Here is a 55,993-nt window from a genome sequence, read left to right as displayed (position 1 = left end):
CGAGATGTACGGAGAAAACAGCAAGGGTGAGGGGGCCTGGATCTCGATTGATGAGGGCGACGTCGTCGTCCAATACCCCTACGACGGCAATGCTGGCCCACGCCGCAGCGACCCGCCCGCCGTGGGCACGAAATTCAGCTATTCCAGCAAAGACTACGTCGTCACCGAAGCGGATACCGCCAAATGCATCGCCGTGCGCGGCCAGTTTCCAGAGCTTATTCAGGTCGATGATGAACATTTCTTCGTCAACGCCTCGGGGACATCGGGGCAGCTTTTGTCCGGAGAGTTCTGGGAGGGCGGCCACCAGTGGTATGACGGCGCGTGGCTTGATCCGTTCACGTTGAAAGTGGATCGCCAAGACGGGAGTTCTGGCCCATGACAAACGCGGCGGGGCTGGGATCAGTCAATTGCACTTCTTGCGGGGCGGGCCTGTCCGTATTGGGCGGCGGCCGCGTTCTGTCCCACGTTTGCGGCTATTGCGGCGCGGTTCTGGACACGCAAGACGGCTACAAAGAAGTCGACAACATCGGCAAACGCAACCATCCCGACAGCCCCGTGCAGATCGGCCAGACCCTGACCCTGGAAGGGGTAGAGTTCACGGTGATCGGCACCCTCGGCATGGTGGAACGCTACGGCGGGCAGGTCTGGAAATGGGTGGAGCATCAGATATTCTCGCCCACCCACGGCTATTTGTGGCTGAATGTCGATCAGGGTCAGCTGACCTATTCGCGCAAGGTGCGTGACTACAACATGGGCCATTGGTTGAGCGCTTCAACGGTAGAGCGGTCAGAAGTGCCGCCAACGCGCATCTATAACGGTGAGAAGTACCGCTACTTTGATATGTCCGTGGCCGAAATCGACTTCATGGAAGGCGAATTCAACTGGGTGCCCAAACTGGGCGACAAGAATACGGTCATCAACCTGCTTGGTCCTGACGCGATGCTGACGCTGGTCAAATCCCCGACCGAGCGTGAGGTCGAATTGACCCGCCTTCTGCCCCGCGCCGAAACCGCCAAAGACCTTGGGTTTGAGGAATCCGCCCTTGGCGCGGTGGGCGATGTGCATCCGCTCACGCCCTATACGCCGCTGCCCGAGGAAGGGCTTTTGCGCAAGGTTCTGGGGCTTGTAGCCGTTGCGGCCGCCGTACTTGGCTTGGTGTTCATGTTCTCGGGCGGTCGCGAGATCCTGGAGACGCCGTACAACGAAGTCACCACCCTGCCGCAGTCGTTCGAATTCCAGATCGACAACACCTCGCAGTTGGCGCAGGTGCAGTTCTTGAGCACGTTCAACAACCAATGGGCGACCCTGGGCACCGAAATTCGCGGCCCCGACGGAGAAGTTGTTTTGGCGGGTGAACGCACGATTTCCTATTACTCTGGCCGCTCCGGCGGAGAGAGCTGGTCCGAGGGTAGCCGCCGCAACACCTTCCGTTTCCGCCCGTCGCAGGCAGGCACCTACACGGCCTCGCTGGCGCAGACCCAGGGATCGAACCCGGAGTTGGGAACCGTGGCGCTGCGCGTGTCACAGGGTAAGCCAACAGGCTTCTGGCTGTTTGGCCTTGCGATCATCGCGGGCATCGGGTGGCTGATCGTCACCGGACGCCGGGCAATGCACACGAAACGCCGGTTCGCCGGCTCTGACTGGAATGACGACTGATGGCCCCAATTCGTCTTATCATCATCGGCGGCGCTGTTATCGCGCTTCTTGGGGCCAGCTACCTTAGCTATTATGGCGTGGGCCGCGAAAGCCGCGACCTTACCGCCAGCGCACCTTCGGTGCGATCAGGATCAACAGGTTCGGGCGGCGGCTTTTTCGCCTTCGGTCGGATCAAGTAAACACCATTTTGCAACAGGAGCCTCTGCGCCATGTTTGACCAAATCATCTTCGCCGAGTTCATTTCGATGATCTTCTACAGTGTCGTCGGCATGCTGCTGATGTTTGTCGCTTATAAGATCATCGAATTCTTGTCGCCCTTTCCGATCGTGAAAGAGATCGAGGAAGACCAGAACACCTCGCTCGCCATCCTGATCGGGTCGGTGTTCGTGGCGATGGCGATCATCATCGCGGCCGTTATTCTTTCGTGAGCGAGACCACAGGGGGGCAGGCCGAGCCGGACAACGGCGGGCTGACCCCGAAGGTTGCATGGCTGCTGGCAGCTACGTTTATCGTGGCCGTCGCGGGCCTGATCTATGAGCTGATCGCAGCCACGATATCCAGCTATCTGCTGGGGGATTCGATCCGCCAATTCTCCTTCGTTATCGGCGTATTCCTGAGTGCCATGGGCGTGGGAGCCTGGGCGTCGCGCTTTGTGGGCGACGCATTGGCGGCGTTCGTGCGGGCTCAGATCGCCTTGGGGGCCATCGGCGGCGCGTTGGGGCCAGTGCTTTTTTTCAGCTACGCGATCTATGGCTCGGTCGGGTTGCCTCTCTATGGAGGGTTGGTGGCCATAGGGGTGCTGTCGGGGATGGAAATCCCCCTGATCAGCCGAGTGATGAAAGAGATCGGCGCGGCGGAATTCCGGTTCGAGAACGTCCTGACCGCCGACTACATTGGCGCATTGGCTGCGTCCTTGGCGTTCCCCCTGCTGATCGTGCCGAACCTGCCGCTGATGAGCGCGTCGCTTGCCTTCGGCATCCTCAACCTACTGGTCGCAGGTTTCTCTCTCTACCTGTTCTCGGACCGCTTGGCGCGGGGCTTGTGGTGGGCATGGGGCGCGCTCCTCCTCGCTTCGCTCCTCGCATTTGGGATGAGCGAACGGATGGTGTCCGCCGTCGACGCGCGGCTGTTCCAGGACGAGGTCATCTTCTCGGAAACCACCGCGTACCAAAGCATCGTGATTACCCGGTTTGACGAGCGCTATCGCTTGTTTCTGGATCATTCGATCCAATTCGATAGCCTTGATGAGCATCGCTACCACGAGGCGCTGGTGCACCCGGCGATGGGGCTTGTGGCGGACGCTCGGCGGGTGCTGGTTCTGGGCGGAGGCGACGGCATGGCGGTCCGAGAGGTGCTGCGCCACGAAGGGGTGGAACACGTGACGTTGGTGGATCTGGATCCCCGCGTGACGGAACTATTCGCGACGAACCCCGATCTGGTATCGCTGAACGAAGGAGCGCTGACTGATCCGCGGGTCGAGATCGTGAACGCGGACGCTTGGGTCTGGGCTGCAGAGGCGGAAGGCACCTTTGATGTCATTATCGCCGACCTGCCGGACCCCAAGAGCATCGCGCTGAGCAAGCTCTATTCCATCGAGTTCTACGCCATGCTGGCGGAGCGCTTATCGAGCCACGGCTTGCTAGTGACGCAAGCTGGATCGCCCACCTTCGCGACCGAAGCGTTCTGGATCACGGAAGCCACCCTAGCGGCCACACGTAACCCAATCGCGCCAGGAGAGACCCTAGAGACGGTGGCGTATCAGACCTACCTTCCGAGTTTCGGTAATTGGGGTTTCGTGATGGCAGGTCAAACGCTCCCCGCCACAGACCGCTCACCCGAACTGCCGGAAGGGCTGCGGTATCTGACCGCGGCGGTGTGGCAAGCGGCGCAGGCTTTCGGCGTGGATCAAGCGCGACCGGAAGACGTGCCGGTTAATACGATCCAAGGACATCCACTGGTGGCCGCCTATCAACGCGGCTGGGAATTCTGGTTCCGTTAACCGACCCGCCAGACGGCGAAGGGAGAAGGGGGCCAGCCCCCTATGCGCATCCAAGGGATGCGCATACCCCCGGAGGTGTATTTGCCAAGATGAAGGGAGCAGCGGGTGCTGTGTTTCTATCTCACGGCAACGCATTTCTTTAGGGCGGGTCAACTCAATGTTAACCTTAACGAGCCAGAGTGGCGATGCGCCGATAGCTGGAGAGTGAAGCGGCGTCCAAGGTGAAGCCTCGGACCTCGGACATGCCGGTAGCCAATCCGGTAGAGCCGGGGCCGGGGTGGAGCTTGGTGCAGCGCGCAAAGTCAGGCACGCCTCCCTCCTTCATCTTGGCAAATACAACTCAATCCCAAAATCAGCCGCGGGCGCTACAGCTATTATGAAGCGCCCTGCGCGAACTAGCGTTCTTTGACGTAGGGCTCCCCCCCCGCACGGGGCGGGATGGCGCGGCCGACGAAGCCTGCGAGGATCACGACCGTAAGGATGTAGGGTAGCGCCTGCATGAATTGAACCGGCACGGTGATCGAGAAGATCTCGATATTCTGGAACCGGTTGCCAACGGCATCGAGGAGACCAAACAGCAAGCAGGCGTATAGGGCGTACCAAGGGCGCCATTTGGCGAAGATCAGGGCGGCGAGGGCGATGAAGCCGCGGCCAGCGCTCATCTCTTTCACGAAGCCTGCGGATAGGCCTGTTGCCAGATAGGCCCCAGCCAAGCCGCACAGTACGCCGCAGATCACGACGGCTGCATAGCGCAGGGCGACCACGGAGATGCCTGCCGTATCCACTGCGCCCGGGTTTTCGCCCACAGCACGCAGGCGCAGTCCGAACCGGGTCCGATAGAGAACCCACCAAGAAAGGGGCACGATAAGCAGCGAGATGTAGACCAAGATTGAATGGCCGGAGATCAGCTCGGAGTAGATTTGCCCCAAAGGCCCCAACTCGGCGATGTCACGGATGCGCGATGCGGCGCCCGGTAGAACGACCTCGTTGAAACGGGAGGCCCCGGTCAGAGGTGGTGTGCGTCCGCCTTGGGAAAACCAGGTTTGCGCGATTACCACGGTAAGCCCGCTGGCGAGGAAGTTTAGCGCCACACCAGAGATCAGTTGGTTTCCCCGGAAGGTGATCGACGCCAGCCCGTGCAGGAGAGAGAGGGCAATGGACGCCAAAATCCCCGCCCCTAGGCCGATCCAAACATTGCCCGTTGTGAAGGCAATCGCTGCCGAGAAAAACGCGGCCGCCAGCATCTTGCCTTCCAGCCCGATATCGAAAATCCCGGCCCGTTCGGAAAACAGCCCGGCGAGGCAGGCCAGCAGAAGCGGTGTCGCAAGGCGCACCGTGCTGTCGAGCAATTGCAGGATGGTCATGAAATCCATGGGCTCAGCTCCGAGTAGTCGCAAGTTTGAAGGCGGCGAAGGTGAAGAACGCGCCCAAGGCGCCCTCGATATAGCGGCGAGTGTGGTGGTAGGCGCGGCGCACAGGCGTTGCTGACAGCGCCAGCGCCCAAGCGGCATGGCAGGCGAAGGAAATCACCCACATGGACGCCATGAAAAGGCCGACGACCCAGAGGGGCGCATTTGCCGTGGCCCCGACGCCCGCGATGGCCAGCCAAAAGGCGATGGCTTTTGGGTTGGTGATTTGCAGCAGGTAGCCCTTGGCAAACAGGGCAGGCGCACTTTGGCGTTTCACCTCGATTGCCGCGATTTTCGGCGGGTGGAGCGCCTTTTTGAATGCACCGTAGGCCAGATAGAGCAGATAGGCCGACCCCAAAACCCGTAGCACCATCATCGCCCAAGCGGCTTGGCTCAGGATCAGGCCGACGCCCATAATCGTCAGCAGGTTGATCGTGGCCGACCCCGTTGCAATACCTGCACAGGCGATCAGCCCGGCGCTGCGCCCTTGCCCCACGGATATGCCCATCAGCATCGCCACAGCCGGCCCCGGAGAAGAGGCGCCGACAAGCAAGATGCCATAGGCAATGGCGAAGGCAGGCAGAAAGGGGAGGAGCGTTTCCATCGTGTCAGCCCCCGCGCCGCATTGCGCGGAAGAGTTTCTCCATCGGCATCCGAACCATATTGTCCAACGCGCCGGTGAACAGGATCACGAGGGCTTGGATTACCAGGATCATCTCTCGGCTGACGGCGGGCATCTCGAACGCCAGCTCAGCACCGCCTTGGTAGAGCATCCCAAACAGCAGCGCCGCAAGGCAAATACCGATCGGGTGAGAGCGGCCCATGAGCGCCACGGCAATCCCCACAAAGCCCGCGCCGCCGACGAAATCCAAGCGTAACTGCTCACTTTCGCCCTGCACGGCATTGACCGCCATAAGCCCCGCCAAACCGCCCGAAATCAGCATCGCGATCATGGTGATCTTGACTGGGTTGATCCCGGCATAGACGGCAGCGGTTTCCGAATGGCCAAAGGCGCGGATCTCGTACCCCAATTTCGTGCGCCAGATCAGCAGCCAGACCGCCACAGCGGCAAGCAATGCCAGAAAGAAGCTGACGTTCAGGGGGGTAGAGGCACGGAAGCCCAGAAAGCCTGCGAATTCCCCTGCATTGGGCAGGTGGGTGGCCTCGGGGAAGCGAATGCTGGCTGTTTCTGCCGAGCCGGGGATCGTGAAGATGTTGTTGAGCACATAGATCATCAGCGAGGCGGCAATGAAGTTGAACATGATCGTTGTAATCACGATATGGCTGCCGCGTTTGGCTTGCAGATAGGCCGGGATTGCGGCCCATGCCGCACCACAAAGGGCGGTCAGTATAACAGTGCCCAAGAGCGCGAGCGACCAATGGGGCCAAGGGATCAGCAAGCAGGCAACCGCCGCACCGATGCCTGCCACATAGGCCTGACCTTCGCCGCCGATGTTGAACAGGCGGGCATGGAAGGCCACGGCCACCGACAGGCCGGTGAACATGAAGTTTGTGGCATAGAACAGCGTGTAGCCCCAGCCATAGGCCGAGCCGAACGCGCCGTTAATCATGATCGACATGGCGCGAAACGGGTTCTCGCCGATCAGGGCCACAACGGCACCGGACACGATCAGCGCGAGGATGATCGAGATCAGCGGGATCAGCGTCACATCCGCCCACATGGGCATCCCGCCCGAGGTGGTCTTGCCAGAGCCGAAGAACATACGCTCGATAAAGGTGGTTTCGGCCATGTTACGCAGCCCCCTTGCTGTCGTTCACACCGGCCATCAACAGGCCGAGATCACCTTCGTTGGTTTCATCGGGCAGACGCTCGCCGCTGATCTCGCCGTCAAACATCACGGCGATACGGTCGCTGAGCCCGAGGATTTCATCCAGTTCAACGCTCACCAACAGCACGGCCTTGCCCGCGTCGCGCAGGGCGATGATCTGCTTGTGAATGAACTCGATCGCGCCGATATCAACGCCACGCGTGGGTTGGCCGACCAGCAGCAATTCGGGCTGTCGGTCCATCTCGCGGGCGACCACGATCTTTTGCTGGTTCCCGCCGGAAAAGTTCCGCGCCGGAAGCCGGGGGTTGGGGGGGCGCACGTCGTAACGCTCCATCTTCTCGGCGCAATCGGCTTTGATCGCCGCGTTGTTCATCAGCATCCCGGATTGGTACTTCGGGTCATGGTGGTAGCCAAAGGCCGCGTTTTCCCATGCCTCATAGGGCATGATCAGCCCTTCGACCTGACGATCTTCCGGCACATGGCCGATGCCACGGGCGCGGCGGCTTTGACCGTTGCTGTAGCGGCCTGTGATGTCGATCGGTTCGCCGTGCAGCGTGATCTCGCCCGAGGTCGCGGGGATCATGCCGCCAAGCACTTCCAGCAGTTCGGACTGGCCGTTGCCCGCCACGCCTGCGATGCCCAAGATCTCTCCGGCGCGGATCTGGAACGAGATGCTTTTGACCCGCTCCACCCCGGTTGCGTCCACCACGCGCAGGTTCTTCACGTCCAGCACCACGTCGCCCAAAGACGGCGCGGCTTTGTCCACCTCTAGCAGCACTTTGCGGCCAACCATCAGTTCCGCCAATCCAGCGGGAGAGGTCTCGGCGGTCTTCACCGTTGCCGTCATCTCGCCCCGGCGCATGACCGACACGGTGTCGGTGACATCCATGATCTCGCGCAGCTTGTGGGTGATGAGGATGATCGTCTTGCCCTCTTCCTTCAGACGCCCAAGGATGCGGAACAGCTGGTCCGCTTCGGCCGGGGTCAGCACGCCTGTGGGTTCATCGAGGATCAGGATTTCGGCCTGACGATACAGCTGCTTGAGGATTTCGACCCGCTGTTGGTGGCCAACGCTCAGGTCTTCGACAATCGCATCCGGGTCCACGTCCAGCCCGTATTCCGTGGCCAGTTCCGTCAGGATGCGCCGCGCCTTGCGCAGGGAAGGCTGCAACATTGCGCCATCCTCGGCACCAAGCACCACGTTTTCCACGACGCTAAAATTCTCGACCAGTTTAAAGTGCTGGTGCACCATCCCGATACCGGCGCGAATGGCGGCCTGGCTGTCGGGGATATGGGTATGTTGGCCGTTGATCCAGATCTCGCCCGCATCGGCTTTGTAGAAGCCGTAAAGGATCGACATCAGCGTTGATTTGCCCGCGCCGTTTTCCCCGACGATCCCGTGGATCGTGCCCTTGGCCACTGAAATAGAGATGTCTTTGTTCGCTTGAACAGGTCCAAAGGCCTTGGAAATGCCTTTGAGTTCAATAGCCGGAGAGGGGGCAGGTGCCGTCATGCGCGCGGTCCTTGGCAAGAAAGGAGACGGGCCGCGTCCTGATGGGGCGCGGCCCGAAATGGTGCAGAAAGGCCGGGCCGCAAAGGGCCCGACAATCCGGTGGTTACTGCATCTCGACGGGGCAGGTGCCGTCGTCGGTGTAGTTGTGAACCGAGATTTCGCCCGCGATGATCTGCGCACGTGCCGCGTCAACGGCTGCGATCATCTCTTCTGTGACCAACTCTGCGTTGAACTCGTCCATCGAGTAGCCGACGCCGTCTTCGGCAAGGCCGTAAACGAAGATACCGGGCTCGATGGTTTCGGCGGTGAAGCTGTCATAGACGGCCACGTCCACGCGCTTGACCATGGAGGTCAGGACCGAACCGGGGTGCAGGTAGTTCTGGTTGGCGTCAACGCCGATGGACAGGATGCCTTCGTCCGTCGCGGTTTGCAGAACACCCAAGCCGGTGCCGCCTGCGGCTGCGAACACAACGTCAGAACCTTGGCCGATCTGGCCGCGGGTCAGCTCACCACCACGTACCGGGTCGTTCCAAGCGGCAGGCGTTGTGCCTGTCATGTTGGCGATAACCGTCGCATCGGGGTTAGCTGCAACCGCACCTTGGGCATAGCCACAAGCGAAGCGAGAGATCAGCGGGATGTCCATGCCGCCCACGAACGAAACCGTGCCGGTTTCAGACGCCATACCGGCCATCATGCCCACAAGGTACGAACCTTCATGCTCGGAGAAGATGATCGACTGGACGTTTGGCGCGTCAACAACACCGTCGATGATGACGAAGGTGGTGTCAGGGTAATCAGGTGCCACAACTTCCAGCGCAGAGGCTTGGCTGAAGCCCGCCATCACGATGGGGTTGGAGCCTGCCTCGGCCAGACGGCGCATGGCTTGCTCACGCTGAGCGTCGTTCTGAAGCTCGATCTCACGGTAGGTGCCGCCGGTTTCCTCGGCCCAACGCTCGGCACCGTTGAAGGCGCTTTCGTTGAACGAGCGGTCAAACTTGCCGCCAAGGTCAAAGATGATCGCAGGGCCGTCGGCCAGAACGCCAGTGGCGGTAATGGCAAGCGTGGCGCAAGCGCCGAGCAGGGTTTTCATCATGGTCATAGGGTCGTCTCCCAGGTCAGGTTACGGGGCGCATATTATCGGGCCTTATCGTGGCCTTGCGTCCCCAATCACGTGGTCCTCCGCCGGTTGGCGGAATCCTCATGGGGAATAAGGGCAAAGGGTGACCGGGGGGTCAAGCCGATTCCGCGAAACAAAGGGTGTGAAAGCGCCGCTTTACGCTACGTGCTTACGGGCAGGGCAGTGGCCATAAGCACGGCATCGCTGCGGCTGCCATCGGGATGGGCGTAGTAGCCTTTGCGTCGGCCTGTACGGTCAAATCCCGCTGCGGTGTAAAGCGCCAAGGCAGGGGCATTGTGGGCATCAACTTCTAAAAACACCTGCGATACCCCCCGTTGTGACGCGGCGAGGAGGGCTTGCCCGAGGAGCCGTTGGCCCTCGCCTTGCCCGCGCAGGGCTGGATCGACCACAATCGTCAACACTTCCGCTTCCGGCGCAATCACTTGCAGGATCGCGAAACCCGCTTCGGTACAGGCCAGCAGCGTTGTGGGTTTCTCCAGAAGTTGCGTCAGCTCTGCTTCCGACCAGCCGCGCGCGAAACTTGCGGCGTGAAGCTCCGCCATGCGTGCGGGGGTCATGGGTTTCACAGGATCGTTGGCCCTTGTTCGCGCGACGGGGCCGCATCGGCGGGCTTGATATAGAGTGGCGCGGGGCGAGGTTGCGCTGTGGCAAGCCTTTCCGCCGCGATCCGGGCAATGGCAGAGGCGGGCGCGAAGGCGGCGGGCACATGGGGGATGCCAAGGGCCTGCGATAGCTCCGGCGAATCCTGCCCGATCAGCGTGATCCCCGGTGTGACCCAATCAGCCATGTCGGCCTTCGCGATCATCGTCGCAGGCCGCGCTACGGCTTCTCCAAACCGCTGAACATAGGCCATGCCGCGCGGCGCGTTGATCGTGGCAAGGCAGGGCCGGGGGGCGTGATAGGCCAGCGCATCTAGCAGGCTTACCCCAATCGCAGGCACCTCAAGGGCCAGCGCCATTCCCCTTGCCGCAGAGACCGAGATGCGAATTCCGGTGAAATTCCCCGGCCCAATGCCCACGCCCACAGCGTCGAGCTGCGGCAGCGTTACCTGCGCCTCGTCCAGAGTTTGCTGGATCAGCGGCATCAAATGCTCGGCCTGACCCTTCTTCATGTCGACGTAATGGGCGGCACAAACGTCCCCGTCGCGTAAAAGCGCGGTCCCGATCCACGGGCCAGAAGTGTCGAATGCAAGGATCGTTGGGTGCGCCATGGCAGCGGCTTAGCCGCTGTTGCCCTTGCCTTGCAAGCGGAGGCTGGGTCGAAGGGCAGGGCGGAGCGCGGCGGGCCTGTGAGCGGCCCGCCCACGCGAATGTCTTCAGGTATTAACGGGGCGCACTTCCACCACTTCAGGAATGTAGTGGCGCAGCAGGTTCTCGATCCCCATTTTAAGGGTCAGGGTGGACGAGGGGCACCCGGCGCAAGCACCTTGCATATGCAGGTACACGACGCCGCGATCAAAGCCGTGGAACGTGATGTCGCCGCCGTCTTGGGCCACGGCGGGGCGCACGCGGGTATCCAGCAAGCTTTTGATTTGGCCGACGATTTCACCATCTTCGCCGGAATGCTCGGCATGGCCGCCTGCGGCTTTCTCATCACCCTCCATGACCGGATCGCCGGATTGGTAATGTTCCATGATCGCGCCGAGGATGGCGGGTTTCACGTGGTCCCACTCCACCGCTTCGGCCTTGGTCACCGTCACGAAGTCGGTGCCAAAAAACACGCCAGTCACGCCTTCAACCGCAAAGATGCGCGATGCGAGAGGCGATTTTCCCGAGGTCTCGGCAGTCGGGAAATCCGCGGTGCCCATTTCCAGCACGGACTGGCCGGGCAAGAACTTCAGGGTCGCGGGGTTTGGTGTGGATTCGGTTTGAATGAACATGAGGGCATATCCTTACTGGTTGCGTCAGATATGCGACCGGTAGGGCATAGAGTCAAGTGATTTGGAATCATTCTAAAACGGCAATTCGGCGATCGCAGAGATACCGTCGGGGCAGGTCGCCGAAATTCAGGTGATCGCTTCCAACTGTTCCTTGCTCAGCTCCACCGGCACAATCGTCATCGGCGCGGGCAGGTTGCCCGCCATCTTCGTCATCGCCGTTACCAGCGGCCCCGGCCCACCTTTGCCGGAGTTCGCCCCCAGTACCAAAACGCCGATTTCCTTGTCGGCCTCGATATGGGCAAGGATCTGCTCTTCCGGTACGCCTTCACGGATCACCAGTGTCGGGTCGATGTCTTGCTTGTCGCGCATCCACTTGGCGAAGACGTTGAAATGCGCCTCGATCCGCTCGCGGGCCTCGGCGCGCATGATGTCGCCAACACCGATCCAATGGTTGAATTCATCGGGCGGGATCACCGAAAGGATTTCCACCCCGCCGCCAGTGTTATGGGCGCGCATCGCTGCAAAGCGCATGGCGTTCAGGCATTCACGGGTGTCATCAAGGACGACGAGAAATTTACGCATGAGCTTGGTCCCTTTTCCGAGGATCGACCATGGCGATTGTGGCCGTGCCTGTCTAGCGGTTTACGCGGCCGAGCTCGCCCAATCCCAATAGAGCTGCCGAGCGCGTTTGGTGATGGACCCATGCTGATAGTGGGTGCCGTCAAATTCAAGAACGGGTGTCACTTTGTTGAGGTTGCCGGACATGAACACCTCATCGGCGGCGCGGAAATCATCAAAGGTCAGCACCGCTTCATGGACGGTCACGCCATCGGCACGCAGGTTAGAGATGTGGCGTTGACGGGTGATCCCGTTGAGGAAGGTGCCGTTGGGCATTGGGGTAAAGACCTCTCCGTCACGGGCCATGAAGACGTTCGCCGTGGCGGCCTCGGCGACATTGCCAAGGGCATCGGTCACCAGCGCATTGTCATAGCCCTTTGATCGGGCCTCCATCAGCATCCGCGCATTGTTGGGGTAAAGGCATCCGGCCTTGGCATCCAGAACAGCGGTGGCCAACACCGGGCGGTGGAACTGCGTTGTCGCCAGCCGGGAGGCCGCATCGGGCGCTGCCATGGGAACTTCTTCAAGGCACATGAAGAAACCAGCCTCTGTCTCGGCTGGAATGATCCCGTAGGGGCCGCCATCAATGCCAAAGAAGTTCGGGCGCACGTAGACCGCAACGTCCTTGGGGTAGCGGCTGAGCCCTTCCCAAGCGATGTCAAAAATCTCTTGCCCCGTCAGGCCGGGGTTGAGGGACAGAGCACGGGCCGAGCGGACGACCCGCTCACAATGGGCCAGCAGATCCGGCGCCAAGCCGTTTACATAGCGGGCGCCGTCAAAAACCGTTGTGGCCTGCCAAGAGGCATGGTCACCGGCCCGAATGACGGGGACATCGGCATCGTGCCAAGCGCCGTCGAAATAAGTTTTGATGTTGGTCCCAATGGCCATCGTCGTTCCCCCACATGTGTCGGGAGGGAACGTACGCCTAGCTTAGACCGAAGGTCCAGAGGTGAAGCCCATCTGGTAATCCATGCTAGCCCCTTTGGGGGCAGCGGAATGCGCGGTCGCACGGGCGCTTTTGTGTTCTGTGCGGGCCGGCTTAGCCTGCTTGGCGCGGACAGTTGTGGATGTAGCCACGATACGGTCTGCCGTATGGGTAGAGTCGGTACGATTATCGAGACGCCTGTTCATACAGTTCCCCTAAAATGGATAGCGATGTCTGGTTTGCTGCAGCCTTATATGCCGCGACTTGAGTTAATGTCCAGTTAACGTTCTGAATTCGACCTCAGAAGGAAGAAAAACGACGCGACGTAATGGGCTTTCGCTGCCCTTAGTCGGCCCGTTGTAGCCTGCCATCGGCCAACATTTCCTCGGTTTCGGCCACGTAATCGCGGATCGACAGAGGGGCGTTGACCATCGTCAGGTTTCCTTCTGCATCCATTGGCCATTCATCCCTTGGGTGATCGACGTACAGCTCCACCCCATTGCCATCGGGATCGCGCAGATAGACCGCCGCAGAAACGCCATGGTCGGCAGCCCCGTCAAAGGGAATACCCGCCTCCGCAACCCGCTGGATAACATCGGATAAGGCAACGCGATCGGGGTAGAGGTAGGCGCCATGATACAGCCCGGTATGCCCCGGAGGTGGCGGCGCCGCACCCCGGCTTTCCCACACATTCAACCCGATATGGTGGTGATACCCGCCCGCGCCCAAGAACGCGGCGCTGTTGCCCATGCGCACTGTCACGGGAAACCCAAGGATGCCCTCGTAGAACGCGATGGCACGATCAAGATCGGCCACCTTCAGGTGGATATGGCCGACGCGGGTGCCGGCGGGGGCAAGAGCATTCATCGTGATCTCCTTCTACTCGCCCAAATGTGTGGGCGTGAGGGCGGAGGAGCAAGCGCCGTGGGCGCACAGGTTCTGCGCTTAGCTGCGCAGCATCCCGACGATGTCGTAAGTCTGCTCAAGGATCGGCACGGTGATCTCTCGGGCACGCTCAGCGCCACGGCCAAGGATGCGGTCGATCTCGGCGGGGTCATCCATCAGCCGTGACATCTCACTGGAGATGGGGGACAATTTAGACACCGCCAAATCCGCCAAAGCCATCTTGAAGTGACCAAACAGCGCGCCCGCGTGCTCATCCAGCACGACTTGCGGATCAATATCCGCCAGTGCCGCGTAGATATTCACCAGATTGCGGGCATCGGGGCGATCGGCCAGACCAGCGACTGCATCGGGCAGAGGGTCTGGGTCCGTCTTTGCCTTCTTGATCTTCTTGGCGATCGTGTCGGCGTCGTCGGTCATGTTGATGCGCGTCTTATCGGCGGGGTCGGACTTTGACATCTTCTTGGTGCCGTCTTGCAGGTTCATCACGCGCGTCGCCGCGCCTTCGATGACTGGCTCGGTGATCGGGAAGAAATCAACGCCGTAGTCGTGATTGAATTTGGCCGCGATATCGCGCGTCAGTTCCAGATGCTGTTTCTGGTCATCGCCCACGGGAACATGGGTGGCATGGTAGATCAAAATGTCAGCCGCCATCAGCGCCGGATAGGCCAACAATCCGAGAGAGGCACCTTCTGAGTCTTTCCCGGCTTTGTCTTTCCACTGGGTCATCCGGTTCATCCAGCCCATGCGGGCGACGCAGTTGAAAATCCACGCAAGTTGCGCGTGTTCAGGCACTTGGGATTGGTTAATCAGAATGGATTTCTCAGGGTCCACACCGGACGCAAGGAAGCCTGCGCACAGCTCGCGCGTATTGTTGCGCAGCTCATCCGCAGACAAAAGGCGCGCCGTGATGGCGTGCATGTCCACCATGCAGAAAATCGTCTCGTGGGTGCCGGCATTCTGGGTCTGTCCAAAACGCTTCAACGCGCCCAAATAGTTGCCAAGGTGCAATCCGCCCGAAGGCTGGATGCCCGAGAATGCCCGTGGTTTGAACTGTGTCTCGGCCATGGTCGTCGCCCTTTGAAACGCTTGAATTATTGCGCCGGGCCTACTGGCCAATCAGCGACATCGGGCTTACCCATGAGGGCACGGATCGTCAACCAAGGGACCGTTACCATGAACCAAGACAACACCTCCCCGTTCAACGCGCTGCCCCCTGTGGTTGTGGCCCTTGCGGTGGTGATTTTCGGGTTGGAGGTCATGTTTCAAGCGGCCACGGCGGGCCTTCTGGGTGGGCAAGGCGGCGTCGGCTGGCGTTTGGCCGCGATCCAGGACTACGCGGTGTTGACCGCGGTCTGGGATTGGATGACATCCACCGGGCAATATCCGACAGAACATCTGGTGCGCTTCGTCGCCTACCCGTTGATCCACGGCAGCTTTATCCACGCGGCCTTTGTGGTGGTGTTCATTCTCGCCCTCGGCAAAATGGTGGCCGAGGTCTATTCGGTTGCGGCCTTCCTTGCAGTCTTTTGGTTCTCTTCCATTATGGGCGCGCTTGGCTTCGTGATTTTCACCAACAGCGAATATCCGTTGGTCGGCGGCTACCCCGGCGTTTACGGGTTGATCGGCGCGTTCACCTTCTTGGTGTGGATGCGCGCCGAGGCCGAGGGAACGGGCCAAATGCGCGCGTTCTCCTTGATCGGGATGCTCTTGGCGATCCAACTGCTGTTTGGCCTGATTAACGGAGAGTTCGGCAGCGTCGTTGCGGATTTCTCGGGGTTTGTGACCGGACTTGGCCTGTCGTTTGTGGTCAGCCCCGGCGGCTGGCGTCGCATGTTGTCGCGGTTGCGTCAGCGTTAATTGATCGAGGAAAGACAAAAGCATGAAGCGACTTCTTCTGAGCGCGGCAATGGCCCTGAGTGTCATGGCCACACCCGCAATGGCGCAAAACGCCGATGCGCTGCGGGCGCAATTGACCGGCCAAGTGCTGAACCTGCGCGGCTATGACGACGCGAACCAACGCACCGGCGAAACCGTGAGGTTGCAATTGTATGATAACGGCGCGGCACGGGTGCGTTTCAACGCCTTTGAAGGCGACGACGGCGTCGAGGGCTGGATGTTGTGGCGGGTCAGCCCAAGCGGGCAGTTCTGCACAACCTTTGCCGTGCAAGATGCCCGAGGCGCTCTGCGCCCAGATGAGGAGGAAGACTGCCTGGACTTCCGCTTGGACGGGAACCGAATTGGCCTGAACTTCTACGGCAGCACCGGCAACATCGACCGCTACTCAGGCACCTTGCGGCCCATGTGACCGGGCCTTTAGTGGCCCCGCATGGTGCCGCGAAGCTCTCGTAGGTTGAACGCGCCGAAGAGGCGGGCGAAGCCGAAGTAGCTGACAAGGCCAAGGGCTACCAAAAGCGCCAGCGCCACGTAGCGAAGGCCCGGTTCACCAAAGAACGGGCCAAGCATCAGGGCGCTGGCAAATAGCACGATCCCCATCGCGACCGAAGCGGCACAGATGCGCCAGATACGGGCTCGAAAACGGTCGTCGAATTGCGCCACATCGCCCAAGCCGCGCCGCCCGCGTGATAGCAACCCCACCATGACCCAAGCCGCCGCCGTGGTGGCAATGGCCGCGCCCAGAAAGCCGATGAAAACCGACAGGCCGATGGCCACAAGGGCGTTTACGAACATCGCCACCAGCGCATAATGAAACGGGCGGCGGGTGTCTTCGCGGGCGAAGTAAACCGGTTGCAGCACCTTTTGCAGCACGAAGGCCGGTAGGCCCAAAGCGTAGACCGTCAGCGCCAGTGCCGTGGCCGCGGTATCGTCCGAGGTGAACTCGCCTCGTTCAAACAGGACCGAGATCAGCGGCACCGAGATGACCGCCAAGGCCACCGCCGCCGGAATGGTGAGGGCCATCGAAAGCTCTCCCGCGCGAGAGAATGCAAAACGCCCGCCCGCGTCATCTCCCGCGCGCAGGCGGCGCGAAAGGTCGGGCAGCAGCACGATGCCAATGGCGATGCCCACAACGCCCAAGGGCAGCTGATACAGGCGGTCAGCGTAGTAAAGCCACGCAATCGCCCCGTCAAAATAGCTCGCCACAAATCGCCCCACCAGAAGGTTCACCTGCACGACGCCCCCCGCCAGCATGGCAGGCAGGGCGATCAGCGCCAGTTTGCGCATGTCGGGCGTCAGGCGCGGCAGGCGCAGGTTGACCCGATATCCGGCCCGGTACACGGCGAACCAGACCAGCGCCATTTGCGCGATCCCCGCCACGGGCACCGCCCATATGAGGGCGCGGCCATAGGCCTCGGCCGGGTCAACCAGGGTGGTCATCTTGCCGTCGGGCACGGACCATGACACCCCAAGAAGCACCCCCACGAGGATGATGTTCAGCAGCACCGGCGCGGCGGCCGCGGCGGCGAAACGCCCCGTGGCGTTCAACATGCCCGAGAACAGCGCTGCGAGGGAAATGAACAGGATATAGACGAAAGCGATGCGGCCATAGTCGACGGTCAGGGGAAACCGCTCATCCCCCGCGAAACCGCCCGCCATCGCCAGCACCAGCCATGGCATGGCGAGCTGCGCCACAAGGGTTAGAACGATCAGGATCGAGGCAAGGCCCGAGAAGGCATCTTGCGCAAAGCCTTCGGCGTCCGAGCCCGATTCCACCTTTTTGGAGAACATCGGCACAAAGGCAGTGTTGAACGCGCCCTCGGCAAAGAAGCGGCGGAACATGTTGGGCAGAGCAAAGGCGATCAAAAACGCTTCGGCCACCGGGCCCGCGCCCAGAAACGCGCCGATCAGGATGTCGCGGGCAAAGCCGAAAATGCGGCTGGCCAAGGTCCAGAAGCCCACGGTGAATATCCCGCGCATCATGCGGATTGGCTTCGCTTCGCCTTTTGGCTTGGTTGGGGGGGCGGGCTCCACTACGCGCCAGCCCGCTCTGCAACCCGCGCAATGGCATCGCGCAGCTTCTTTTCCAACGCGGCCCGGCGCGGCTCGGAATGCAGCTTCAGCCCGAACATATCCTTCACGTAGAAGGTATCCACCACCTGCACGCCGTACGTCGCGATGGTGGCCGAAGAGATGTAGATATTTGCCGCCGCCAGCGTTTTTGTCAGGTCATAAAGCAGGCCGGGACGGTCGCGAGTATCAACTTCGATGATCGTGTAAATCTCCGACCCCTCGTTATCGAAGGTAATCGTTGTGGGCACATCGAAGGGGCGTTCACGTTTCTTGATCTTGTCGCGTTTTTCCATCGCTTCCGAGGCGACAACTTCGCCGCGCAGGGTCTTGCGGATCATTGCGGTCAAACGCGGCAGGCGCGATTTTTCATAAGGGTGGCCATCGCCATCCTGCACCCAGAATACCGCCGTCGCGTAGCCGTCTTTCGACGTATAGGTCCGCGCGTCCACCACGTTGGCCCCCACCAGGCTGATCGCGCCCGCAAGGCGGCAGAAGATGCCGGGGTGGTCGGCCAGCGCAAAGCAAACCCGCGTGGCGTCGCGGTCTTCGTCTTGCTTGGTGTCGATCTTGATTTCGGTCGCTTTCAGGCCGCTGAGCATCTTGGCGAAGGTGACCTGCGTTTGCAGATCTAGCCCCTGCCAATAGGGGCCATAGTGGCGGTCCACTTCGGTCTTGATGTCGGTCTTTTTCCAGTCCTTCAGGGCTTCGCGCAGACGCTTCTTTGCCTCCCCCTCCAGCTGGTCACGGTTGAGGTCCTCCAGCCCGGTTTCCAAAGCCATCGCGGTAGATCTGTGCAGCGCCCGGATCAGCGTCGCTTTCCAGTTGTTCCACGTGTTTGGTCCAACGCCGCGAATATCACACACCGTTAGAACGGTCAGCAAATCCAGCCGTTCGCGTGTTTTCACCGCCTTGGCAAAGTCGCGCACCGTGCGCGGGTCCGCGATATCGCGTTTCTGCGCCATGTCGGACATCAGCAAGTGGTAGCGGACCAACCATTCAACGGTTTCGCATTCCGCTGGTTTCAGCCCCAGTCGGGGCGCGATGCTACGCGCCATTCGTGCGCCGAGGATCGAGTGATCTTCGTTCCGACCCTTGCCGATATCATGCAGCAGGCAAGCCACGAACAGCACCTTGCGATTGACGCCCCGCTTCAGCACACCCGAAACCAGAGGCAGTTCCTCGACCAATTCCTCGCGCTCGATCTGGGCCAGCGTCGAGACGACCTGAATCGTATGCTCGTCCACGGTGTAGCTGTGGTACATGTTGAACTGCATCATCGCCACGATATGGGCGAATTCCGGCATGAAGGCGGCCAGAACGCCAAGCTCGTTCATCCGGCGCAAACCGCGTTCCGGGTTGCCGTGCTTTAACATCAGATCAAGGAAAATCCGGTTGGCTTCCTTGTTGTTACGCATATCATCGTCGATCAGGTCCAGCCGCGCGGTGGCTTCACGCATGGCGTTGGGATGGATCAGGTAGCTGGTGCGGAGGCCTTCTTCAAACAGCCGCAAGATGTTCAGCGGGTCTTCAAAAAACGTTTCGGGTGATTGGATATCAAGGCGGTTCTGGCGCAGGGCGTAGCCGGGCTTCAGGCGTTTGCGGCGGGTGACGCCGCGCAGGAAGCCAAGAATGGCGGGCTCTTGCTTGACGTGACGGGCTTCCAATTCGGTCAGGAAAATGCGCGTCAATTCACCCACTTGGGTGGCATGAAGGAAGTAATCCTGCATGAAATGTTCTACCGCACGGCGGCCTGAGTGATCCTCGTAGCCGAGGCGTTCGGCCACTTCGACCTGCATGTCAAAGCTCAGGACATCTTGTGCCCGGCCCGCGATCAGGTGGAGGTGACAGCGCACCGCCCAAACGAACCGCTCGGCGGCGTCGAAGGCTTGGAACTCTTCGGGGTGGAAGACATCAAGCCCCACCAGCTCCGCCGCCTTAACGACGTTGTGTTCGTACTTCGCGATCCAATAAAGCGTCTGCAAATCCCGCAGACCGCCTTTGCCTTCTTTGACGTTCGGTTCCACCACGTAGCGCTGACCGCCCTGCTTCTTGTGGCGAGTGGTGCGTTCTTCCAGCTTGGCCTCAATGAATTCGCCTGTCGTGCCGTCGAACAATTGCTCCCGAAGGGTGGTTTGCAATTCAGCGCTAAGCTGTTCATCGCCGCTTAGATGGCGCATCTCCAGAAAGGTTGTGCGGATCGTGTAATCCTCGCGACCCAAGCGCAGGCAATCCTTGATCGTCCGAGAGGAATGCCCAACCTTCAGGCGCAAATCCCAAAGCATATAAAGCGTGCTTTCGATGATGCTTTCGACCTTTCCCGTTACTTTCCAAGGGGTCAGGAACAGTAGGTCCACATCAGAGAAAGGGGCCATTTCGGCGCGCCCGTAGCCGCCGACGGCCAGAACGGCGATCCGCTCGGCCTCGGACCGGATGTTGGTGGGGTGAAGGTAGGTCTGGGCGACGCGCAACACCTCGGTCACCAGAGCGTCGGTTAGATAGGCGTAGGACCGGGTCGCCCGACGCGCGGCAAGGGGCTGCGCGGTGATTGCCGCGGCCAAGGCCGCTCGCGCGGATTTCTGGGCCTCAGCCAGCGCCGCCACTGTGGCGGCGCGAATGGCGCTGGCGTCTTTGGCATCAAGGCAAGCGGCATCAATGCGCGCGGCCAAGGCCGATCGATCAATAATTTCCTCTCCGGGCAGCAGAAGGGTACCCGGAGAGGAAGCAGCGGAAAGGCTTGGGTTTAGCGGCCGATCAGAGGCCGGCACCGCCAAGTCTGCTTGGGGCAGGGTCAATGACATTTACCTGTTGGTTTGCAATCTCGGCCACGGCCAATGCCCGTTCGATTGTGCCGTTGTTAAGGAAGCGGAACGCGCCGCCGGAACCGTCAATCTGGCCTGCCGCAATCAGATCCGCAGACCCCATACGGCCCGAAGGTGCTGCTGCGGCAATGGCGCGGATGGCGTCATAGCCAAGCCCGCCAAGGGTATGGGGCGCGCCCCCGTTCGCAGCGGCGTAGCGCGCGTTGAAGCTGGCTGTGGCGTTAGGGTCGGGCAGCGCGAACCAACCGCCTTGCAAGCCGGTGAACTGAAGCGTCGCGGGCGGGATGTCCCAACGGGTCAGGCCCATCATTTGCACGCTAGAGGTGTTCAGGCCGTTTTCGGGCAGGAGCTGCGCGAACAAGGGCAGGGCGCCGGCGCTGTCGGACGACAACAAAACAGCATTGCCACCACCAGAGCGCACCGCAGACACAACTTGTGGCACGGCGTTCACGACGCCGTTTTGGCTGAATTCGTAAGGTACAGTTGCCGTGATCGTCGCGCCAGACCGGGCGGCGGCACTGCGCACGGCGTCGCGGGCAACTTCACCGGCCAAGTTGTTGGCGTGAACCATCACGATATTGCCACGGCCTTGGCGGGCCGAATAGCTGACGATCCGTGCGGCGGTGTTGGCAAAGGTGTGCCCCAGGACAAGAACGTTGCCCCCGGCGATCTCGGTATTATTAGAGAAGCTGAGTACCGCGATGTTGGAGTTTGCAACCGCAACACCCACAGCTGCCGCCGCATCCGAGCGGAGCGGACCAACGATGACGTCGGCACCGGCCGAAACGGCCTCTTGCGCGCGGGTGGCCGCGGTGGCCGCGTTACCTGCGGTGTCGTAAACGGTGATCTCAATCGTCGCGGACCCTGCAACATCGGCAGCGGCCAGACGGGCGGCGTTTTCCAGACTGCGGGCCAACAGGGCGTCTCCGCCTGAGCCGCTGACGGGCAAAAGCATTGCGACTTCAACGGTTTGACCGACGCGAGGCCCCGTTCCAAGCCCAACAGGGCCGCCGCCGATCTGACAGGCCGTCAGGACAAAAGACAAAAGAAGGGCGACCAACGCGCGCAGCGGGTTGCGAAGTGTGCTGAAACCGGAAACCATAGGACGAAGGCCCTCCCCAAGAGGCGTAACAGAAATAGACGTGGCGAGAGGCCCGCAGATGCACGCTACGGCGATAATCCGTTCAAGTAAACGCAACACCCAATGCCGCAAGCCCCTAGGCTTGGCTAATGGACCGGAATGCCGGGCTATTTCAATGGGAGAGGTGCGCGTTGTTTCACCGCAAGCGGAGGCACGCCCATGAATGCGGCTATTTCCATCGCCCCCGGCCTGCATTTCGTGGCCACGCCCATTGGATCGGCCCGTGATATCACCCTGCGCGCCTTGGATGTGTTGCGTGGCGCGGATGTCATTGCCGCCGAAGATACGCGCACGGCCCGCAAGCTGATGGAAATCCACGGCGTGCCGGTCAACAGCCGCCCGATGATTCCCTACCACGACCACAATGGCGCAGAGGCGCGGCCCCGTGTCTTGGGCGCGTTGGAAAAGGGCCAGTCTGTGGCCTATGTCTCTGAGGCGGGCACGCCTTTGGTTGCTGACCCCGGCTACCAATTGGGACGCGCTGTGATTGATGCGGGCTATTCGGTATTTTCTGCCCCCGGCCCCTCGGCCGCATTGGCGGCTTTGACGGTGTCGGGCCTTGCCTCTGACCGGTTCTTGTTCGCGGGCTTTGCGCCGAGCCAAACGGGCGCTCGGGCGAAATGGCTCAACGGCCTCGATGCGGCGGGGGCCACGGTGATCATCTATGAAAGCCCCAAACGCATTCACCGAATGTTAGGTGAATTGTGCGAGGCTCTGGGCGATGATCGAGAGGTGGCGATTTGCCGGGAACTGACCAAACGTTTCGAAGAAGTGATACGCGGCACCTGTGGGCAGGTCCGCGACCGGCTGGCGGACCGTACGTTGAAGGGCGAAATTGTGGTCGTGATCAGCCGCGCCACAGCCCAGGCCCCATCGGAACAGGATGTGGAAACGGCCCTGACCATAGCGCTGGAAGACATGCCGTTGAAGGCCGCATCAAACCATGTGGCCGAGATGTTGGGCATGTCCAAACGGGACGTGTATCAACTGGGGCTGCGGCTGAAAAACGGCGGCTAAGGGGGCAGGCGTCCTATCTCAAGGGCAAGGCCGCAGAAGACAGCGCGTTGCGCGTCTACATCGATCATGGCCACCGGCTTATTGCCCGCCGCTGGCGCGGCCCCGCCGGTGAAATTGACCTGATCCTCGAGAAAGACGGAGAAGTTATTTTCGTTGAAGTGAAATGCTCCAGCACCCATGCCCGCGCGGCGGAATCGCTGACGAAACGCCAGATTGGGCGGCTGCTGCGCAGTGCGGAACATTGCCTTGGCACCTTCCCCAAGGGCCTTGCGACGCCGATGCGGTTTGATGTGGCCCTGATCGACGGGCAGGGCCGTTTCGACGTGATCGTGAACGCGCTCTGTGCTTGATCCCCCATTGCACCTGCGCCCGTGCCGCGCCACATAAAGGGCCAGAGCCAACACCGGAGGGGCAGATATGTTGATCGCGTTTCAGATGGATCCGATTGAAGACGTAAATATTGACGCGGATTCGACGTTCCGTTTGGCGGAAGAGGCTCAGGCCCGCGGCCACGAGTTGATGGTCTACACCCCCGACGACCTCTTCTACCGAGAGAATAAGGTCTGCGCCCGCGTCCGTCGCATCACTGTGCAGCGCGAGCAGGGCGCCCATGTCACGGCCCAAACCGCTGAGATTGTGGATTTGGAAGAAGTTGACGTGGTCTGGCTGCGTCAGGACCCGCCCTTCGACATGGGCTACATCACCACGACGCATCTGCTGGACCGCCTGCGCGGCAAGACGCTGGTGGTGAATGATCCATTCTGGGTGCGCAATTCGCCTGAAAAACTGTTGGTACTGGACTACCCCGATCTGACCCCGCCCACGATGATCGCCCGCGATATCGACATGTTGAAAGCGTTCAAGGAAGACCACGGGGACGTGATCCTTAAGCCGCTCTATGGCAACGGCGGCGCGGGTGTGTTCCGCCTGACGCCCGAAGACCGTAACCTGAATTCTCTGCATGAGCTCTTTACCGGCATCAATCGAGAGCCGCTAATCATGCAAAAGTTCCTGCCCGACGTGTCGGCAGGCGACAAGCGGGTGATCTTGGTGGATGGAGAGCCGGTTGGCGGCATCAACCGGGTGCCTGCCAAGGGGGAGGTGCGTTCGAACATGCATGTGGGCGGCAAGCCCGAACCCACCGCCCTGACAGAGCGCGAAAAAGAGATTTGCGCCATTATCGGTCCCCGTCTGAAAGAGATGGGTCAGGTGTTTGTCGGTATCGACGTGATCGGCGGCTGGCTGACCGAGATCAACGTGACCTCGCCCACCGGCATTCAGGAGCTGGAGCGGTTTGACGGTGTGAACATTGCCGCGAAGATCTGGGAAGCGATCGAGGGGCGTGTTGCCGCGATGGCATGAGACGCGCCTTCGGCACGGGGTTTCCAGGGCGCCTTCGGCGCTCTAGTCATCGCACCTCCGGTGCGTTTTCCGCGCGGCGCACCTGCGGTGCTTTCTTCCTAAACCTCGCGCACCGCGACAAGCCGGTAGCCGATGGCCTCGGCGATATGGGGCAGGCCAATTGTCTCCGCCCCGTCAAGGTCAGCGATGGTCCGCGCCAGGCGCAGAACGCGGTGATACCCCCGCGCGGTAAGCTTGAACTTCTCAGCCGCTTGCAACAGCATCGCCTTGCCCTCAGCATCGGGGGTGGCGATTTCGTCCAGCAACGCACCCTCGGCATCGGCGTTCACCCGCGCTGACGCCCCTAGGGCGGAAAAGCGAGCCGCCTGCACGTCGCGCGCCAGCGCGACACGCGCGGCGATAGCGGCACTGGTGTCGCCGGAGGCGGGAAGGTCGAGGTCCGAGAAGGCAACCGGCGGCACCTCTAATCGCAGATCAAACCGATCCATGAGAGGCCCCGAGATCTTTCCCATATAGTCCTGCCCGCAGATCGGCGCCCGGCTACACGCGGCATCGGCATCATAGAGGTTCCCGCAGCGGCAGGGGTTTGCCGCCGCGATCAGCAAGAAACGGCAGGGGTAGGTCACATGGGCATTGGCCCGCGCCACCATAACGTCGCCGGTCTCAATCGGTTGGCGCAGGGTTTCCAGGACCGCGCGAGGGTATTCCGGGAATTCATCCAAAAACAGCACGCCGTTGTGGGCAAGGCTGATTTCCCCCGGTTTCGCGCCGCGCCCACCGCCCACGATTGCCGGCATGGAGGCCGTGTGATGCGGCGCCCGGTAAGGGCGGGTGCGCGATATGCCGCCCTCGTCCAACAACCCGGACAGCGAATGGATCATCGAGGTCTCTAATGCCTCGGCCGCAGAGAGTGGGGGCAAAATGCCTGGCAGCCTTGCCGCCAACATGGATTTTCCGGACCCCGGAGAGCCGACCATTAGCAGGTGATGCCGCCCCGCCGCGGCGATTTCCATCGCCCGTTTCGCGCGCTCCTGCCCGCGCACTTCTGACAGGCATTTCTCGCCGGGATCGGCGGCAACCTCACCCGGTGCGGCAGGCTCCAAAGGGGCGCGGTCGGTGAGGTGAGCGATCAAATCGCCCAAGGACGCAGCCGCGAAAACCGGCGTCGCCCCCACCCAAGCTGCCTCCGCGCCGCAACCGCTGGGGCACAGCAACGTACGGTTGTCCTCGCCCGCGGCAAGGGCGGCGGGGAGTGCACCCAACACAGGCACCAAGCGCCCATTCAGAGATAATTCACCAAGGGACAAAGCCTCTTCCACCCTCTCTTTCGGCAAGATGCCTAAGGCCGCCAAAAGCGCCAAGGCGATGGGGAGATCGAAGTGAGAGCCCTCTTTCGGAATATTGGCGGGAGACAGATTTACCGTGATCCGCCGCGATGGCAGGGCGATGGCCATGGCCTGCAAGGCCGTGCGTACACGCTCGCGAGCCTCGGACACGGCCTTGTCGGGCAGGCCCACAATAGCAAAGCCGGGAAGGCCCGAGGTCACGGCGCATTGCACCTCGACCCGGCGGGCCTCCAGCCCTTCAAAGGCCACGGTATGGGTCAGGGCAAGGGCCTCGGGGCTGGCGGCTTCAAACATGCCGCCAACTCTGGCCGATAGATGGTTAGCGAATGGTTAACGCACCCAAGGTTGGATTAAGCATCCCGCCCGCATCAAGAAAACGTCGGGAAGGGTATCCGTTCCAAGGGCGCCTTGTCATAGCGCGCGATTTCTTGGGTTTCTTTCATGCCTGCGTCGCGCCATTCAACAAAGGAGGGGTGGGTGACGATGGCTTTCGCGTAGGCCGTCGCCCTGTCTGACATTGGCAGGCCATAGGTCAACAGGCGCGTCGCCAAGGGGGCGTAGAAGGCATCGGCCAGGGTGAAGGCGCCAAAAAGGTACGGCCCACCGGACCGGGAAATGGCCCGTTCCATGATCTGTTCGAACCGGGCCACATCGGCCAAAATCTCGGGCGAGGGTTCAAATCCAGCCCAAGCGTTGCGAAGGTTCACTTGGCATGCGCCGCGAATGGCCGCGAAACCGCCGTGCATCTCGGAGATGATCGACATCGCTTCGGCCCGGTCCACGGGATCGGAAGGCAATACGCCGCGATCGACAAAAGTCTCGGCCACGTGCCAAGCAATCGCCATGCTATCGGTCAGCATGCCGCCGTCAGGCGTTCGGGCGGCGGGCACGGTGCGATTGCCGCCGAAGGCTGCGACGTCGTCAAAGAACGTATCGCCGTAAATCTCGACCTTGTGGAGAGTGACGGGAATGCCAAAGGGCGCGAAGGACAGCCATCCGCGAAGGGACCAGCTGGAATAGGACTGTTGTCCGATAAGGAGATCATAGGTCATGGGAGCAATAGGCCGTGCGGGCGCGGGCACGTCAATCGAAAGGCTGTGATGGGGGCGATCAGGGCCAGTGATTAAGTGCAGCGATTAAGCCCCATTTCAGGGACAATGATTAACCGAGGCCAGAGACCAGTGTCCCCCCTGCAAATGCAGCTCGGACACCGATAGGGGATCAATCTTCTGGGCGATGATCTGTTTCGGCGTCTGTCCGGTCAAAAGGCCGATCTGGCACAGGATCGCGCCGAAATGGGCCACCACGACAAGATCACCCGGCCGAGCCGCCATGTGACGGGTGACAGCACCACCAACACGGGTGGCCACATCGTTCCAGCTTTCGCCGCCCGGTGGCGTGATATCGCCCGGATCATCCCAGAAGGCTCGGCTCAGGATAGGATCGCGTTTGCCGACTTCTTCAAACCCCAGTCCATCCCAGGCGCCAAAGTCAAATTCCCGCAGGTCGCGGTCATGGGGCAGGCGCATCCGCCCGCCTGCGATGGCATCAGCCGTTGCCACACAGCGTTGCAGATCAGATGAGACGATCGGCGCATCGGGCGGCAAGTGATCGCGCATCCGCGCTACGGCAGCGGTGTCTGACAAGTCAGCGGGCACATCACGCCAGCCGGTGAAGACGGTCTGATGGGTAGGCCCGTGACGGATTAGGAAAAGGCGGCGCGGCATGGTCACCAAGGCTCGTCCACGTCGTCCAGCTGAGGCTCACCCTTGAGCACTGTGGGCAGACCAGCCGTGACGTAGACCACCAGATCGGCCTGTGCAGCAAGGCGTTGGTTCACTACACCCTGGGCCCGCTGGAAGGCGCGTGCCAGTGCGTTTTCCGGAACAACGCCGCCGGAAACATCATTGCTGACCAGCACAACGGGCGCGCGCATTTGCACCAAGACGTCCAGCAAAATCTCTAGTTCTTCGTCCCAATCGCCATCGTCGATCATCAGGTTTGTCAGCCAAAACGTCACACAATCCAGCAAGGCGATTTCGCCCGCTTCAATCTGCGTCAGGGCGGTGGCGGTTTCATGGGGCGCCTCAACCGTGCGCCATCCCTGACCCGCCCGCTGGCCCCGATGTTTTGTGATCTTCGTCTTCATTTCGCCGTCGCGCGCCTCGGCGGTGGCGACATAGACTTTGGCAAGCCCGCTTTGGCGGACCATGCGTTCGGCAAAAGCGGATTTTCCGCTGGAAGCGCCCCCAAGGACGAGGCTGATAGGAGGCAGGCGCAACTTTTTTGTCCTTAAGAATGATCCAACCAATTGACCCCTGCGTAACACAATTGAAGGCGCGGTACATGCGCGTCTGTTATGCAGGAAAAACCGGGGGGTCAAAATGGCTGTGGATCGGAGTGGAGAGTTCAACATTTCCCGTCGCGCGATGAAGGCAGAAATGCTGGACGCAGAGACGGAACTGAAGCTGGCCTATGCGTGGCGCGATGACCGCTGCGAGGAAAGCCTGCACCGATTGATTACTGCCTATATGCGGCTTGCGATCTCTATGGCGGCCAAGTTCAAGCGCTACGGGGCGCCGATGAACGACCTGATACAGGAAGCGGGCCTTGGCCTGATGAAAGCCGCCGAAAAGTTCGACCCCGATCGCGGCGTGCGCTTTTCGACCTATGCCGTCTGGTGGATCAAGGCGAGCGTGCAAGATCACGTTATGCGGAATTGGTCGATGGTGCGTACCGGCTCGACCTCCTCGCAGAAGAGTTTGTTTTTCAACATGCGTCGGGTTCAGGCACGGTTGGAGAGAGAGGCGTTGAAGGCCGGGGAGCCGCTGGACAAGCACCAATTGCTGGAGATGATCGCGCAGGAAGTGGGCGTGCCCCTGCATGATGTGGAAATGATGGATGGGCGGCTGTCCGGGTCTGACTTTTCGTTGAACGCCACGCAATCGGCCGAGGATGAGGGGCGAGAGTGGATTGACGCGCTGGAAGATGACGCAGATCAGGCCGAGCATATCGTGGAGCATTCCCACGATACGGCCCAGTTGCGTGAATGGCTCATCGCGTCAATGAACGCGCTGAATGAACGTGAAAGGTTCATCGTGCGCGAGCGGAAGCTACGCGATGCCCCCCGTACGCTGGAAAGCCTTGGCGGGGAATTGGGCCTGTCGAAAGAACGCGTGCGTCAGTTGGAGGCCGCCGCTTTCACCAAGATGCGCAAGACGTTGGATGCGCAGTCGACCGAGGTGCGGGCGTTTTTGGGGGCGTAGGCCACCGGGTCTGGCCCATGGGGTTCGTTTCTTGCATTTAGCATCTGACCGCTGAGAGCCCGCGTTTCGGATTGAAGGAAGGCCGCGACGCGCCTACCGTGACCCGCAGTAATTGGGGAGCGGTCTGAAATGCTGACAGGCAAGCGGGTTTTATTGATCATTGGCGGCGGGATCGCGGCGTTCAAATCTTTGGATCTAATCCGGCGGTTGCGCGACCAAGGGGCAGAGGTTGTGCCGGTTCTGACCCGTGCGGCAGAGGAATTCGTGACGCCTTTGTCGGTGTCGGCCTTGGCCGCTCAGAAGGTCTACCGGGATTTGTTTGACCTGACCGACGAGGCCGAGATGGGGCACATTGAATTGTCCCGTGCGGCTGATCTTGTGGTTGTCGCACCGGCGACAGCGGATTTGATGGCGAAGATGGCAACGGGGTTGGCCAATGATCTGGCCTCGACCCTGTTGATGGCCACCGACAAACGCGTGCTGATTGCCCCGTCGATGAATGTGCGCATGTGGGAGCATCCGGCGACGCAGCGAAACTTGGCGGTATTGCAGGGCGACGGGATTCTGGAGGCGGGACCAGACGAAGGCGCGATGGCCTGCGGGGAATTCGGACCGGGGCGCATGGCCGAAGTGCCCGAGATTATCGACGCGATTGAGGCGGCCCTGAGCGATGGGCCGTTGAAAGGGTGCCATGTGATTGTGACCTCGGGGCCGACCCACGAGCCGATTGACCCGGTGCGCTATATCGCCAACCGATCATCGGGCGCGCAGGGTACGGCGATGGCAGAGGCGCTGAGGGACTTGGGGGCGAGGGTGACGTTTGTGACCGGGCCTGCCGACGTCGCGCCACCGCCCGGTGTGGACGTGGTAAGGATTGAGACGGCAAGAGAGATGTTGGCCGCGGTGCAGGCGGCTCATCCGGCCGACGCGGCCGTCTTCGCCGCTGCCGTGGCGGATTGGCGGGTGGAGAATGCCAGTGGCTCCAAGATGAAGAAGGACGGGTCGGGGAAGGCTCCGGCGTTGGAGTTTGCGGAGAACCCGGACATTTTGGCGACCGTGTCACAGATGGTTGAGGGCCGCCCCGGATTGGTCGTTGGCTTTGCGGCAGAAACCGATGATGTGGTGGCGAATGCCACGGCAAAGCGGTTGCGAAAGCAATGTGATTGGATTGTGGCCAATGACGTCTCGGTTGAGACGGGGATCATGGGCGGCGATGAGAATGCGATCGTGCTGATTGATGCGGAGGGGGCAGATGTGTGGCCTCGGATGGCGAAGCGGGATGTGGCGCGGTTGCTGGCGCAGCGCATTGCCGATGCTGTTGGCGCCCGTTGAGGGTTGGGGATTGAGTTGTATGGGCCAAGGTGAAGGGGAGGGCGCGCGCGTGATTGTGCGGGTGGTGCGAGAGGCTTGGGCGGACCCGGGTGTGGCTTTGCCGGAATACGCAACGGCAGGGGCTGCGGGCGCGGACTTGCGCGCGAGTTTTGAGGATCGAGAGGCGTTGGTATTGGGGCCGGGCGAGAGAGCGCTGGTGTCGACCGGCTTGAGGGTGGCGATTGCGGAAGGGTTTGAGATGCAGATCCGCCCGAGGTCGGGCCTGGCCTTGAAGCATGGGGTAACTTTGGCCAATGCACCCGGCACGATTGATGCCGATTATCGCGGGCCGTTGGGGGTGATTTTAGTGAACCTTGGCACGGAGCTCTTCGTGGTTGAGCATGGCGCACGGATTGCTCAGGCGGTTGTGGCGCCGGTGGTTCAGGCCGTGTTTGAGGCGGTGGATGTGTTGGATGATACGCCACGCGGGGTCGGCGGGTTCGGCTCTACCGGGACGGGCTGATGGGATTTGTCTTGTTGCTTGCCGGTGTCCTATGGGGCATCGGCTATGTGATGAACGTGCCGATTGCGGTGCGTTTGCGTATGTTGGGCGCTTTGTATCTGGCGGTGATTGCGGTGCAGGTTCTGCTTGCGGACGGGCACCCGTTGCGGGAGGTGACGGGGGGCTCGGCGGCGCTGTGGTTGCTGTTGGGGGCGGGATTGGCGCTGGTGCTGGGGTACCGGGCGCTACTGCGTCGGATGCGCGACCGGGCGGCACAGGCAGATATCGCGAGGGGCGGCGCAGAGGCCTTGCCCGAGGGTCCGTTTCTGGGCGTAGAGCTGGAGCGTTATGCCCGTCACATCACCTTGCCGGACATTGGTGGCGGCGGTCAGCTCGCCTTGAAGCGGGCAAGCGTATTGGTGGTGGGAGCCGGTGGATTGGGCTCTCCGGTGTTGTTGTATTTGGCGGCGGCCGGGGTGGGGCGGATCGGGGTGATTGACGACGACATCGTCAGCCTGTCGAACCTGCAACGGCAGGTGATCCACACCGATGCCCGCAGCGACATGGCGAAGGTTTTCTCTGCCGAGATCGCCATGAAGGCGCTGAACCCCCATGTGGATGTGCGTCCTTACAACCGCGCGTTAACCGCAGCCGTCGCGGCAGAGCTGTTTGCGGAGTACGACCTGATTGTCGATGGCACCGATAGTTTCGCGGTGCGTGATATGATCAACCGTGCCGCCGTTGCGGCGGGTAAGCCGTTGATCGCGGGCGCAATCTCGGCTTGGGAGGGGCAGGTGACGCTGTACGACCCCAAGAACGACGCGCCTTGCATGGCCTGTGTTTTCCCCGATGCCCCCGCGCCGGGCCTCAGCGCCACCTGCGCCGAGGCGGGTGTAGTCGGGGCGTTGCCGGGGATCATCGGGTCGATGATGGCGCTGGAGGTCGTGAAAGAGATCACCGGCGCGGGCGAGGGGCTGCGCGGGCGGATGCTGATTTACGATGCGTTATATACGGAAGCACGGGTGATTGCCGTGCAGCGCCGTCCTGATTGCGCGGTCTGCGGCGCCGTTTAGCGCGGCGGGGCTGGACGACAGCCTCGGGGACGCCATACTTACCCCCAAACATCAGGGAGCTTGCTATGACTCGTTTTATCGCCGTCGCTTTGGCCGCAATGATGCCACTGACCGCCGCCGCCGATGGGCATTTGCCCGACCTTGGCGGCCAAGAGGTCGTTGTGGTCACAGAGAACGCCTACCCGCCGTTGCAGTTTGTCGATCCAGTCTCGGGCCTTGCGATCGGCTGGGAATATGATGCGCTGGAAATCTTGGCAGAGCGTCTGAACTTCACCCCGGTGATCGAAAACATCAGCTGGGACGCGATGATCCCTGCGGTGGCCGGCGGCCAGTACGACATGGGCATGACGGGTATCACCATCCGCGAAGATCGTGACGAACTTGTCGATTTCTCAATGCCTTACATGGTTAGCCAGATGCGTATGTTGGTGGCCGCTGATGAAACGCGCTTCACCGATGCGGAAAGCTTTGCTGCCAATGACGACCTGTTGATCGGCACGCAAGCGGGCACGACGCCGTTCTATGTGGGCGTCTATGACGTGCTGGATGGCGATGAGGCGAACCCTCGTCTTGTGCTGTTGGAAACCATTCCGGGCGCGATTCAGGCTCTGCTGACAGGCGATGTGGATATGGTGCTGGCCGATAGCGCGGGCGGACAGGGTTACGTCAGCGCCAACCCTGACCAGCTTCAAATGATCGGAGAGCCTTTGGGCACCGAGGAGTTTGGCTTCATCTTCCCCAACGATAGTGAGCTGACTGCCGCCATCAACGCAGGCATAGCCAGCATGCGAGAGGACGGCACCTTGGCCGAATTGGACCACCGCTGGTTCGTTGACTACGCGCTTGGCCAATAACACCTTTTTGGCGCGCCGGGCCCTACTGGCGCGCCGCTTCTGATGATGTCCCCCTCCCCCCAAGATGATGACTTCCCGTGGTGGCTGGTCGCGCTGGCGGCCTTTGGCCTCTACGCGCTGTGGCAACTCCTAAGCAGCGACATCTATTGGCAGGTGTTCAGCACTTTGCAGCGGGGCGTTCTGATAACAGTGACCGTGACCCTCGTGGGCTTTGCCTTGGCAAGTGCTGCGGGTTTGGGGCTGGCGTTGATGAGCCTGTCGCGCCACCTGATCCTGCGCCAGATCGCGCGACTTTATATCGAGATCGTGCGCGGCGTGCCGATCATCGTGCTGTTGCTTTATGTGGCCTTCGTCTTCGCGCCCGGGATCGTGGCCGGATATAACTGGCTGGCCGATAGCATCGGTATGGACACGATCCGCACAAGAGATTTTCCGCTGTTGTGGCGGGCGGTTATCGCGTTGGCCATCGGCTATTCTGCCTTCATAGCAGAGGTGTTTCGTGCCGGATTGCAATCGGTTGATCCTGGCCAGATCGAAGCCGCGAATGCGTTAGGCTTGAACCGTTGGAACCGCTTCCGCCATATCATTTTCCCGCAGGCGATCCGCACGATCTTGCCGCCTTTGGGCAATGATTTCGTGGCTATGGTGAAGGATAGCTCGCTCGTGTCGGTTCTTGGGGTGTTGGACGTCACACAACTGGGCAAGGTCATTGCCGCGTCGAACTTCCGCTATTTTGAGACCTATAATGTTGTCGCGCTGATCTACCTGACAATCACTGTCACGCTATCGCTTCTGCTACGACGGTTGGAAAAACGGATGCGGCAGGGACATCGCCGCTAGGGGGTGTTGCCTGTCGATATCTCGCCTATGTGTAGGGAAAGGAGAATTCGATGACCAATGCGCTGCTGGAAACTTGGGACACACCGTTTGAATTGCCGCCGTTTGCGCGGATCACGGATGATGATTTTGGCCCGGCGTTAGAGGCCGCCTTGGACGAGGGGCGCGCAAAGGTACAGGCGATTGCCGAGCAGGTAGAGGCGCCAACTTTCGCCAATACAATCGACGCGCTGGAACTGGCGGACGAGACATTGGACCGCGTCGCGGGCGTGTTCTTTAACCTCGCGGGCGCCGATGCGACCCCCGCGCGAGAGGCGTTGCAGCGGGAATACGCGCCCAAGTTTGCCGCCTATTCATCGGAAATTACCAATAACGAACAACTGTTTGCCCGGATTGATGCCCTGTGGTCGCGCCGCGAGGAGCTTTCTTTAAGCGAGGAGCAGTCGCGCGTTTTGATGCTGACGCATCGGTCCTTTGTTCGCGCAGGTGCGGCGTTGAAAGGGGCGGAAGGTGAGCGGTTGACCGACGTGAAATCCCGCCTTGCGGTGTTGGGCACCGAGTTCATGCAGAACCTTCTGGCCGACGAGCGGTCTTGGTTCATGGAACTGCGAGAGGCTGACCTTGAGGGCTTGCCCGATTTCGTCGTCGATGCGGCCCGTGCGGCGGGCGAGGAGAAGGGCGCCGATGGCCCCGTTGTGACGCTATCGCGTTCGTTAATCGTGCCGTTTCTCCAGTTTTCGCCGCGCCGTGATCTGCGCGAAAAGGCCTACCGCGCGTGGGGCGCCCGCGGCGCGAATGGGGGAGAGACCGACAACCTTGGCATCGCGGCCGAGACGTTGGCCTTGCGCGAAGAACGCGCCAAGCTGTTGGGTTACAAGGATTTTGCGGCCTTCAAGCTGGAAACGGAGATGGCCGGGACCGCCGATAAGGTGCGCGACCTTTTGATGGCTGTGTGGCAACCCGCCAAGGCGCAAGCCGAGGCGGACGCGGAAAAACTGGCCAAAATGATGGCCGATGACGGCGTGAACGGCCCGTTAGAGCCGTGGGACTGGCGTTACTACTCCGAGAAACGCCGCAAGGCCGAGCATGATCTGGATGAGACGGAGTTGAAGCCTTACCTCTCGCTTGATGCGATGATCGCGGCGGCGTTTGATTGCGCCAATCGCCTGTTCGACCTGTCCTTTGCGCCGCTGGATATCCCCCTCTACCACCCCGACGCGCGAGCGTGGGAGGTGACGCGAGATGGCAAGCATATCGCTGTTTTCATTGGAGACTACTTCGCCCGTGGGTCCAAGCGTTCGGGGGCGTGGTGCTCGGCCATGCGCAGCCAGAAGAAGCTTGGCGGCGACACGCGGCCCATCGTCGTGAATGTGTGCAACTTTGCCAAGGGTGACCCGAGTTTGCTGTCGTATGACGATGCGCGGACGCTGTTTCACGAATTCGGCCATGCGCTGCATCAGATGTTGAGTGATGTCACCTATGGCTCGATCAGCGGCACCTCTGTCGCCCGGGATTTTGTGGAACTGCCAAGCCAGCTGTATGAGCATTGGCTGGAAGTCCCTGAAGTGCTTGAGAAATTCGCCGTTCATGTGGAGACGGGTGAACCGATGCCCAAGGCGTTGTTGCAGCGGCTTTTGTCGGCGCAGACCTACGACATGGGTTTCTCAACCGTGGAATATGTCGCCTCTGCCCTTGTGGATTTGGATTTCCACGATGGTAATGCCCCTGCCAACCCTATGGAATCGCAAGAGAAAACCTTGAAGGCACTGGGGATGCCCCACGCGATTGAAATGCGTCACCGGACCCCGCAATTTGCCCATGTTTTTGCGGGCGATGGTTATTCCAGCGGCTATTACAGCTACATGTGGTCCGAAGTGATGGACGCCGATGCGTTTGCCGCGTTTGAGGAAGCGGGTGGGCCGTTTGACCCTGCCTTGGCCAAGTCGTTGGAAAAGAACATTCTTTCCGCCGGCGGCAGCCAAGAGGCCGATACGCTTTACATGGCGTTCCGGGGCCGGATGCCGGGGGTGGAGGCGCTGCTGAAGGGGCGCGGATTGGACAAGGTGGGCTAAGCCAAAGGCGGCAGGGCAAGCCCCGCCCGGCGGCTTGAGGGTAGATCAATGGTATATCAATTTGCCCTCGGCCTGCTCAGCGCGGCACTGCTTGCCGCCCCGGTTTCGGCCCAAACTGACCCCTACACCGGGTTTCTGGAGGAGGTCGCCCAAGGCGACGGCGGCGCGTGTCGGGCGTTGTCTGTGCAGCACAGGATCGAGAATTGGTATGGCCCCTCTGTCGCGGATGCTTTCGCCTCGGTGGAAGAGGTCATGGCCGATGTGACGGGCGGCCCCGAATTCGCAGCGCTGGGGTGTAACCGCGCGTTCCGGCATGTTTTCCTAGACTGTTCCCAAGTGGATGATCCAACCCTGACCCATATTGTGCCAACGGGCGTCCAAGCGGCCACGGATGCAGAGAGGATCGCCTTGATGCGGCATTGTTTGGAGCGGGCAGAGGAAAGTGGTCTGAAACCCTAGGGGCGATCAGTCAAAAACCTCGCCGGGTTCAACGCCCCAAATGGCATTGGCATCGACCCAGCCCTGATAACCGCCGACCTCCATCATGCACCAGCCGGGGACGCATTCTTCCAGATGCCCGGTCACGCCCACTTCTGCGTGGGCCCGGATGGTCGAGGTGGGGTCCGGGCGCGCATAGAGCGGCAGCATGTCGGTTTCCACAATCGCGGCGCGTTCGCCGGACAAGAGCGTGTAATGCATCCAGCCACCTGCGCCGTCACGGTCCACCACACGGCGCCAATGGCCGTGCTCGGCCACGATCATCATCGGCATGTGGCGACGGGTGAACACCCAGTCGATTCGATGGCTGCGCGAGGGGCCACGCCGGGCATTGCCTTCGGTCGCGCGCATGGTGACGTAGCGGGGCAGGGGGTAGCCTGTCACAGGGCCAACGCGGCGCTCGGGCGTTGCTGCATCATCGGCGGTTTGCGCAAAGGCGGGCGTGCTGGGCGTAGCAAACACAGAGAATAGGGAAAATAGGCCGATCAGTATGATCCGCATGGGGGGCTGCCTCGATCCGATGGGGCGCGAAAGCAGCCCCTTGTTGTCCTCAATCGTTCCCGCGATCTTGCGCCTCGGGTAACGATAAGAGAGTGTCACGAGGACAGACAAAAATCCATAAGACGGAGCCGTCCCATGCCATCTACGCGTCTAAGTGTTGTCGTTACGCGACGGTTACCCGAAGCGGTCGAAACGCGGATGAGCGAATTGTTCGACGTAGAGTTGCGCGAAGAAGACCGCCCGATGACCCGAGAGGAACTGGTGGACGCGATGCGTCGGGCCGATGTTCTGGTGCCGTGCATCGCCGATAAGATCGACGGGGGCATGTTGGGGCAGGCAGGTGATCGGCTGAAACTGATCGCCAATTACGGAGCGGGGATCGACCATGTTGATGTTGCGACCGCGCGGCAGAGGGGGATTTTGGTCGCCAACACGCCGGGCGTGATGACCGATGACACCGCAGATATGGCCATGGCCCTGATCCTTGGGGTGTTGCGCCGGGTGCCGGAAGGCATGGGCGTGATGCAGGAAGGCAACTGGGCCGGATGGGCGCCGACCGCGTTCATGGGCGGTCGTGTGGGCGGGAAACGTCTAGGCATTCTGGGGATGGGCCGGATCGGCCAAGCTGTCGCCAAACGCGCAGCGGCCTTTGGGATGCAGGTGCATTACCACAACCGCCGTCGCCTGCATGAGGATGTAGAAGGCGCATTGGAGGCGACCTATTGGGAAAGCCTTGACCAGATGATCGCGCGTATGGATGTGGTCAGTGTCAACTGCCCCCACACGCCAAGCACCTTCCACCTGATGAACGCACGGCGGTTGAAGTTGATGAAGCCTGACGCGGTGATTGTGAACACGTCGCGCGGCGAGGTGATCGACGAAAACGCCCTGACACGGATGCTGCGCGCGGGCGAGATCGCGGGCGCGGGTCTGGACGTGTTTGAGAAGGGCCGAGAAGTGAACCCAAGGTTGAGAGAACTATCCAACGTGGTGCTTCTGCCCCACATGGGCAGCGCCACGCGGGAGGGACGGGCCGAGATGGGGGAGAAAGTCTTGATCAATATAAAGACGTTCGCCGATGGGCACCGCCCGCCTGATTTGGTCGTCCCGAGCATGCTATGACCGATCCGGGCGACTTTATCCGTCCCGAGCCGCCGCTACGTGCGCCAGAAATGCCCGAGGTGAGGCGCGAAGTAAGGCCCGAGTTGCGACATGAGGCGAGGCCGAAGCGCCCCGGGCTGAAGCCCGGTCTACGGTTGGTGGCGTTTGTCGCAGTCGGGTTGGTGTGCCTTTGCGTGGGCCTCTTGGACCTGTCGCGGGGCGGCGGGGTGAACCCGGCCCTCCCGCCCGCCAGAGCCGCCGCACAGGATATCGCCGTGGTCACCGCCAGTGTTTACGTGTCCCTGAGGGCGATCAACGCGGCCCTTTCGGCGGCGCAAGAGATCGAGATTGGCGCCTCCATCGGGGCGCAGGCGTCTTTGCAGCCGCTCAAGGTGTTGGAGCCGGTCGATGACACCGTTGAACGGGTCGCCGATGTGGTGTTCAGCGTGGCAGCCGGGGCAGCCTTGGTCGCCGTAGGGCTGGAGCCCGTGGCCGCGATTGGCTTGGTTGTTTTGGGCATCGGTCTGATCGGGCTGGGCTGTGCCGCTATGACAAGCGGCGCCAGCGTGGCGGCCGCCAGCCTGAGGGCAGTGCGCCTTGGGGCGGCGCTGGGCCTCGTCCTGCCGCTGGTATTCGCCGGGGGCGTTTGGCTGGGAGAGAGGGCAACGGCCCCCCAGTGGAACAGCGCGATGGCACAATTGGAAGAGGTCACCGGAGAGGCGCAGGTGTTGATCGGCGCGGGGGAAGCCGAGCTACTGGCAGAGGCCGAGGATGGCGGTTTCTTCTCGGGCTTTCTCGGCGCGGTCAGTGATGCAACGAGTTCGGTGCAAAGCTACGTGGCGGCGGCGGGGGTCTTCACGCAACAGGCCGATGCCCTGTTCAACGCGACGCTGACAATCATCGGCATCTTCGTGCTGCGCACGCTGGTATTGCCAGTCCTGCTAATGTGGTCCGTCATGGCGGTGCTACGCAAAAGTGTGGGCTAGCGCGCGGATTGACCCTCAGAAAATCCGGGCGTAGCGATTGCCCATAGGCCCGCCTGGACGACCCGGCATTGAGAGGCGTGTGAAGTCAGGACGACCTGAGTGACAGGAGGTTGAAATGGCGTGGGTATATCTACTTACTGCTGGTGCATTGGAAATCGTCTGGGCGACGGGCCTGAAGAGGCTTGGCGACAGTTTCTCTTGGTGGGGCGTTCTGATCACGGCTGTGGCCTTGGTCGCCAGTATGGTGGCACTTTATGCGGCGACCGCCCGCTTGCCGTTGGGGATAGCCTATCCGATCTGGACGGGCATCGGGTCGGTGGGCTCTGTTATCGTGAGCGTCGTGATCTTCCACCAATCCATGAGCATTTATGGCGTGGTGGGCGTGTTCTTGATGATCAGCGGAATGCTATTGTTGGGGGCAGAGGCGCACTAGCGAAGGCCAACACAAGGGGTGCGGGGATCAAGAAGGCGCGATCTCTGCACCATATCGCCCCTTTTGGACCCGATGTGCCCTTGCCATTCTAGGGCAGTTTTGCGCATTTTGTGTTGCCAACCAAAACAGGAAGTTTCGTGTCCCTATTCATCATCGTTGCCTTGCCATTTCTCGGTGCCTTGTTGCCGGGGATCATGAATTCAGCGGGGCGGTCTGCCTGTGCGGGTGTGACCTTCACCGTGTCCTTGGCGGCGTTTGTCGGCCTTCTGACCAACCTGCCCGCGATCATCGACGGAGAGGTCGTGACCGCGCGTATTGATTGGATGCCGGTGCTGGGGCTGAACTTCACGCTGATGCTGGACGCGCTGGGGTTCTTTTTCGCGCTGCTGATCCTTGGCATTGGCCTTCTGATCATCATCTACGCTCGCAACTACCTGAGCCGTAAGGACAATATGGGAGAGTTCTTCACCTATCTGCTGCTGTTCCAAGGCGCGATGGTGGGCATTGTCCTTAGCGACAACATCCTTCTTTTGCTGGTCTTCTGGGAGCTGACGTCATTGTCATCTTTCCTGCTTATCGGTTTTTGGAAGCACCTGCCCGAGGGTCGCCAAGGGGCCAGAATGGCCCTGACGGTGACGGGTACCGGCGGGCTGGCGATGATCGGCGGTATGCTCATTCTGGGCCAGATTGCGGGCAGCTACGACCTGAGCGTGATCCTGCAAAACCGAGAACTTATTCAGGCCGACCCCCTGTATCTGCCGGCGCTGATCCTGATCCTGTTGGGCTGCTTCACCAAATCCGCGCAGTTCCCGTTCCACTTCTGGTTGCCTCACGCGATGGCTGCGCCGACACCGGTGTCGGCCTATCTGCACTCGGCCACGATGGTCAAAGCGGGCATCTTTCTTATGGCCCGCATGTGGCCCGTTTTGGCGGGCACGCCGGAATGGTTTGCGATTGTGACCACAGCGGGGATCGTCACCATGGTCCTCGGCGCGGTGATCGCGCTGTTCAAGCACGACCTGAAAGCGCTGCTGGCGTTTTCCACGGTCAGCCATCTGGGCCTGATTACCATGCTTTTGGGCACCGGAACGGCCTTTGGGGCCATGGCGGCCGTGTTCCACATCCTGAACCACGCCACCTTCAAGGCCGCGCTGTTCATGTCGGCGGGGATCATCGACCACGAGACAAACACCCGCGACATTCGCCGTTTGGGCGGGTTGCGAAAGCTGATGCCGGTGACCTTTGTGATCGCCACGCTGGCGGCCTTGTCGATGGCGGGTATCCCGCTGCTCAACGGATTTCTGTCGAAAGAGATGATGCTAGAGGAAGCCAGCCACACGACCCTATATGGCACGCCTTGGCTCGTGCCTGCCTTGGCAACCGTGGGCTCGCTTTTCTCGGCCGCTTATTGCTTCCGCCTGATCGGCCATGTGTTCTTTGGCCCGGTACGTGATGATTACCCCGCCCACCCCCATGATCCGCCTGCGGGCATGTGGTTGCCGCCTGCGACCCTTGTGGTGCTGGTCGTGGCCATTGGCGTTGCGCCGTTTCTGGTAGAGCCCTTCGTGAAGCTCGTCACCGGGGCGCTCATCGGCTCTGCCGCCGAGATGCCGAGCGCGCATCTGCAAATCTGGCATGGCCTGACCCCGGCGCTTTACATGTCTATCGTCGCCGTCACCGGGGGCCTGTTGATGCTGGCGCTGTTCCGTCCCGCCTTGCGCCTGTGGGATGCCGCCCCCCGGCCCGAAGCCAAAACCATCTTTGAGGCCATCGTAGAGGCCGCCGCCGCTGCTGCCCGCCTGTTGATCCTGCCGCTGCACAACGGGGCATTCACTCGCTACGCGGCCATCGGCACCGTGGCGATCTTGGCAGTGGGCTTCCACGCATGGACCACGGGGACAATCGCAGAGGCCACCCGCGAGATACAAAATGCGGGTCCGGTGCCCATTGCCGGGTGGTTGATGTTGGTGACCGCGACCGTGGCGTTGGTGTTGTTGCACCGCAATCGCCTGCTGTCGCTGATCCTGATTGGGATTGTGGGCTTGATGGTCTCTGTCGGGTTCGTGTTCTTCAGTGCGCCTGACCTTGCGATGACGCAATTCACCGTCGAGGTCGTGACGATCATCTTGCTGCTGCTGGCGCTCAACTTCCTGCCCAACCGGACGCCGATAGAAAGCACCTTGCTGCGCCGGGTCCGCGATGCGGGCGTGGCGATTGCGGGCGGCTTGGCCACATTCGCGCTGGCCTATCACTATTTGCTGCGCGATGCGGTCACGACGCCGATCTCGGAATTCCATCTGGCCAATTCCTACGAGGGCGGTGGCGGCACCAATGTGGTGAACGTGATCCTGGTCGATTTCCGAGGCTTTGATACCTACGGAGAGATCATCGTTCTGGGCATTGCGGCGCTGTTGATCTACGCGCTGACGGAAACGCTGCTGAGCGGCCCGGTGAGGGCGCGGTTGTTGAACCGTCTGCCAAGCCACCCCATTGCGGGCGATGCCCATCCAATGATGATGGTGGTCCTGACACGGGTCATCATGCCGGTGGTGATGATGGTCGGTTTCTACATCTTCCTGCGCGGCCATAACGAGCCGGGCGGCGGGTTCATTGCCGGTCTGATCGTGTCCATCGGCGTGGTGATGCAATACATGGCCAGCGGTTTCGCCTGGACCTCGGCCCGGTTGAAGTATCCGTATCACGGGGTCATCGGGGCGGGCGTGTTGATTGCCGGGCTGACCGGGATCGGGGCGTGGTTCTTTGGCAAGCCGTTCCTGACCTCGGATTTCACCTATATCCGCATCCCGCCGTTCGACGAGTTTGAGGTCGCCACCGCCGCCCTGTTCGATCTTGGCGTGTTTCTGGCCGTGGTCGGCGCGGTAATGCTGTCGCTTGAAAGCTTCTCGCGCCTTGCGCGGCGGACCCATGTGCCAGATAGCGAGCATCCGATGGACATCGACCCGTCAAGAGAGGCCGACGTGGAACCGGCCCCGCCAACGCCGACGCCTGTTGGCCAGATACCTGCGAAGGGGGACCTGTAAGATGGAATTTCTTGTCGCCTCAGCCATTGGCATTTTGACAGCGGGCGGTCTTTACCTTGTCCTGCGTCTGCGCACTTTTCCGGTCATCATGGGCATGTCCCTGCTGACCTATGCGGTGAACGTATTCATCTTCGCCTCGGGCCGCCTGACAACCGGCGCCCCCCCCATTCTGCGCTACGGGGTCGAGACCTATACCGACCCGCTGCCCCAAGCCTTGGTTCTGACGGCCATCGTGATTTCCTTCGGGATGACCGCCGTGGTGGTGATGATCGCCTTGGGCGGATTTCTCGGCTCGGACGACGACCACGTAGATGACCAGCCCGAGACGGGCACTAAACCGGCGGAAACCGAAGTATGACTCACTGGATTATCGCCCCCGTCGTTTTGCCGGCCATCCTTGCGCCGTTCATCGTGCTGGCGGCCCGCTACCATATTGGCATTCAGCGTGTCCTGTCCGTGGCGGGCGTGCTGACCCTGATCGCGGTGTCCTTGGGCCTGTCGATACAGGCCTCGGACGGTAGCATTTTGCTGTATCAGCTTGGCGATTGGGCTGCGCCCTTCGGCATTGTGTTGGTGGGCGACAGCCTATCGACGACGATGGTGCTGCTCACCGCCGTTCTGGCGCTATGCGTGCTGCTCTACGCCATCGGCTCGGGGTGGGATAAGCGCGGTTGGCACTTCCACGCGCTGTTCCAGTTCCAGCTTATGGGCATCATGGGCGCGTTTCTGACCGGGGATTTGTTCAACCTGTTCGTGTTCTTCGAGGTGTTGCTGATCGCCTCCTACGGGTTGATGATCCACGCGGGCGGCAACGAGAGACTGCGGGCGGGGGTGCAATATGTGCTGTTCAACCTGATCGGCTCGACCCTGTTTCTGTTCGCTCTGGGCTCCATCTACGCCGAGACGGGGACGCTCAACATGGCGGATCTGGCCAACCGTGTGACGCTGATCGGGCCCGAGGAAACCGTGGGTATCCGCGTGGCGGCGGTGCTGCTTTTGATGGTCTTTGCGATCAAGGCAGCGCTGGTGCCGCTGCATTTCTGGTTGCCCTCCAGCTACGCCGAGGCGCCTGCCCCGGTGGCGGCGTTGTTTGCGATCATGACGAAGGTGGGCGCCTATGCGATCATCCGCGTCTACACGATGATCTTCCCGCCAGAGCTGGAAGTCACAAGCGGGTTGCACGACGTCTGGCTGCTGCCCGCAGCACTGGTGTCGCTGGCCCTTGGAATGGTGGGTGTTCTGGCGGCCAAGCGGCTGGACCGTTTGGTGGCGTACTCGGTTATCGGGTCGATGGGGATGGTGATGATCTCTATCGCGCTGTTCACCCCGGAAGGCATCGCCTCGGCGCTGTATTACATCGTGCATTCGACCTTGGCGGGGGCGGCCTTGTTCCTGATCTCGGACCTTGTGCGCAGCGGGCGCGGCAACGTGGATTTGACGGTGCAACCGGCCATGACCGGAACGTCGCTGACGGCGGGCCTTTTCTTTGTGGGCGCGATCGCCATGGCGGGCCTGCCGCCCCTGTCGGGCTTTCTGGGCAAGTTGCTGGTGCTGGACGCGGCCTATGACACCGATTTGATGGTGTGGATTTGGGCGATTGTTCTGGGATCGAGCCTGATAAGCATTGTCGGGTTCTCTCGCGCCGGTAGCATCCTGTTCTGGAAGGCGCACAGCGTCACCGCGCCGGAAGAGGCCGAGGTTTTGCCCCGCCCTGAAACCCTGTCTTACGTGGCGGTGGGGGGGCTGATCGCGTTGCTGGTGGCCCACACCGTCTTTGCCGGCCAAGTGCACGGCTACACCACCCGCATGGCCGCGCAATTGTTCGCCCCCGGTCCCTATATCTCGACCGTGTTGGACACGCCGGGCCGGTTGAGCACCCCGTCGTCGGAAGAGGAGCACTGATATGGCCCGCGCATTCTACTGGTTGGTGCCGCACCCGTTCCTGACCCTGCTATTGGCGGTTGTCTGGATCATTTTGCAGAACGAGGTGTCGGCAGGCATGGCCGTGTTTGGCCTGATCCTTGGCATCCTGATCCCATGGGCCACGTCGATCTGGTGGCCGGACACGCCGAAGGGCTTCCGCTTGGGCAAGATGACCTCTTACGCGGTGATCGTGTTGTGGGATATCCTGGTGGCCAACGTCCAGGTCGCCTGGATTGTGCTGAGCGTTCCAAACGCCAAGCTGAAGCCCGCATGGATTGTGGTGCCGCTGGACCTGCGCCTGCCCGAGGCGATTACGCTTCTGGCGGGAACGATCACGCTGACGCCCGGCACGGTATCGGCAGATATCTCGGACGAGGGGCATAGCCTGCTGGTCCATGTGCTGCACACCGATGATCCGGACGCCGTTAGAGATGATATCAAGAACCGCTACGAGCGCCGCCTGAAGGAGATATTCTCGTGATGAGTGCAGAGGGACTTTTGGACATCGCCCTTGGCGTGACCTTCGTGACGCTGGTGCTGGGGCAGGTGCTGTCGATGGTGCGGTTGATCATTGGACCCACGCCGGGCGACCGGATTTTGGCCCTTGATACGATGGTCATCAACGCGCTGGGGTTGGTTATCATTCTGGGTGTCCACCAAGGCGTGCAAATCTACTTCGAGGTGGCTTTGCTGATTGCCATGCTCGGTTTCGTGTCCACCGTGGCCTTGGCGCGGTTTCTGTTGCGGGGGGACATCATCGAATGAGCGTGCAGATTATCGCCACCTACGCCGCCGCCGTGACCTTGTTCATTGGCTCGTTCTTTATTTTGGTGGGCGTCATCGGCCTGTTGAAGTTCAACGGCCCCATGACCCGCCTTCATGCGCCTACCAAAGTGGGGACGGTGGGGATTGGGATGTTGCTTTTGGCCTCGATCCTGCATTCCTTCGCCTTGGGCGAGGCATCGTCCCACGAGCTGTTGATTATGGCTTTCCTCTTCGTGACTGCACCGATTTCGGCCAATTTCATCGCGAAAGTCAGCATCCATAACCGGTCGTGCGACACGCCCCCTGCGCCGCCCCGCGATGATACATGGTCCACCCTGGACGCCCCGAAAACCGACGCCTGAGCCTCGGCTGCACCGTTGTCTTGCGCCTAAAGATTGGGCTGCCCTAGGGGCAGCTCTTTTCCGATGTCGGCCTTGAATGCGCCTTGCAGACAACGCTTTGTACAGGGGCGCACTTTTCTGTGCGCAGATGGGGGATTTCTGGTGGCTACCCTCTTGATATTGAGCGGTGAAGCGCCGACTTCACCACGATAATTTTCAAGAACACCGAGCTCGGTGCCGGTGCGTGCTCAGCCCTAAGGAGAGACTCATGTTCACCAAGTTCAGCGCCGCAACGGTGCTTTGCCTCATGTTGTCGTCCCTTCCCACTTTGGCCGACGCGCCCTTCGTGCGATTGGAAACAGTCACTGTTGGTGACGCCGAAGTGCGGCGCGTGTTCTTCGGGCGGGTTGTCGCGCGCGAAACGGTGGATCTGGCGTTCCAAGCCGGGGGGCAGATCGTTGATTTCCCGGTAGAGGAAGGGGCCTTCGTGCCCGCCGATGATGTCGTGGCAATGTTGGATCAGGTGCCGTTCGAGCTGGCCTTGGAAGAAGCGCAGGTGCAACACGAGCAAGCCCTGCGCACGGTCACAAGGTTGCGCGCGCTATTGGGCAGCGCCGTGAGCGAAACCGCCGTGCAAGACGCAGAGACAGAGCTGAACCTGGCGGAACTGGCGGTGCGCAACGCAGAGCGCGCCCTGTCACAAGCCACGCTGCATTCGCCGTTTGACGCCTTGGTGGCGGCCCGCTTGGTGCCCAACTTCTCGACCGTGGGAAGCGGCACGGCGGTTTTGCGGATGCACGATATGTCGGACCTGCGGGTGGAAATCGACGTGCCGGAAACGCTGTTTCAGCGGGCGGGCCAAGACCCGGATGTGTCTTTCGCAGTCCAGTTCCCCTCGGGCGAGGAAAGCTATGAATTCGACATCCGGGAGGTCAACGCAGAGACCGCCTCAATCGGGCAGACCTACACCATCACCTTGGGCCGCGAGCCATTGGAAGGCCTGTCCATCTGGCCCGGATCATCGGCAACGGTTGTGGCAGTTCTGGGCACCAGCGACGGGCGCATAGAGATTCCCGCATCGGCGGTTGTGGTGGAAAACGACGGCAGCGCCAGCGTTGTCGTGTTCACCCCCACGGGCGCATCGGCGGGTACAGTTGCGAGAACTCCGGTTGAAATCATCCCTACCGACAACGGCCGCGTTCAGGTGATCGACGGGCTGGAGCCGGGCCAAGAGATCGTGACGATTGCCGGAGGCCAGCTTGCCGATGGCGCCGAAGTGCGGCGCTTTGTTGGCTTCGAGGAATAGGTCGGATCATGGATATCGCACGTTTCTCGATTGATCGGCCCATCTACACATGGATCGTCATGTTGATCTGCCTGATCGGCGGCATTTGGGGTTTCGCCAATCTGGGGCGGCTGGAAGACCCTGCCTTCACGATCAAGACCGCGATTGTGGTCACGCAATACCCCGGCGCCTCGGCGGAAGAAGTGGCGCTAGAGGTCTCGGAAGCGATTGAGTCCGAGATCCAGAGCATGGGCGAGGTGGATGACATCGTCACCATGAACCAGCCCGGCCTATCGTGGATCGTGGTCAACATGGGAAACCAATATGACGGCACCGAATTGCCGGCCATCTGGACAGACCTGCGTAACCGTGTCGCCGATGCTGCCCTGCCAAGTGGCGCGTCCGAGCCGTTTGTGAACGACAATTTCGGCGACGTGTTTGGCCTTTATTTCGCGGTAACGGCGGAAGGCTACACCGACGCCGAGGTCAACGACATCGCCGCTTTCCTGCGCCGCGAATTGCTGGCTGTGGACGGGGTGGCCGATGTGTCGCTATCGGGTCTGCCCAATGAGGTCATCTATGTGGAGCCTGATCTGGCCCTGACCACGACCCTTGGCATCCCCCCTGCCGCCATGCAGGCCGCCATTGCGGGGGCAGACGAAATCGTGGACGGCGGCACCCTGCAATCGACCGAGGGGCGCACGCTTATTCAGCGGCCCCAAGGGTCCGACACCGTGTCTGAAATCGCGACGCTGTCGGTGGGTGTCGGCGGAGAGATCATCAACCTGACCGACGTGGCAGAGGTCTTCCGCGCCCGAGAAGCTGCGCCGAACCTGATCGTGCGCCACAACGGGACCGAGGCCTTCACCCTTGGCGTTGCCGGGATTTCGACCGAGAACATCGTCGAAGTAGGCCACCGCGTCGATGCGCGTTTGGCTGAGTTGGAAAGCGTCATTCCTTTGGGCGTTTCGGTCGAGCCCGTCTACCAGCAACACATCGTCGTGGAAGAGGCGTCCAACGCCTTTCTTGTGAACCTGTTGATGTCTGTCACCATCGTTGTGGTGGTTCTGGCGGTGTTCATGGGGTGGCGGGCCGCTGTGGTTGTGGGCAGCACTCTTTTGCTGACCGTGGTGGGCACGCTGTTCTTCATGATGCTGTACTCCATCGAGATGGAGCGGATTTCTCTGGGCGCGTTGATTATCGCCATGGGGATGCTGGTCGATAACGCCATCGTCGTGGCGGAAGGGATGCAGATCGCGATGAAGGGCGGCAAGTCATCGCGCGATGCCGCAACAGAGGCGGCCAGCAAAACGCAAATCCCGCTGTTGGGGGCCACCGTGATCGGGATCATGGCCTTTGCTGGGATCGGGTTAAGCCCTGACGCGACGGGAGAGTTCCTGTTCTCCCTATTCGCGGTGATCGCCATTTCGCTGCTGCTGTCTTGGGTGCTGGCCCTTACCGCCACGCCACTTTTGGGACATTACTTCTTCAAACAAGGCACCGGCGAAGGAGAAGGCGGCTACGACGGCGCCTTGTTCCGGGGCTATGCTGCGGTGCTCCGGGTCTGCCTGAAATTCCGCTGGATTGTTGTCGCGACACTGATTGTCACCACGGTCGCGTGTTACGCGATGTTCGGGCAGATCCGGCAACAGTTCTTCCCAGACAGCAACACGCCGCTTTACTTCGTGCATTACCAATTGCCGCAAGGGGCCTCGATCCAACAAACGACCGAGGACATGGCAGTGCTGGAAGATTGGTTGAGCGAGCGTGAAGAGGTTGAGGCGGTGACGTCCTTCTCCGGGATGGGCGCGTCACGCTTCATGCTGACCTATGACAGCGAAGACCCGAACCCGAGCTATGGCCACCTGATCGTGCGGGTCACATCGCTGGACGTGATCGAAGAAGAAATGAACGTGCTAGAGGCCTTCGCCGCCGATGCCGTGCCCCAAGGGGAATTCCGTGTCATGCGGCTGGCCTTCGGGCCGGGTGGCGGCGCGCCGATCGAGGTGCGTTTCCTTGGCCGTGATCCAGACGTTCTGCGCGATCTGGCGGATGAGGCGATGGCAAGGATGGTCAGCGCGTCCGACAACATCATCTCGCCGCGCCACGATTGGCGAGAGCGTGAATTGGTGCTGCGCCCGGTCTATGCCGAAGACCGTGCCCAGGATGCGGGTATCTCGCGATCTGAAATCACCGAGATGATGCAATTCGCAAGCGAAGGGCTTTCTGCCGGGACGTTCCGCGAAGGGGACCGCCAAATCCCCATCGTTCTGCGCGGCCCGCAAGACGGCAGCATCGCCCTGACCGATTACCTTCTGTATTCGGACAGCGGCAACGGTTTTGTACCGATGCATCAGGTCATCGACGGTTTCACCTTCGAGCCGCAGGATACGCTGGTGCATCGCCGGGACCGGGCCAATGTCATCACTGTGGGGGCCGATATCCCGCGCGATATGACGGCAAGTGAAGTGCAGGTGGAGGTGCAGGCGATCATCGACGAAATGACCCTACCCGAAGGCTACACGATGGAATGGGGCGGGGAACTTGAAAGCTCCTCCGATGCGCAGGCATCCCTTGCAGGTCAGCTGCCGTTCAGCCTGATCGTGATGGTCCTGATCTCGGTCCTGTTGTTCAACGCCTTGCGCCAGCCGATCATCATCTGGCTACTGGTGCCAATGGCCGTGAACGGGGTCAGCCTTGGCTTGTTGGGGGCGGGTTTGCCCTTCACCTTCACGGCGTTGCTGGGGCTGCTGTCCCTGTCGGGGATGTTGATCAAGAACGGCATCGTCTTGGTGGAAGAGATCGACCTGACCCGAGAAGCGAAGCCGGACATGCCTTTGACCGAAGCGATTGTCGAAGCCTCTACATCGCGTTTGCGGCCGGTGTTCCTGGCGGCGGCCACAACTATCCTTGGGATGCTGCCGCTGATCTCGGACGCGTTCTTCCAGTCGATGGCAGTGACGATCATGGGTGGGTTGGCGTTTGCCTCGGTGCTGACAATGATCGCGGCGCCGGTTTTCTACTTCCTGTTCTTCAAACGCGCGGATCAACGGGCGCGTTTGGCAGGGTAGCGATGTAATCAAAGGCCCCTCCGGCGGTCAGCCGGGGGGCTTTGGGGATCTCAGAGTTTGTAGGTCGGCAACACGTTAAACGCATCGCGCAGGGCATCACCCCAACCGTCCGAAATCTGCTGATAAATCGGGTCATCCGCGGTGATCCGCTTCGTGCGGCCCACGGTGAAACTGTCATTCTCATAGACCTGAAGATCAAACGGGAGACCGACGGAGAGGTTGGATTTCACCGTGGAATCGAAGGACACCAGAAGCAGCTTGATGGCGTCGTCGAATTCCATCGCCGCATCATAGACACGCACTAGGATCGGCTTGCCGTATTTGGTTTCGCCAATCTGGAAGAACGGCGTGTCATCGGTGATCTCGATGAAGTTCCCTTCGGGGTAGATCATAAAGACCGTGGGCTTGCCGCCCTTGATCTGTCCCGCAACGATGATCGACGCGCCGAACTGATCCTCGGACGTTTGCCCGGATGCAGAGGAGGTGGTGATCACCTCGCGCAGGGTCGCCCCGACCAGCCGCGCCACCTGAAACATCGTGGGTTCTTGCAAGATGCTGGGATCGCGTTCTTGTTCCGAGACAGAGCGTTCTTCCAGCAAGCTGATCATGGATTGCGTCGTGGCAAGGTTGCCCGCGGTCATGATGGTAATCGCCCGTTCGCCGGGGACTTCCCAAGTGAACATCTTCTTGCTGACGGCAAAATTATCGACGCCCGCGCTGGTGCGCGTGTCCGACATCAGGACCAACCCGCGGTCCAGTCGCATTCCGATACAATAAGTCATGTGGCTCTACGTTTTGAAGGGTGCGATTCCTGTCTACTGTTGGACTTGTAAAGATACCATAAGCGTTTCATCGCTTGACCCAAGGCGCAGCCCCTCAATCGGGGCGGCATCACGGGCGTCGCGGCCCACGGCGATGCGGACATATTTTTCATCCGGGGACACGCCGTTGGACACGTCAAACCCAACCCAGCCAATCTTGTCCACATAGACCTCGGCCCAGGCGTGGGTGGCTTCCTGAACGATCTGATCGTTAATCATCAGGTAGCCGCTGACATAGCGGGCCGGAAGGCCAGACTGGCGGGCGGCGGCGACGAAGATCTGCGAATGGTCCTGACACACGCCGTTTTCGCCTTGCAGCGCCTCTTCGGCGGTCGTGTCCACGGCTGTCGCGCCCGACTTGTAGGGCAGCGCCTCGAGGATCGTGGCGGAAAGCGCGTGCAGCGCGGGAAGTTGCGCGTCGGGCTCGGGCGGGATGCGGGGCAGGGCGGCAATCGCCGCACCCGGCATCGTTAAGACTGTGGGCTGGCGGAAATGCCAAAGCGGTGCGCGGCCATGAACGGGGCCAAACACGCCCGTGTCATTCAGGGTTGTGACATGTCCGCTGGCCGTGATGCGAAGGACTTGCTCACCGGGCGTAATGCTGACCAGATCAACGTGATTGCCGTGGTGGTCTTTGTAGCTCGCCTCGATCTTACCGCCGGAAACATCAAGCGACCAATCCGCCAGCGATTGCATGGCAGAGGCCAACGGGCGCAACCGCACTTTTTGCAGCGCGTAGTCCACCGGGGCGCTATAGGCGTATTCGGTTGTGTGGGTGATGCTAAGGTCCATTATGCCGAGAACCTATAGTCCAACTCGATCTGTTGTGCGAGGCCCGCTGTCTTGTCGATCAGCGTGCGGACGAATTCGTGCAAGCCTTCCTCGAAGATAGAGTCGATGTCGCGGTTCACCAAACGGGCATAAAGAACGTTCGCCATCTCATGGGATTCAGGCGATGCGCCGTAGTTCTCGCCCAGTTTTTGCAGGCTTTTAACAACCTTTCCGGCACTGAAGGCCAAGGCGCGCGGCATGCGACGGTCCAGTATCAGGAATTCGGCGATGGTGGAGGCGTTGAAATCTTCCTCAACCGCCCACCGGAAAGACCGATGCGCTGACACCGACCGCAGCATGGTTTCCCATTGCACGTTATCCAGGCGACTTCCCACGAAGGACGGCGCGGGCAGAAGCGAGTAATATTTCACGTCGATGATCCGCGCGGTGTTGTCCATCCGTTCGATAAAAGTGCCAAGGCGGCAGAAGTCGTAGACGTCGTTGCGCAACATGGTGCCGTGCAACGCCCCACGCACCAACCCCGACTGCTGGCGGATCGTGGCCAGAATGGCGGGCAATTCCGTTTGTGGAATTTCATCCTTCAGCAGTTCGGTGAACAACATCCACGACTCGTTTACCGCCGACCAGACTTCAGTCGTCAGGGCGGTGCGGACCAGTCGCGCGTTGTCACGGGCCGACTTGATGATCGACAGCACAGAGCTGGGATTTGTCGGTTCGCGCAACAGGAAGTTAACCACCTGCGCACTATCGTAGCCGTCGTTAATTGCCTCATAGGCTTGCTGCGCGGCCAGCGTTTGAATGACCGAGCGCCATTCGGCCTCGGCGTTATTGGAGCGGGTCAATGCGATCCGAAAGCCCGCTTCAATCAAACGCGCTGTATTTTCGGCCCGTTCCAAAGACCGGAACATCCAGTAAAGACCACCTGCGGTTTTTCCCAACATATCAGTCTTCCAATACCCAAGTGTCTTTGGTGCCGCCGCCTTGGCTGGAGTTCACCACCAAAGAGCCTTCGGTCAATGCCACGCGGGTCAACCCGCCGGGCGTGATGTCCACCCCCTTGGGCGAGACCAGCGCGAAGGGGCGCAGATCGACGTGGCGCGGCGCAAGGCCGCTTTCGGTGAAGATCGGCACCGTCGACAGCGACAGCGTCGGCTGCGCGATGTAATTGCCGGGGCGCGCGCGCAGTTTGTCGGCAAAATCCGACAGCTCTTTCTTGCTGGCAGCGGGGCCGACCAACATGCCGTAGCCCCCTGAGCCGTGAACCTCTTTCACCACCAGATCAGCGAGGTTGTCCAAGACGTATTTCAAACTCTCCGGCTCCGAGCATCGGAAGGTCTGGACGTTCTTCAGGATCGGTGGCTCTCCGGTGTAGAAGCGTATGATATCAGGGATATAGCTATAAACGGCCTTGTCATCAGCGACGCCCGTGCCGGGGGCGTTTGCGATGGTGATATTGCCCGCGCGATACACATCCATGATGCCGGGAACCCCCAACATAGACGCAGGGTTGAAGGTGAGCGGGTCCAGATATTCATCGTCCACACGGCGGTAGATCACGTCGATCTTGCGATACCCTTTGGTGGTGCGCATGGCGATATGGCCATCGACCACCCGCAGGTCATGGCCTTCGACAAGCTCCACCCCCATCTGGTCGGCCAGAAAGCTGTGTTCAAAATACGCAGAGTTGTGAATCCCCGGCGTCAGGATCACCACGCAGGGCCGCCCGGTGCAGCCTTTGGGCGCCGAGGCCTCAAGCGAGCGGCGCAGGTTCTTGGGGTAGTCGCTGACCGGCTGCACCCGGATGCTGCTGAACAGCTCGGGGAACATTTGCAGCATGGTTTCGCGGTTTTCCAGCATATAGCTGACGCCCGAAGGGGTGCGGGCGTTGTCTTCGAGGACGAAGAAATCATCCTCTCCGGTGCGGACAATGTCGGTGCCAACGATATGGGTGAACACATCGCCGGGGGGGCTGAAGTCCATCATCTGCGGCAAGAACGCGTCATTCTGGGCGATAAGCTGGGTCGGGATAACCCCCGCCCGCAGAATTTCCTGGCGGTTGTAGATATCGTGGAGAAAGGCGTTGATCGCGTAGACGCGCTGCTCGATCCCTTTTGAGAGTTTGGTCCATTCCCGCGATGATATAATGCGCGGCACCAGATCAAACGGGATCAGCCGTTCCTCGGCATCTTGTTGTCCGTAAACGTTGAACGTGATGCCGGTGCGGCGAAAGAAGGCCTCGGCCTCTTGCGATTTGGTGGCGAGCCGGGCGTTGTTCTGGCCGGCAAACCAAGCATCGTATTTGGTGTAGGGGCTGCGCGGCGTGGCGCCGGCATACATCTCGCTGAAGTGCGGTAGTGGTTTGTCCATTCGTTAACGCTAGCGGTTTTGGCCCTTAATGCAACGTGATGCGGCGCGGGAGTTCTTTCACATCAACTATTCGCCCAAAATATAGACAATGATGGGATGGCTGTGGCCTAGTTTGCCATTCCTTAACGCAAAACGCGCCCAGACCGATCGCGAACCACGCAAAGACCGCTTGATTGCCACTCGGCGGTCCCGTCACAATCAGCCACAGGACGAAAATAGACGAACAACCCAAAGGTGCAGTCATGCAGATCACGATTTGCGCAGCGGACGACCCGGCTTTGCGCCCGTTGATTGCGCATCATCAAGCCCACGGCGCGGGCGATTACCCCGACGAAAGCCAACACAACATGAACGGCGCGACCCTTGCCGCCGAAGGGGTGCGCTTGTTTGTGGGCAGGTTGGACGGCGAACCAGTCGCAATGGGGGGCTGGAAACGGTTTGGAGACACCGCGGCAGAGCTGAAGTCCATGCATGTTCTAGAGGCCGCGAGAGGGCAAGGCGCAGGCCAGAAAATCGTGCAAGCGATTGTGGCGGACGCGACAGCAGCGGGATGCACGGCGATCTATCTGGAGACCGGCAGCCTCCCGCCTCATGCAGCGGCACGGCGCTTGTATGAACGCGCCGGGTTCACCTATTGCCCGCCCTTTGGCGGCTACGGTGAAGACCCGAACTCTGTCTTCATGATGCGTGCGCTTTAGGTCTGAATTCCAAGCCCATTCGAAATTTGTCGTGCGCCACCTCTTCCCGGCCCCGGCCAGAGGCGCTACACCGCGCCGTAGCGGGCCCATAGCTCAACTGGATAGAGCAGCCGACTTCTAATCGGCAGGTTGAGGGTTCGAGTCCTTCTGGGCCCGCCACTCCCCCCTAAGTTCAGCGAAAACCCGCCCGAATCGGGTGTTGGGCCCGGTGATTATTGAGACCGCTCAGCTGAGGTAAGCGACCCAAGCCCGGCGAAATCATGCTTGGAAACAGGCATTTGGCAGGGGCTTGCCCTAGAAAAGGGTGGCTTTAGAGTATTCACTAAGTGGTGAATGTGAGTATAGTGCCAGCTAATCGGCACTGCCACGCCGCGAATGATCCTTGGGGGATGATCCATGATACGATCCGAATTGATTCAGAAGCTTTCTGATGAAAACCCACACCTTTTTCAACGTGACGTTGAACGGATTGTTAATTCGATCTTCGAAGAAGTGATTGATGCCTTGGCCGCCGGTGACCGGGTTGAGTTGCGCGGCTTTGGCGCTTTTTCGGTGAAAAAGCGAGACGCCCGCATCGGTCGTAATCCGCGCACGGGCGAAAGTGTCTCGGTTGAGGAAAAGCATGTGCCTTTCTTCAAGGCCGGGAAACTGCTACGCGACAGGCTGAACGGTCACGAAAGCTAGGTGCGGCGGTCCTTGGTGGCCGTAAAGGCCCAAGGGGGATGCTTTGAAAATTCTGCGGTTTATTAAACTTCTGTTCTTGGCGTTGGTTTTGCTGGCGCTGGTTTTCCTGTTTTTTGCCAACAATGATCCGGTCACGCTGAACCTGATGCCCGACGTGATGGCGAACGCTTTGCGGATGCCCAACGAGCTGACACTGCCCCTGTTCTTGGTGGTCACGGGCGCGTTGGCGGTCGGGATCGTGGTGGGCTTCGTGCTGGAATGGCTGCGGGAGCATCGCTTCCGGGCCGAGGCCAAGACACAACGCCGCGAAGCAACACGGTTGGAACAAGAAGTGGCCGCGATGAAGGGCCGCAAAGGCGACAGCCAGGACGATGTGCTGGCGATCCTAGAAGACGCCGACGCTGCGCGTTGAACTCTTGGCAGATGTTTCGATCAAGTTCTGCGGGCTGAGCCGCCGCGAAGACGTTGATGCCGCGGCCCAAGCGGGCGCACGCTACGTGGGTTTCGTGTTCTTTCCGAAGTCGCCGCGCAATGTCTCGGTCGCGCAAGCGAGGGCCTTGGCGCTGGAGGTGCCTGTGGGCATCGCCAAGGTGGCGTTGGTGGTGAATGCTGACGACGCGATGTTGGATGAGATCGTGGATCAGGTGCCGCTGGATATGTTGCAGCTCCACGGCGGGGAGACGCCGGAGCGCGTGGCCGAGATCCGCGCGCGTTATGGCCTGCCGGTGATGAAGGCCATCGCGGTGGCCGAGGCGGGGGATCTGGCGGTGATCGACACCTACGCCGAGGTCGCGGATCAGCTGCTGATTGATGCCAAGAAGCCCAAGGGCTCGGACTTGCCGGGTGGCAACGGGGTGACATTTGATTGGTCGCTTCTGGCGGGCCGCAAATACTGGACGGTGCCGTGGATGCTGGCCGGCGGGTTGACGGCAGACAACGTGGCCGAGGCGGTACGGATAACGGGCGCGCGGCAGGTGGACTTGTCCTCTGCGATTGAGTCTGCGCCCGGCGTGAAGGATGCGGAGAAGATGGCTGCATTTGCAGAAGCGCTAAAGGGGTGAAGGTGTTTCGCCGCGCTTCGCGCGCCGACCGGCTGGGGGCAAGCCCCCAGACCCCCAAGATTCTGCCGGAGATGCGGGCTTCCCGTGGCCCAAGTTTCTTTCGGGGGCGCTTGCCCCCCAAGGCCCAAGTTTCTCTCAGGGGGGCTTGCCCCCCTGGCCCCCCAGGATATTTAAAGAACAAGGAAGGGCAGGGCGTGCCCAAGGATATGGAGACGCGATATGCCGG

At 61.0% G+C, this 55,993-nt stretch carries 59 protein-coding genes and 1 tRNA gene (2 of these 60 only partly in view); 35 read left to right on the top strand and 25 right to left on the bottom strand.

Annotation, left to right across the window (positions count from 1 at the left end):
• The 5 genes in view from K3728_16425 to K3728_16405 are tightly spaced (at most 41 nt apart) and all read left to right on the top strand, a layout consistent with a single transcriptional unit that may run on beyond the window.
• Positions 1-379 carry the 3' portion of a DUF4178 domain-containing protein gene (locus K3728_16425; GenBank protein UWQ95249.1) on the top strand. It extends 257 nt beyond the left edge of the window, so 379 of the gene's 636 nt are visible here — the last part of the coding sequence; the start codon falls outside the window, past its left edge; its stop codon occupies positions 377-379.
• Complete coding sequence (locus tag K3728_16420) at positions 376-1,656, top strand: DUF4178 domain-containing protein (protein ID UWQ95248.1); 1,281 nt, start codon at positions 376-378, stop codon at positions 1,654-1,656. The genes K3728_16425 and K3728_16420 overlap by 4 nt, the downstream gene beginning before the upstream one ends.
• On the top strand, positions 1,656-1,835 hold the full coding sequence (locus K3728_16415; protein ID UWQ95247.1) for a hypothetical protein: 180 nt from the start codon (positions 1,656-1,658) through the stop codon (positions 1,833-1,835). Before K3728_16420 ends, K3728_16415 begins: the two co-directional genes overlap by 1 nt.
• Before the next feature lie 30 nt (positions 1,836-1,865).
• Entirely contained in the window at positions 1,866-2,084 is a 219-nt protein-coding gene (locus tag K3728_16410) for a DUF350 domain-containing protein (GenBank protein UWQ95246.1), read from the top strand.
• Positions 2,085-2,125: 41 nt separating this feature from the next.
• Complete coding sequence (locus tag K3728_16405; protein ID UWQ97596.1) at positions 2,126-3,655, top strand: polyamine aminopropyltransferase; 1,530 nt, start codon at positions 2,126-2,128, stop codon at positions 3,653-3,655.
• Positions 3,656-3,821: 166 nt separating this feature from the next.
• On the opposite strand, the gene K3728_16400 is transcribed toward K3728_16405, so the two are convergent.
• The 13 genes from K3728_16400 to trpS form a co-directional block, all read right to left on the bottom strand.
• Entirely contained in the window at positions 3,822-3,965 is a 144-nt protein-coding gene (locus tag K3728_16400; protein UWQ95245.1) for a hypothetical protein, read from the bottom strand.
• An 85-nt stretch (positions 3,966-4,050) separates the two neighbouring features.
• A complete protein-coding gene (locus tag K3728_16395) occupies positions 4,051-5,028 on the bottom strand; it encodes an ABC transporter permease (protein ID UWQ95244.1) in 978 nt (325 codons plus the stop codon).
• 4 nt (positions 5,029-5,032) lie between these two features.
• On the bottom strand, positions 5,033-5,668 hold the full coding sequence (locus K3728_16390; GenBank protein ID UWQ95243.1) for a LysE family translocator: 636 nt from the start codon (positions 5,666-5,668) through the stop codon (positions 5,033-5,035).
• A 4-nt stretch (positions 5,669-5,672) separates the two neighbouring features.
• Positions 5,673-6,752 (bottom strand): ABC transporter permease, encoded by a 1,080-nt coding sequence (locus tag K3728_16385; protein UWQ97595.1) that lies wholly within the window; start codon positions 6,750-6,752, stop codon positions 5,673-5,675.
• Between the two features lie 64 nt (positions 6,753-6,816).
• Positions 6,817-8,367, bottom strand: a complete 1,551-nt coding sequence (locus K3728_16380; protein UWQ95242.1) for an ABC transporter ATP-binding protein — start codon at positions 8,365-8,367, stop codon at positions 6,817-6,819.
• A 103-nt stretch (positions 8,368-8,470) separates the two neighbouring features.
• Positions 8,471-9,466: a BMP family ABC transporter substrate-binding protein gene (locus tag K3728_16375; protein ID UWQ95241.1), complete on the bottom strand. Its 996-nt coding sequence runs from the start codon at positions 9,464-9,466 to the stop codon at positions 8,471-8,473.
• A 179-nt stretch (positions 9,467-9,645) separates the two neighbouring features.
• Positions 9,646-10,062 (bottom strand): ribosomal protein S18-alanine N-acetyltransferase, encoded by a 417-nt coding sequence (rimI, locus tag K3728_16370; GenBank protein UWQ95240.1) that lies wholly within the window; start codon positions 10,060-10,062, stop codon positions 9,646-9,648.
• A gap of 5 nt (positions 10,063-10,067) precedes the next feature.
• Positions 10,068-10,715 carry a tRNA (adenosine(37)-N6)-threonylcarbamoyltransferase complex dimerization subunit type 1 TsaB gene (tsaB, locus tag K3728_16365; GenBank protein ID UWQ95239.1) on the bottom strand — a complete coding sequence of 216 codons (648 nt, stop codon included), beginning with the start codon at positions 10,713-10,715 and terminating at the stop codon, positions 10,068-10,070.
• Positions 10,716-10,820: 105 nt separating this feature from the next.
• The gene (locus K3728_16360; GenBank protein UWQ95238.1) at positions 10,821-11,384 is read right to left on the bottom strand and encodes a NifU family protein; all 564 of its coding nucleotides are present in this window, start codon (positions 11,382-11,384) and stop codon (positions 10,821-10,823) included.
• A 126-nt stretch (positions 11,385-11,510) separates the two neighbouring features.
• Complete coding sequence (locus tag K3728_16355; protein UWQ95237.1) at positions 11,511-11,966, bottom strand: universal stress protein; 456 nt, start codon at positions 11,964-11,966, stop codon at positions 11,511-11,513.
• Positions 11,967-12,026: 60 nt separating this feature from the next.
• The gene (locus K3728_16350; GenBank protein ID UWQ95236.1) at positions 12,027-12,890 is read right to left on the bottom strand and encodes a branched-chain amino acid aminotransferase; all 864 of its coding nucleotides are present in this window, start codon (positions 12,888-12,890) and stop codon (positions 12,027-12,029) included.
• A gap of 382 nt (positions 12,891-13,272) precedes the next feature.
• Positions 13,273-13,794 (bottom strand): VOC family protein, encoded by a 522-nt coding sequence (locus K3728_16345; protein ID UWQ95235.1) that lies wholly within the window; start codon positions 13,792-13,794, stop codon positions 13,273-13,275.
• A gap of 78 nt (positions 13,795-13,872) precedes the next feature.
• Complete coding sequence (gene trpS / locus K3728_16340; protein ID UWQ95234.1) at positions 13,873-14,898, bottom strand: tryptophan--tRNA ligase; 1,026 nt, start codon at positions 14,896-14,898, stop codon at positions 13,873-13,875.
• A 108-nt stretch (positions 14,899-15,006) separates the two neighbouring features.
• On the opposite strand from trpS, the gene K3728_16335 reads away from it, so the two are divergent.
• Positions 15,007-15,690, top strand: a complete 684-nt coding sequence (locus tag K3728_16335) for a rhomboid family intramembrane serine protease (protein ID UWQ95233.1) — start codon at positions 15,007-15,009, stop codon at positions 15,688-15,690.
• A 22-nt stretch (positions 15,691-15,712) separates the two neighbouring features.
• Entirely contained in the window at positions 15,713-16,138 is a 426-nt protein-coding gene (locus K3728_16330) for a hypothetical protein (GenBank protein ID UWQ95232.1), read from the top strand.
• 8 nt (positions 16,139-16,146) lie between these two features.
• On the opposite strand, the gene murJ is transcribed toward K3728_16330, so the two are convergent.
• The 3 genes from murJ to K3728_16315 are packed head-to-tail and all read right to left on the bottom strand — an operon-like array spanning position 16,147 to position 21,720.
• Entirely contained in the window at positions 16,147-17,709 is a 1,563-nt protein-coding gene (murJ, locus tag K3728_16325; protein ID UWQ95231.1) for a murein biosynthesis integral membrane protein MurJ, read from the bottom strand.
• 50 nt (positions 17,710-17,759) lie between these two features.
• On the bottom strand, positions 17,760-20,597 hold the full coding sequence (locus K3728_16320; protein ID UWQ95230.1) for a [protein-PII] uridylyltransferase: 2,838 nt from the start codon (positions 20,595-20,597) through the stop codon (positions 17,760-17,762).
• Complete coding sequence (locus K3728_16315; protein UWQ95229.1) at positions 20,551-21,720, bottom strand: penicillin-binding protein activator; 1,170 nt, start codon at positions 21,718-21,720, stop codon at positions 20,551-20,553. Before K3728_16315 ends, K3728_16320 begins: the two co-directional genes overlap by 47 nt.
• Before the next feature lie 198 nt (positions 21,721-21,918).
• On the opposite strand from K3728_16315, the gene rsmI reads away from it, so the two are divergent.
• The 3 genes from rsmI (at position 21,919) to gshB (ending at position 24,138) form a co-directional block, all read left to right on the top strand.
• Entirely contained in the window at positions 21,919-22,776 is an 858-nt protein-coding gene (gene rsmI, locus K3728_16310; protein UWQ95228.1) for a 16S rRNA (cytidine(1402)-2'-O)-methyltransferase, read from the top strand.
• Positions 22,777-22,823: 47 nt separating this feature from the next.
• Complete coding sequence (locus K3728_16305; GenBank protein UWQ95227.1) at positions 22,824-23,126, top strand: YraN family protein; 303 nt, start codon at positions 22,824-22,826, stop codon at positions 23,124-23,126.
• A gap of 67 nt (positions 23,127-23,193) precedes the next feature.
• Entirely contained in the window at positions 23,194-24,138 is a 945-nt protein-coding gene (gene gshB / locus K3728_16300) for a glutathione synthase (GenBank protein ID UWQ95226.1), read from the top strand.
• A 98-nt stretch (positions 24,139-24,236) separates the two neighbouring features.
• Here gshB and K3728_16295 read toward each other — a convergent pair whose 3' ends face one another.
• From K3728_16295 to cobU, 4 genes are all read right to left on the bottom strand, one after another.
• Positions 24,237-25,778, bottom strand: coding sequence for a YifB family Mg chelatase-like AAA ATPase (locus K3728_16295; GenBank protein ID UWQ95225.1), 1,542 nt, complete (start codon positions 25,776-25,778; stop codon positions 24,237-24,239).
• A 74-nt stretch (positions 25,779-25,852) separates the two neighbouring features.
• Positions 25,853-26,536: a glutathione S-transferase gene (locus tag K3728_16290; protein ID UWQ95224.1), complete on the bottom strand. Its 684-nt coding sequence runs from the start codon at positions 26,534-26,536 to the stop codon at positions 25,853-25,855.
• Between the two features lie 96 nt (positions 26,537-26,632).
• The gene (locus K3728_16285) at positions 26,633-27,211 is read right to left on the bottom strand and encodes a histidine phosphatase family protein (protein UWQ95223.1); all 579 of its coding nucleotides are present in this window, start codon (positions 27,209-27,211) and stop codon (positions 26,633-26,635) included.
• 2 nt (positions 27,212-27,213) lie between these two features.
• Complete coding sequence (cobU, locus tag K3728_16280; GenBank protein ID UWQ95222.1) at positions 27,214-27,765, bottom strand: bifunctional adenosylcobinamide kinase/adenosylcobinamide-phosphate guanylyltransferase; 552 nt, start codon at positions 27,763-27,765, stop codon at positions 27,214-27,216.
• 103 nt (positions 27,766-27,868) lie between these two features.
• On the opposite strand from cobU, the gene K3728_16275 reads away from it, so the two are divergent.
• The 8 genes from K3728_16275 to K3728_16240 all read left to right on the top strand — a co-directional run bounded on the left by K3728_16275 (position 27,869) and on the right by K3728_16240 (position 35,858).
• Positions 27,869-28,750 carry an RNA polymerase factor sigma-32 gene (locus tag K3728_16275; GenBank protein UWQ95221.1) on the top strand — a complete coding sequence of 294 codons (882 nt, stop codon included), beginning with the start codon at positions 27,869-27,871 and terminating at the stop codon, positions 28,748-28,750.
• A 129-nt stretch (positions 28,751-28,879) separates the two neighbouring features.
• Positions 28,880-30,082, top strand: coding sequence for a bifunctional phosphopantothenoylcysteine decarboxylase/phosphopantothenate--cysteine ligase CoaBC (gene coaBC, locus K3728_16270; GenBank protein ID UWQ95220.1), 1,203 nt, complete (start codon positions 28,880-28,882; stop codon positions 30,080-30,082).
• A 19-nt stretch (positions 30,083-30,101) separates the two neighbouring features.
• A complete protein-coding gene (dut, locus tag K3728_16265) occupies positions 30,102-30,584 on the top strand; it encodes a dUTP diphosphatase (GenBank protein UWQ95219.1) in 483 nt (160 codons plus the stop codon).
• Positions 30,584-31,636 (top strand): molybdopterin-synthase adenylyltransferase MoeB, encoded by a 1,053-nt coding sequence (gene moeB, locus K3728_16260; GenBank protein UWQ95218.1) that lies wholly within the window; start codon positions 30,584-30,586, stop codon positions 31,634-31,636. The genes dut and moeB overlap by 1 nt, the downstream gene beginning before the upstream one ends.
• A gap of 65 nt (positions 31,637-31,701) precedes the next feature.
• A complete protein-coding gene (locus tag K3728_16255) occupies positions 31,702-32,490 on the top strand; it encodes a transporter substrate-binding domain-containing protein (protein ID UWQ95217.1) in 789 nt (262 codons plus the stop codon).
• Positions 32,491-32,532: 42 nt separating this feature from the next.
• Positions 32,533-33,330, top strand: coding sequence for an amino acid ABC transporter permease (locus K3728_16250; protein UWQ95216.1), 798 nt, complete (start codon positions 32,533-32,535; stop codon positions 33,328-33,330).
• A 50-nt stretch (positions 33,331-33,380) separates the two neighbouring features.
• A complete protein-coding gene (locus K3728_16245; protein UWQ95215.1) occupies positions 33,381-35,399 on the top strand; it encodes a M3 family metallopeptidase in 2,019 nt (672 codons plus the stop codon).
• Positions 35,400-35,447: 48 nt separating this feature from the next.
• Positions 35,448-35,858, top strand: a complete 411-nt coding sequence (locus K3728_16240) for a hypothetical protein (GenBank protein UWQ95214.1) — start codon at positions 35,448-35,450, stop codon at positions 35,856-35,858.
• A gap of 6 nt (positions 35,859-35,864) precedes the next feature.
• On the opposite strand, the gene K3728_16235 is transcribed toward K3728_16240, so the two are convergent.
• Positions 35,865-36,398, bottom strand: a complete 534-nt coding sequence (locus K3728_16235; GenBank protein UWQ95213.1) for a hypothetical protein — start codon at positions 36,396-36,398, stop codon at positions 35,865-35,867.
• Between the two features lie 135 nt (positions 36,399-36,533).
• Here K3728_16235 and K3728_16230 point away from each other — a divergent pair, with 135 nt between their 5' ends.
• The 11 genes from K3728_16230 to K3728_16180 all read left to right on the top strand — a co-directional run bounded on the left by K3728_16230 (position 36,534) and on the right by K3728_16180 (position 49,344).
• A complete protein-coding gene (locus K3728_16230; protein ID UWQ95212.1) occupies positions 36,534-37,520 on the top strand; it encodes a D-glycerate dehydrogenase in 987 nt (328 codons plus the stop codon).
• A gap of 116 nt (positions 37,521-37,636) precedes the next feature.
• Complete coding sequence (locus K3728_16225; GenBank protein UWQ97594.1) at positions 37,637-38,485, top strand: hypothetical protein; 849 nt, start codon at positions 37,637-37,639, stop codon at positions 38,483-38,485.
• A gap of 115 nt (positions 38,486-38,600) precedes the next feature.
• Positions 38,601-38,918: a QacE family quaternary ammonium compound efflux SMR transporter gene (locus K3728_16220; GenBank protein ID UWQ95211.1), complete on the top strand. Its 318-nt coding sequence runs from the start codon at positions 38,601-38,603 to the stop codon at positions 38,916-38,918.
• Positions 38,919-39,055: 137 nt separating this feature from the next.
• Positions 39,056-41,959 (top strand): monovalent cation/H+ antiporter subunit A, encoded by a 2,904-nt coding sequence (locus K3728_16215; protein UWQ95210.1) that lies wholly within the window; start codon positions 39,056-39,058, stop codon positions 41,957-41,959.
• 1 nt (position 41,960) lies between these two features.
• The gene (locus K3728_16210) at positions 41,961-42,317 is read left to right on the top strand and encodes a Na+/H+ antiporter subunit C (GenBank protein UWQ95209.1); all 357 of its coding nucleotides are present in this window, start codon (positions 41,961-41,963) and stop codon (positions 42,315-42,317) included.
• The gene (locus tag K3728_16205) at positions 42,314-43,861 is read left to right on the top strand and encodes a monovalent cation/H+ antiporter subunit D (GenBank protein UWQ95208.1); all 1,548 of its coding nucleotides are present in this window, start codon (positions 42,314-42,316) and stop codon (positions 43,859-43,861) included. The genes K3728_16210 and K3728_16205 overlap by 4 nt, the downstream gene beginning before the upstream one ends.
• Position 43,862: 1 nt before the next feature.
• A complete protein-coding gene (locus K3728_16200) occupies positions 43,863-44,363 on the top strand; it encodes a Na+/H+ antiporter subunit E (protein UWQ95207.1) in 501 nt (166 codons plus the stop codon).
• Positions 44,363-44,647: a K+/H+ antiporter subunit F gene (locus K3728_16195; GenBank protein ID UWQ95206.1), complete on the top strand. Its 285-nt coding sequence runs from the start codon at positions 44,363-44,365 to the stop codon at positions 44,645-44,647. The genes K3728_16200 and K3728_16195 overlap by 1 nt, the downstream gene beginning before the upstream one ends.
• Positions 44,644-45,009 (top strand): monovalent cation/H(+) antiporter subunit G, encoded by a 366-nt coding sequence (mnhG, locus tag K3728_16190; GenBank protein UWQ95205.1) that lies wholly within the window; start codon positions 44,644-44,646, stop codon positions 45,007-45,009. Before K3728_16195 ends, mnhG begins: the two co-directional genes overlap by 4 nt.
• A gap of 247 nt (positions 45,010-45,256) precedes the next feature.
• On the top strand, positions 45,257-46,294 hold the full coding sequence (locus K3728_16185; protein ID UWQ95204.1) for an efflux RND transporter periplasmic adaptor subunit: 1,038 nt from the start codon (positions 45,257-45,259) through the stop codon (positions 46,292-46,294).
• An 8-nt stretch (positions 46,295-46,302) separates the two neighbouring features.
• A complete protein-coding gene (locus K3728_16180) occupies positions 46,303-49,344 on the top strand; it encodes an efflux RND transporter permease subunit (GenBank protein UWQ95203.1) in 3,042 nt (1,013 codons plus the stop codon).
• A gap of 50 nt (positions 49,345-49,394) precedes the next feature.
• Here K3728_16180 and K3728_16175 read toward each other — a convergent pair whose 3' ends face one another.
• The 4 genes from K3728_16175 to K3728_16160 are packed head-to-tail and all read right to left on the bottom strand — an operon-like array spanning position 49,395 to position 53,324.
• Positions 49,395-50,126 carry a peptidase gene (locus K3728_16175; GenBank protein UWQ95202.1) on the bottom strand — a complete coding sequence of 244 codons (732 nt, stop codon included), beginning with the start codon at positions 50,124-50,126 and terminating at the stop codon, positions 49,395-49,397.
• A 33-nt stretch (positions 50,127-50,159) separates the two neighbouring features.
• Positions 50,160-50,957 carry a transglutaminase family protein gene (locus K3728_16170; protein ID UWQ95201.1) on the bottom strand — a complete coding sequence of 266 codons (798 nt, stop codon included), beginning with the start codon at positions 50,955-50,957 and terminating at the stop codon, positions 50,160-50,162.
• Positions 50,957-51,898, bottom strand: coding sequence for an alpha-E domain-containing protein (locus K3728_16165; protein UWQ95200.1), 942 nt, complete (start codon positions 51,896-51,898; stop codon positions 50,957-50,959). The genes K3728_16170 and K3728_16165 overlap by 1 nt, the downstream gene beginning before the upstream one ends.
• A gap of 1 nt (position 51,899) precedes the next feature.
• Positions 51,900-53,324 (bottom strand): circularly permuted type 2 ATP-grasp protein, encoded by a 1,425-nt coding sequence (locus K3728_16160; protein ID UWQ95199.1) that lies wholly within the window; start codon positions 53,322-53,324, stop codon positions 51,900-51,902.
• 242 nt (positions 53,325-53,566) lie between these two features.
• On the opposite strand from K3728_16160, the gene K3728_16155 reads away from it, so the two are divergent.
• The 6 genes from K3728_16155 to trpB form a co-directional block, all read left to right on the top strand.
• A complete protein-coding gene (locus K3728_16155) occupies positions 53,567-54,022 on the top strand; it encodes a GNAT family N-acetyltransferase (GenBank protein ID UWQ95198.1) in 456 nt (151 codons plus the stop codon).
• 82 nt (positions 54,023-54,104) lie between these two features.
• A tRNA-Arg gene (locus K3728_16150) sits at positions 54,105-54,181 on the top strand.
• A 237-nt stretch (positions 54,182-54,418) separates the two neighbouring features.
• A complete protein-coding gene (gene ihfB / locus K3728_16145; GenBank protein UWQ95197.1) occupies positions 54,419-54,706 on the top strand; it encodes an integration host factor subunit beta in 288 nt (95 codons plus the stop codon).
• A gap of 43 nt (positions 54,707-54,749) precedes the next feature.
• Positions 54,750-55,118 (top strand): LapA family protein, encoded by a 369-nt coding sequence (locus K3728_16140; GenBank protein ID UWQ95196.1) that lies wholly within the window; start codon positions 54,750-54,752, stop codon positions 55,116-55,118.
• A gap of 4 nt (positions 55,119-55,122) precedes the next feature.
• Positions 55,123-55,767, top strand: coding sequence for a phosphoribosylanthranilate isomerase (locus K3728_16135; GenBank protein UWQ95195.1), 645 nt, complete (start codon positions 55,123-55,125; stop codon positions 55,765-55,767).
• 219 nt (positions 55,768-55,986) lie between these two features.
• Positions 55,987-55,993, top strand: the beginning of a protein-coding gene (trpB, locus tag K3728_16130) for a tryptophan synthase subunit beta (protein ID UWQ95194.1). Its footprint extends 1,226 nt past the window's final position; the window shows 7 of its 1,233 coding nt (coding positions 1-7); its start codon is at positions 55,987-55,989; the stop codon falls past the right edge of the window.

The organism is Rhodobacteraceae bacterium M385, assembly GCA_025141835.1.
Lineage (GTDB): Bacteria > Pseudomonadota > Alphaproteobacteria > Rhodobacterales > Rhodobacteraceae > Gymnodinialimonas.
This window is presented reverse-complemented; position numbering and strand designations above follow the sequence as displayed.

Excerpts from the sequence above, each read along its gene's own strand:
- K3728_16415 (UWQ95247.1), top strand. The coding sequence starts at position 1,656 with ATGGCCCCAATTCGTCTTATCATCATCGGCGGCGCTGTTATCGCGCTT.
- K3728_16355 (UWQ95237.1), bottom strand. The coding sequence starts at position 11,966 with ATGCGTAAATTTCTCGTCGTCCTTGATGACACCCGTGAATGCCTGAAC.
- K3728_16395 (UWQ95244.1), bottom strand. The coding sequence starts at position 5,028 with ATGGATTTCATGACCATCCTGCAATTGCTCGACAGCACGGTGCGCCTT.
- K3728_16380 (UWQ95242.1), bottom strand. The coding sequence starts at position 8,367 with ATGACGGCACCTGCCCCCTCTCCGGCTATTGAACTCAAAGGCATTTCC.
- tsaB (UWQ95239.1), bottom strand. The coding sequence starts at position 10,715 with ATGGCGCACCCAACGATCCTTGCATTCGACACTTCTGGCCCGTGGATC.
- coaBC (UWQ95220.1), top strand. The coding sequence starts at position 28,880 with ATGCTGACAGGCAAGCGGGTTTTATTGATCATTGGCGGCGGGATCGCG.
- ihfB (UWQ95197.1), top strand. The coding sequence starts at position 54,419 with ATGATACGATCCGAATTGATTCAGAAGCTTTCTGATGAAAACCCACAC.
- K3728_16185 (UWQ95204.1), top strand. The coding sequence starts at position 45,257 with ATGTTCACCAAGTTCAGCGCCGCAACGGTGCTTTGCCTCATGTTGTCG.
- K3728_16195 (UWQ95206.1), top strand. The coding sequence starts at position 44,363 with ATGAGTGCAGAGGGACTTTTGGACATCGCCCTTGGCGTGACCTTCGTG.
- K3728_16390 (UWQ95243.1), bottom strand. The coding sequence starts at position 5,668 with ATGGAAACGCTCCTCCCCTTTCTGCCTGCCTTCGCCATTGCCTATGGC.
- K3728_16235 (UWQ95213.1), bottom strand. The coding sequence starts at position 36,398 with ATGCGGATCATACTGATCGGCCTATTTTCCCTATTCTCTGTGTTTGCT.
- K3728_16375 (UWQ95241.1), bottom strand. The coding sequence starts at position 9,466 with ATGACCATGATGAAAACCCTGCTCGGCGCTTGCGCCACGCTTGCCATT.
- K3728_16210 (UWQ95209.1), top strand. The coding sequence starts at position 41,961 with ATGGAATTTCTTGTCGCCTCAGCCATTGGCATTTTGACAGCGGGCGGT.
- K3728_16240 (UWQ95214.1), top strand. The coding sequence starts at position 35,448 with ATGGTATATCAATTTGCCCTCGGCCTGCTCAGCGCGGCACTGCTTGCC.
- K3728_16160 (UWQ95199.1), bottom strand. The coding sequence starts at position 53,324 with ATGGACAAACCACTACCGCACTTCAGCGAGATGTATGCCGGCGCCACG.
- K3728_16385 (UWQ97595.1), bottom strand. The coding sequence starts at position 6,752 with ATGCCCATGTGGGCGGATGTGACGCTGATCCCGCTGATCTCGATCATC.
- mnhG (UWQ95205.1), top strand. The coding sequence starts at position 44,644 with ATGAGCGTGCAGATTATCGCCACCTACGCCGCCGCCGTGACCTTGTTC.
- dut (UWQ95219.1), top strand. The coding sequence starts at position 30,102 with ATGGGCCAAGGTGAAGGGGAGGGCGCGCGCGTGATTGTGCGGGTGGTG.
- K3728_16175 (UWQ95202.1), bottom strand. The coding sequence starts at position 50,126 with ATGACTTATTGTATCGGAATGCGACTGGACCGCGGGTTGGTCCTGATG.
- moeB (UWQ95218.1), top strand. The coding sequence starts at position 30,584 with ATGGGATTTGTCTTGTTGCTTGCCGGTGTCCTATGGGGCATCGGCTAT.
- murJ (UWQ95231.1), bottom strand. The coding sequence starts at position 17,709 with ATGATGCGCGGGATATTCACCGTGGGCTTCTGGACCTTGGCCAGCCGC.
- K3728_16200 (UWQ95207.1), top strand. The coding sequence starts at position 43,863 with ATGGCCCGCGCATTCTACTGGTTGGTGCCGCACCCGTTCCTGACCCTG.
- gshB (UWQ95226.1), top strand. The coding sequence starts at position 23,194 with ATGTTGATCGCGTTTCAGATGGATCCGATTGAAGACGTAAATATTGAC.
- K3728_16230 (UWQ95212.1), top strand. The coding sequence starts at position 36,534 with ATGCCATCTACGCGTCTAAGTGTTGTCGTTACGCGACGGTTACCCGAA.
- K3728_16180 (UWQ95203.1), top strand. The coding sequence starts at position 46,303 with ATGGATATCGCACGTTTCTCGATTGATCGGCCCATCTACACATGGATC.
- K3728_16290 (UWQ95224.1), bottom strand. The coding sequence starts at position 26,536 with ATGACCTATGATCTCCTTATCGGACAACAGTCCTATTCCAGCTGGTCC.
- K3728_16155 (UWQ95198.1), top strand. The coding sequence starts at position 53,567 with ATGCAGATCACGATTTGCGCAGCGGACGACCCGGCTTTGCGCCCGTTG.
- K3728_16320 (UWQ95230.1), bottom strand. The coding sequence starts at position 20,597 with ATGTCATTGACCCTGCCCCAAGCAGACTTGGCGGTGCCGGCCTCTGAT.
- rimI (UWQ95240.1), bottom strand. The coding sequence starts at position 10,062 with ATGACCCCCGCACGCATGGCGGAGCTTCACGCCGCAAGTTTCGCGCGC.
- K3728_16330 (UWQ95232.1), top strand. The coding sequence starts at position 15,713 with ATGAAGCGACTTCTTCTGAGCGCGGCAATGGCCCTGAGTGTCATGGCC.
- K3728_16255 (UWQ95217.1), top strand. The coding sequence starts at position 31,702 with ATGACTCGTTTTATCGCCGTCGCTTTGGCCGCAATGATGCCACTGACC.
- K3728_16410 (UWQ95246.1), top strand. The coding sequence starts at position 1,866 with ATGTTTGACCAAATCATCTTCGCCGAGTTCATTTCGATGATCTTCTAC.
- K3728_16335 (UWQ95233.1), top strand. The coding sequence starts at position 15,007 with ATGAACCAAGACAACACCTCCCCGTTCAACGCGCTGCCCCCTGTGGTT.
- K3728_16245 (UWQ95215.1), top strand. The coding sequence starts at position 33,381 with ATGACCAATGCGCTGCTGGAAACTTGGGACACACCGTTTGAATTGCCG.
- K3728_16285 (UWQ95223.1), bottom strand. The coding sequence starts at position 27,211 with ATGCCGCGCCGCCTTTTCCTAATCCGTCACGGGCCTACCCATCAGACC.
- K3728_16170 (UWQ95201.1), bottom strand. The coding sequence starts at position 50,957 with ATGGACCTTAGCATCACCCACACAACCGAATACGCCTATAGCGCCCCG.
- K3728_16220 (UWQ95211.1), top strand. The coding sequence starts at position 38,601 with ATGGCGTGGGTATATCTACTTACTGCTGGTGCATTGGAAATCGTCTGG.
- K3728_16360 (UWQ95238.1), bottom strand. The coding sequence starts at position 11,384 with ATGTTCATTCAAACCGAATCCACACCAAACCCCGCGACCCTGAAGTTC.
- K3728_16205 (UWQ95208.1), top strand. The coding sequence starts at position 42,314 with ATGACTCACTGGATTATCGCCCCCGTCGTTTTGCCGGCCATCCTTGCG.
- K3728_16165 (UWQ95200.1), bottom strand. The coding sequence starts at position 51,898 with ATGTTGGGAAAAACCGCAGGTGGTCTTTACTGGATGTTCCGGTCTTTG.
- K3728_16345 (UWQ95235.1), bottom strand. The coding sequence starts at position 13,794 with ATGAATGCTCTTGCCCCCGCCGGCACCCGCGTCGGCCATATCCACCTG.
- K3728_16315 (UWQ95229.1), bottom strand. The coding sequence starts at position 21,720 with ATGGTTTCCGGTTTCAGCACACTTCGCAACCCGCTGCGCGCGTTGGTC.
- trpS (UWQ95234.1), bottom strand. The coding sequence starts at position 14,898 with ATGGCCGAGACACAGTTCAAACCACGGGCATTCTCGGGCATCCAGCCT.
- K3728_16250 (UWQ95216.1), top strand. The coding sequence starts at position 32,533 with ATGATGTCCCCCTCCCCCCAAGATGATGACTTCCCGTGGTGGCTGGTC.
- K3728_16350 (UWQ95236.1), bottom strand. The coding sequence starts at position 12,890 with ATGGCCATTGGGACCAACATCAAAACTTATTTCGACGGCGCTTGGCAC.
- K3728_16275 (UWQ95221.1), top strand. The coding sequence starts at position 27,869 with ATGGCTGTGGATCGGAGTGGAGAGTTCAACATTTCCCGTCGCGCGATG.
- K3728_16420 (UWQ95248.1), top strand. The coding sequence starts at position 376 with ATGACAAACGCGGCGGGGCTGGGATCAGTCAATTGCACTTCTTGCGGG.
- rsmI (UWQ95228.1), top strand. The coding sequence starts at position 21,919 with ATGAATGCGGCTATTTCCATCGCCCCCGGCCTGCATTTCGTGGCCACG.
- K3728_16295 (UWQ95225.1), bottom strand. The coding sequence starts at position 25,778 with ATGTTTGAAGCCGCCAGCCCCGAGGCCCTTGCCCTGACCCATACCGTG.